Raw genomic sequence first — 56,446 nt, 5'->3', positions numbered from 1 at the left:
CCGGCTCGCCGGCCTTCGCCCCCACCGTCGCCAGCGCCACCACCTCCTGCGGCCCCCGGCCCGCCTCCCGCAGGACCGCCGCGACCAGGTCGCACACCTCCCGCGCGGTCACCCCCCGCCGGGCGCCCACGCCCACCACCAGGCTCACGGCCGGCAGTGCCCGACGAACCGCCGTGCCGTCTCCGGCACCGCCGCCCAGTGCGTGTGCACGTAACTCGCGTGCACCCCGCCCCGGACGAAGCCCTCCACGCGCCGCTCCGGCTGCCGCAGCCCCCACGCGGGGACCTCCCCGGCGCCCGGCTCGATCACCGTGCGGTGGAACTCGTGGCCCCGCAGCCGCGTCCCGGCCGCCGCCACCGGGCTGTCGCTCACCGCGACCGCGTCCCGGTACCCCAGCGTCAGCCGCTCCGACATCCGCGCGTCCGCGTCCAGCACCCCGCACATCGGCCGCCCGTCCAGCGAACGCGCCAGGTACAGCAGGCCCGCGCACTCCGCCGCGACCGGGGCGCCCGACCGCGCCAGCGCGGCCACCGCGTCCCGCAGGGACTCGTTCGCGGACAGCTCCGGCCCGTACACCTCCGGGAAGCCGCCGCCGACCACCAGGCCGCGCGTCCCCTCCGGCAGCTTCTCGTCCCGCAGCGGGTCGAACGGCACCACCTCGGCGCCCGCCGCCGCCAGCAACTCGGCGTGCTCCGCGTACGAGAACGTGAACGCCGCCCCGCCGGCGACCGCCACCACCGGCCGCGCACCGGCCGCCGGCCCCCCGGCGTCCGACCGCGCCAGCGCCGCCGTGGGCGACCAGGGCTCCGCGTGCAGCGGCGGCGCCGAACGGGCCAGCGCCAGCAGCGCGTCCAGGTCGCACCCCTCCCGCACCTGCTCCGCCTGCGCCCGCACGGCGTCCACGGCCTGCGCCCGCCGCTCCGCCACCGGCACCAGGCCCAGGTGCCGCGACGGCGTCGACACGGCCGGCGCCCGCCGCAGCACGCCCAACACGGGCACGCCCGACTCGCCCAGCGCCTCCCGCAGCAGGTGCTCGTGCCGGTCCGTGGCGACCTTGTTGAGGATCACCCCGCCGATCCGCACCCCCGGGTCCCACGACGCGAACCCGTGCACCAGCGCCGCCACCGACCGCGACTGCGACGAGGCGTCCACGACCAGCACCACCGGCGCCCGCAGCAACTTCGCCACCTGCGCCGTCGACGCCAGCTCGCCCTGGTCGGCGGCGCCGTCGTACAGCCCCATCACGCCCTCGACGACGGCCAGGTCGCAGCCGCGCGCGCCGTGCGCGAACAGCGGCGCCACCAGCTCCGTACCGCACATGAACGCGTCGAGGTTCCGTCCGGGGCGGCCCGTCGCCAGCGCGTGGTAGCCCGGATCGATGTAGTCGGGGCCCACCTTGTGCGGCGACACCGCCAGACCACGGCCGGCGAACGCGGCCATCAGCCCCGTCGCGACCGTGGTCTTGCCCGCGCCGGAGGACGGCGCGGCGATGACGAGACGTGCTACCACTCGATGCCCCGCTGGCCCTTCTGACCGGCGTCCATCGGGTGCTTCACCTTGGACATGTCGGTGACCAGGTCGGCGAAGTCCACCAGCTCCTGCGGCGCGTTGCGGCCGGTGATCACGACGTGCTGCTGCCCGGGCCGGTCGCGCAGCACCTCGATCACCTCGGCAGTGTCGATCCAGCCCCAGTGCAGCGGGTAGGCGAACTCGTCGAGCACGTAGAACCGGTACGTCTCCGCGGCCAGGTCGCGCTTGACCTGCTCCCAGCCCTCCCGCGCCTTCTCCTCGTTGGACTGCTCGCCGTCCTTCGGGTCGCGCTGGATCCACGACCAGCCCTCGCCCATCTTGTGCCAGGCGACCGCGCCGCCCTCGCCGGTCGCGCCGAGCGCCTTGAGCGCGTTCTCCTCGCCGACCTTCCACTTCGCCGACTTGACGAACTGGAACACCCCGATCGGCCAGCCCTGGTTCCAGGCGCGCAGCGCCATCCCGAACGCGGCGGTCGACTTGCCCTTGCCCACCCCCGTGTGGACCATCACCAGCGGGCGGTTGCGGCGCTGGCGGGTGGTGAGACCGTCGTCCGGGACGACGGTCGGCTGTCCCTGCGGCACTATGCTGCCCTCCTCGTAGTACGAACATCCTTGACCAGCCCGGCGATCGCGTCCCCGCGCAGTTCGTCCAGCGTCACGGCACTACCGCCCAGGTCCCGCGCGAGCCCCGCGGCCAGGCCGAGCCGTACGGGCCCGGCCTCGCAGTCCACGACGACCGACGCCGTCCCCTCCGCCGCGTGCAGCCCCGCCGCCCGCGCGGCCAGCCGCAGCGGCTCCGGACCCCCGGTCGCCCGCCCGTCCGTCACCACGACGAGCAGCGGGCGCCGCGCCGGGTCGCGCAGCCGCTCCACCCGCAGCACGTCGTGCGCCTTCAGCAGCCCCGCCGCCAGCGGCGTCCGGCCACCGGTCGGCAGCCGCTCCAGCCGGACGGCCGCCGCGTCCACCGACGACGTGGGCGGCAGCACCAGCTCCGCGTCCCGCCCCCGGAACGTCACCAGGCCCACCTTGTCGCGCCGCTGGTACGCGTCGAGGAGCAGCGACAGCACGGCGCCCTTCACCGCGCCCATGCGCTGCCGGGCCGCCATCGACCCCGAGGCGTCCACCACGAACAGCACCAGGTTCCCCTCGCGTCCCTCCCGCACCGCCTGGCGCAGGTCGTCGCGGTGGACGACGAACCCGGGACCCGACCGGCCGCGGGCCCGCTGGTGCGGGGCCGCCGCCTGCACGGTGGCCGCCAGGTGCAGCTTCGTCAGGGCGCCCCGGGGACGGCGCGCCCCGGTGGTGCGGCCGTGCTCGGTGCGCGCCCGGGAGCGGCGCCCGGCGGCGCCGTCGCCGACCCCGGGGACGGTCAGCGCCTTCGTGCGGAACGGCTCGGCCGCCGCGACCGGTGCCTGCTCGCGCGCCGGAGCGGGGGCCGGGCCTGCGCCGGGGGAGGGGGCCGCCTCCGGCCGCTCCCCGGACGGCTCCGGCGCGCCGGTCTGCGGACCGGGCCCCTGCGCCTGCGGCGGAACGCCCCCGCCGCCACCGGGGCCGCCGCCGTCCGGGCCGCCGTCACCGCCGTCACCGCCGTCCCCGTCCGGGCCGCCCTCGGGGCCCCGCGGGTCCGGGTCGGGCTCGTCGTCCCCGCCGAACTCCTCCAGCGTCTCGTCCAGTTTGTCCTCGTCGAGGCCCGGCGCGTCGAAGGGCGACCGCCGCCGCCGGTGCGGCAGCGCCAGCAGCGCGGCCTGCCGCACGTCCTCGACCGTCACGTCCGTGCGCCCGGCCCACGCGGCGAGCGCCGTCGCGGTCCGCGCCATCACGATGTCCGCGCGCATGCCGTCCACCTCGAACGCCGCGCACGTCGCCGCGATCTGTCGCAGTGCGTCGTCCCCGAGCCGCACCTTCGGCAGCAGCGCCCGCGCGGCCTCGATCCGCTCCCGCAGCGCGGCCTCCTCACCGGCCCAGCGCGCCGCGAAGCCGGCCGGGTCGTCGTCGTACGCGAGGCGCCGCCGCACCACCTCGACCCGCTGCTCCGGGTCCCGCGACGCGGCGACCTCCACGGTCAGCCCGAACCGGTCCAGCAGCTGCGGACGCAGCTCGCCCTCCTCGGGGTTCATCGTCCCGACGAGCAGGAACCGGGCGGCGTGCCGCACGGAGACGCCTTCGCGCTCCACGTGGGAGGCGCCCATGGCGGCGGCGTCCAGCAGGAGGTCGACGAGGTGGTCGTGCAGCAGGTTGACCTCGTCGACGTACAGGATCCCCCGGTGCGCCTGCGCCAGCAGCCCCGGCTCGAACGCCTTCACGCCCTCGGACAGGGCCCGTTCGATGTCCAGGGCCCCGACGAGCCGGTCCTCGGACGCGCCGACGGGCAGCTCCACCAGGCGTGTCGGGCGCGAGACGCCCGGCGCGGTCCCGTGCGGCCCGTCGGGGCACTCCGGGTCGGGCGCCCCGGGCTCGCACGAGAAGCGGCAGCCCGCGACGACGTCCATGGAGGGCAGCAGCGCGGCGAGGGAACGCACCAGCGTGGACTTGGCGGTGCCCTTCTCACCCCGGACGAGCACTCCGCCGATGGTCGGCGCGACGGCGTTGAGCAGCAGGCTCAGCCGCATGTCGTCCATGCCGACGACGGCGGTGAACGGGTAGGGAACCGAGGCCATTAGTCGATGCCCCTTTCGAGGGAACTGCTGCGGTCGGAAGGGTCTGCGCCGCCGTGTCGGGCCACCGCGGCGGGGTCGTCCCCGCGCACGCGGGGGTGGTCGGCGGGTCGCGGCGGCGATGCGCGGCGCGGGGCCGTGGTCCCCGTGCACGCGGGGGCGGGCCCGCCGCCGGCCCGGTACCGGGCGGAGTCCCGGCGCGCTCCCCGCACGAGGGGGGACGGCCGCGCCGGGGAGCTCACGGCGCCCCCGGCGGGACGAACGGCAGCCCGCCCGGCGGGCCGTTCTCGATGAGCTTCCACAGGGCGTCCGTGTCCGTGTGCTCCTCGATCAGGTCCCCGAGCCGGTCCAACTGCTCCTCCCGCAGCGCGCCGAACGACGTGTCGGGCGCCGGGACGAAGCGCCGCCCGGCCGCCGCGGCGACCTCCCGCAGGAACGCCCGCCGGAAGCCGTCGCTCTCCAGCGACCCGTGCCAGTGCGTCCCCCACACGGCCCCCACGCGGCAGCCGTCCAGGAAGGGCTCGCCGCCCCGCACGTCCGCGACGCCGTGGTGGATCTCGTACCCCTCCACCCGCTCGCCCAGCGCCTCGCCCACCGGCCGGGCGAGGGTCTTCTCGGGCGCGAACCGCACCCGCACCGGCAGCAGCCCCAGCGCCCCGACGGAGCCCGCCCGGGACTCCACGTCGTCCTCGATGTGCTCGCCCAGCACCTGGAAGCCGCCGCAGACGCCCAGCACCGGCCGCCCCTCGGCGGCCCGCCGGGCCAGCGCGCCGGCCAGGCCGCGCTCCCGCAGCCACGCCAGCGCCCGCACCGTGCCGCGCGTGCCCGGCACGACCACCAGGTCCGCGTCGGCCAGCTCCTCGGGCCGGTCCACGAACCGGACGACGACCCCCGGCTCGGCGGCCAGCGCGTCCACGTCCGTGAAGTTCGACATCAGCGGTACGGCGCACACCGCGACCCGCAGCACGTCCTCGCCGACCGGCGGCGCCACCACCGACTCGCGGACGGCGCCCCGCAGCGACACCCGCAGGCCGTCCTCCTCGTCGATGCCGAGCCCGTGGGCGTACGGCAGCACGCCGAACGTCCGGCGGCCCGTCAGGTCGTAGAGCATGTCGAGGCCCGGTTCCAGCAGCGTCACGTCGCCGCGGAACTTGTTCACCAGGTACCCGGCGACGAGCGCCTGGTCCTCGGGCGCGAGTAGCGCCGTCGTCCCGAAGAACTGGGCGAACACCCCGCCCCGGTCGATGTCGCCGACCACGACGACGGGGAGGCCCGCGGCCCGCGCGATGCCCATGTTGACGATGTCGTTGCGGCGCAGGTTGATCTCGGCGGGGCTGCCCGCGCCCTCGCAGATCACCGCGTCGTGCGTGGCGCGCAGCTCCTCCAGGCACTCCACGACCGTGCCGAACAGCGCCTGCTGCCGCCCGCCGTGGTAGCCGCGCGCGCTCAGTTCCCCGACCGGCCTGCCCATCAGCACGACCTGGCTGGACCGGTCGCCGCCCGGCTTCAGCAGCACCGGGTTCATCAGCGCGGTGGGCTCGACGCGGGCGGCCTGCGCCTGCATCGCCTGCGCCCGCCCGATCTCGGCGCCCTCGCGCGTCACGAACGAGTTGAGGGACATGTTCTGCCCCTTGAACGGCGCGACCTTCACGCCCTGTCGGACCAGCCAGCGGCAGATCCCGGCCGTCACCACGCTCTTGCCCGCGTCGGACGTCGTCCCCGCGACCAGCAGTCCCCCGCTCACACGCCCCTCCGCTTCCACGCCCCGTACAGCAGCCGCCCGCCCGCGCAGACGGCCAGTGCCAGCCCGCCGACGCGGCGCGACAGCCGCACCGCCCGTTCGATGTCCGCCACCTCGACGGCCCGCCCCCCGCCGTTGAGGACCGGCCGGTGCTCGACCCGCCCCCCGTACGAGAGGGTGCCGCCGAGCCGTACGCCCAGGGCCCCCGCGAACGACGCCTCGACGGGGCCCGCGTTGGGCGACGGGTGCCGGCGCGCGTCCGCCCGCCAGGCCCGTACGGCCCCGCGCGGGTCACCGCCCGCGACGACGGCGAGCGCGGCCGTCAGCCGGGCCCCGGGCGCGCCGGCGACGTCGTCGAGCCGTGCCGACGCCCAGCCGAACCGGCGGTGGCGCGGCGACCGGTGGCCGACCATCGCGTCCAGCGTGTTGACCGCCCGGAAGGCCACCAGGCCCGGCACGCCGCCGAGCGCCCCCCACACGAGGGCGCCGACCACCGCGTCGGAGGTGTTCTCGGCGACGGACTCCACCACGGCCCGCGCGATGCCCGGCCCGTCCAGGGCCTGCGGGTCGCGCCCGCACAGGTGCGGCAGCCGCTCGCGGGCCGCCTCCACGTCGCCGGCGGCCAACGCGCCGCCGATCGCCCGTGCCTCCCGACCCAGCGACGTCCCGCCGACGACGGCCCACACGGTGGCGGCGGTCAGCGCGACGGACGCGGCGCCCCGCCCCCGCACGGCCCGTGCGGCGAGCGCGGCGGCCGCGGTGGCGCCTCCGGCGCACACGGCGGTGTGGAGCGCGCCCCAGCCGCGGTGGTCGTGCCACAGCGCGCGTTCGACGGCACCCGCGGCCCGCCCGAAGGCGGCGACGGGGTGGCCGCGGCGGGGGTCCGCGAAGAGCAGGTCGCCGAGGAGCCCGGCGGTGGCGCCGTACGCGAAGACTCGATCGTCCCGCATCGGCTCAGCAGCCCGGTGCGCCGGATCGGCCACGGGCCCGCGAGCCGGGGCTCGGGGTTCTCGACGTACGGGAAGGAACGCAGCCGGGCATGCGCAATGTCCTCACTCAGGGTCCGCGCCCTGGCTCGACGTGACCGGCGGTGAGAGTTCCTGGCTCCCGGGCGCCCCGCGACGGCGTGTCGCGCGGAGCCCGGTGACAGTGGCGGGACCGCGCCGGATTCGCACCGGGCTTCCTCTCCTGCCGCCGGATATGGCCTGGGCAGTCCACCACGGCCCGCGAAGGCCCGTCAACTCACCCTTGACCTGCGGCGGAGCGGTGTGCCGAGCCCCACAGGCCGGCCGCGGGACGGCCCGGGGACGGCCTGAGGACAGTCCGGGGACGGCCTGGGGACGGCCGGCGGTGGGCCGTACGACGACGGCTGGGCCGGCCGTACCGCGGGGGTACGACCGGCCCAGCCGGATGCTTCGGCCCTGCTCAGGCCACGATCAGGTAGATCCCGTACGCGACGGCCGCGGCGCACAGCGCGAAGCAGGCGTACGCGCCGGTGCGGGCCAGGGCGGCGGAACCCCCCTGGACGGAGGCCCGCTCCTGCCGGGAGAGGCCCACCAGGCCGAGGGCGAACAGGCCGACGATTGCGACGGTGGAGACGAGGCCCACGCCGAAGACGGAGCCGAGGGCTGCCCAGTCGATGTCCATAGCGATGCCGTTCTTTCCTTACACCGCGGCCGTGGGCGCCGCGCCGGTCGCGGCGGCCGGGGCCGGGATGGTGGTCTTGAGGGCGTCGTCCGCCGGGTCGGCGGCGACGGTGCCGGTGGGCGGCGGGATGACGGCCGCGATGGCGGTGGTGACGACCCCGGCGGGCTCGGCGCCACCGGAGACCCCGGTGCCGTTCTCGTCCTCGTCCTCGTTGACGTTGGTGTGGTCGACGACCTGGCGGCGCGAGATGAGCCAGATGGCGGCGGAGGAGCCGACGAGGAAGGCCGCGACGACCGCGACGCCCCAGTCGCCCTGGCGGGCGACGAGCTCGGCGAGCGCGGCGACCAGGCCGGCGGCCGGCAGGGTCAGGCCCCAGGCGACGAACATCCGGGTGGCGGTGGACCAGCGGACCACACCGCCCTTGCGGCCGAGGCCCGCGCCCATCACGGCGCCGGAGCAGACGTGGGTGGTGGAGAGCGAGAAGCCCAGGTGGGAGGAGGCCAGGATCACGGTCGCGGCGCCGGTCTGGGCGGCGAAGCCCTGCTGCGGCTGGAGGTCCGTGAGGCCCTTGCCCATGGTGCGGATGATGCGCCAGCCGCCCAGGTAGGTGCCGAGCGCGATGGCCAGGCCGGCGGAGACGATGACCCACACGGGCGGGTTGGAGCCGGGGGCGAGGGCACCGCCGGCGACCAGGGCGAGGGTGATGATGCCCATGGTCTTCTGCGCGTCGTTGGTGCCGTGGGCGAGGGAGACCAGGCCGGCGGAGGCGATCTGGCCGGCCTTGTAGCCCTTGCGGCCGGTCTTCTCGTCGATGTTCGCGCCGACCTTGTACGTGAGGCGGGCGGCGACCATCGAGGCGACGCCGGCGACCACCGGGGCGGCGACGGCCGGGATCAGGACCTTGGTGAGGACGACGCCGCCGTTGACGCCGCTGACGCCGATGGACGCGACGGTCGCGCCGATCAGGCCGCCCATGAGGGCGTGGGAGGAGCTGGACGGCAGGCCGACCAGCCAGGTCAGGAGGTTCCAGAGGATCGCGCCGACGAGGGCGGCGAGGATGACCTCCGGTTGGATGCCCGTCTCGTCGACGAGACCTTTGGAGATCGTCTTGGCGACCTCCACGGAGAGGAACGCGCCCACCAGGTTCAGCACGGCCGACATGGCCACCGCCGCCTTGGGCTTCATCGCGCCGGTCGAGATGGTCGTGGCCATCGCGTTGGCGGTGTCATGGAAACCGTTTGTGAAATCGAACACGAGAGCTGTCACGACCACAATGGCGAGCAGCAGCGTGATGTGTTCCATTTACCCAGGCAATCGTTCGACGTCAGTGGCCCGCTGAACGTAGGCAACCTGAGTGAACGGAAGGTGAACTGGGCCGGGCCGCGTGGTGTCCCGACCTGTGAGCCGGGATTCCGGTTGCGCCCCGGCCCCGGAATCACGCGCTTCGGGACACCGGAACCGGGTCGGACCGAGATGCTCGTCACTTCCGGGCCGGTCCGCCCGCTGGCATGATCCACCGCATGGCGAAGGACGGCGGGGCGGACGGGAAGGCCCCCGGCGGGGCGGTCGGGGAGGCTCTCGGCGGGGCGGCCGGGGCGGCGGTCGAGGAGGCGTGGGACGCCCTGGTCGCCACGGCGCGCAGGACCGCGGCCGACGGGCTGGTCGTCGGCACCTCGGGGAACGTCTCCGTACGGGTCGGGGACCTGCTGCTCGTCACCCCGAGCGGCGTGCCGTACTCCCGACTGACCGGGGACGACGTCGTCGCCGTCGACCTGGACGGGCGGCGGGTCCGCGGCACGCTGCCGCCGACCAGCGAGCTGCCGCTGCACCTGGCCGTGTACCGGTCCACCGACGCCGGGGCGGTCGTCCACACCCACGCCGTGCACGCCACCGCCGTGTCGACCCTCGTCGACGAGCTGCCGCCGATCCACTACGTGGCCGGCGCCCTCGGCGGGCCCGTCCGCGTCGCCCCGTACGCCCTGTACGGCACGCGGGAGCTGGCCGACCACATGCTCGCCGCCCTGACCGGGCGCACCGCCTGCCTCCTGCGCAACCACGGCACGGTCGCCTACGGCGCGACGCTCGACCAGGCGTACGACCGCACCGCCCAGCTGGAGTGGATGTGCCGGGTCTGGCTCGCCGCCGACAGCCACCCCACCCGCACCCCGGCGCTCCTCACCCCGGCCCAGTTGGCCGAGGCCACCGAGAAGCTCCGCGGCTACGGCCGCCCCGACTGACCCACCCGACCCCCGGCCCCCGGCCTCAGCCACCCGGCCCCGCCCCGTCCCGGCCGCCCGGCCCCCGAGCCGCCCGCCGCTTTGCGTCCGCTCCGCCCGGCCCGTCACCCGGTGGCCGCCGCCCCGCCCCGCCCCGCCTCGGCCGCCCCGACTGACCTCCGGCCCCCGGCCTCAGCCACCCGGCCCCACCCCGGCCACCCGCCACCCAGAGCCCCGCCCCCGCCGTCCGCGTCGCCCCGCCCGGCCCGTCACCCGGTGGCCGTCGCCCACTGGCACGGCCCGGCCGGTGTGCGGACACTGGACGGGTGCGTTCCCCGACAGGCGCGGCGGTGGCCGCCGCCACAGTGATCGGTGCCGGGACGGCCGCCGTGGCGGCCGGCCGGTACGCCAGCGGCGTGGCGCTCAGGCCGCGCCCGGGGCGGCCCCTGCCCGGCGAGCCCCGGCTCACCGTGCACGCCACCGGCCCCGGCCGGGTCACCCTCACCCGCGCCCTGCCCTCCCTCCGTCCCGGCGCGTACGGGCTGGAGGGCCCCGGCGTCCACGCGGTCGTCGGCCCCGTCCTCGGCGACGTGCCGCACGCCCCCGACGCCGTCGTGCGCCGCCTCGAACGCGTCGACCACGGCACCCTCGAACCCGGCACCCGCGTCCGCCTCACCCCGAAGCTCCACACCGGCACCCCCGCCTCCGCGCTCGGCCTCCCGTACGAGGACGTCGAGGTGGCCGGCGAGCTGGGCCCCCTGCCCGCCTGGTACGTCCCGGGCGTCCGCACCACATGGGTGATCACCGCGCACGGCCTGGGCGCCACCCGCGAGCACCCGCTGAACGTGCTGGGCTTCCTCAACGGCGGGCTGCGCTTCCCCGTCCTGAACCTCGCCTACCGCGGCGACCCGGGCGCCCCCCGCCCCGCCGACGGCCTCGGCCACCTCGGGGAGTCCGAGTGGCGCGACCTCGACGCGGCCGTCCGCCACGCCGTCCACCACGGAGCCGAAGCCGTCATCCTGTACGGCTGGTCGACCGGCGCCACCATGGCCCTGCGCACCGCCGCGCACGGCCGCCTGCGCGACCGGATCGCCGGCCTCGTCCTCGACTCGCCGGTCCTCGACTGGCAGGCCACCCTCCGCGCCCTGGCCGCCGCCCACCACGTCCCCTCCGCCCTGCTCCCCCTCGCCGTCCGGGCGGCACAGGGCAGGGCCGGACTGGACGGCGATGACCTCGGCCGGGCCGCCGGCCCCGACATGCCGAAGGTGCCCGCGCTGGTCTTCCACGGCCCCGACGACACCGTCGCCCCCTGGGCGGCGACCCGCGCCTTCGCCGCCCGCCACCCCGGCCTCGTCACCCTCCGCGCGATCCGCCACGCGCCGCACGCCGCCATGTGGAACGCCGGTCCCGAGCGGTACGAGGAGGCCCTGCGCCGCTTCCTCACCCCGCTCCTCTGAGCCGACGCCCCCCTTCCGTTTGGGCTTTCGGGCCGTCAGCGGGAAGACTGCCCCCCGTGACGTCTCGAAAGCCCGATGAGCAACTGGCGCGCAACTCCAGACTCCGACTCGTCCGGCCCCGGTCGCTGGCGACGACCGCCCGGCGGGCGGTGGCCGACCGGCGGACGCGACCGGCCCCGCGCCCGCCGGAGGGCACGCCACCGCGGGCGGAGCTGGCCCGCCAGGCCCGGCGGGTCCTGGCCGACGCCGTGCGCGTCGCCCGCTGGGCCGCCGTCGACCGCGGCCCCGTCACCACCCCCGGACCGGCCCGCGAACGGGCCGCCGCCGCGCTCGGCCTGACGCGGGAGCAGATCGGCACGGCCTGGGACCGCGCCCGGCTCGCCGGACTCGTCGAGATCCACGGCGACACGGTCCGCCCCGGCTGGCGGCTGCGCGCCTGGGACCGCGACGACTCCGCCGCGCTGCGCGGCTGGGTCGCGCTCCTCGACGCCTGGTCGCTCGCCCATCCCGCCCCGCAGGACGCCGAACCCGCCGCGGTCGCCGAGGTCGTGGAGGCCGTCCCGCAGGTCCTCTCCCTCCTCCAGCTCTCCGCCGGCCCCGTGCCCGTACCGGCCCTGCTCGACCTGGTCCGGCAGCGCGTCGCCGAGCTGCGCGAGCAGCGCTGCGAGGTGCCGTACGCCGCCGAGGCGGGAACGCGGCCGGAGCCGGGGGGCCCGGCCGGCGCCCCGGCGCGCGACGGGCGGCGGGAGGGCACGGACGCGGCCCCCGACCCGGACGCCCTGCCCGGCCTGCTCGACTGGGCGCTGGAGGGTCTCGCCTCCGTCGGCGCCCTGACCCTCGGCGGCGGCCAGGCGACGCTCACCCCGCTCGGCAACTGGGCGGTGTGGGTCAAGCTGGAGCAGATCTGCGTCGCCGCCCAGAGCCCCGCCGGACACATCGAGCAGTCCGCGGAGGACATGCTGCGCGGCTGCGTCCGGCTCACCCCCGGCCCGGCCCGCGCCGAGTACCGCGCCTGGCTCGCCGCCCGGCCCGTCGGCAGGGCCGTCGCCGAACTGCTCACCGTCGCCCGCGGCGACGACGCCCTCCTGCGCGGGCTGGCCTTCGAGGCCCTCCGCGTGGTGGGCGCCGCCGCCGAGGCCGAGGTGCGCGCCGCCGCCGGTGAACCGTCACTGCGCCCGTACGCCCTGCTCTGGCTCGCCGAGCACGAGGGCGCCGACCCCGACGAGGCGCCGGACGTCCTCACCCGCGAGGAGGCGACCTGGCTCTGGGTGGACACCGCCGCGGCCCTCGTCGACCACGGCGAGAGCGACCTCCTCGTACGGCACCTGGAGTCCGCCGTGCAGGGCACCGTCCCCGCGCTGCTCGACGAGGTCCGCGAGGCCGGCCACCCCCGCACGGTGCAGGTGCTGGTCGCCCTGGCCGCGGCGCACCCCGACCCGGCCCTCGCCAAGGCGGTCCGCCGCGCCGCGTTCCAGGTCCACACGGGCAGCGCCTGACGCCCCCGGCCCGGTGCGCCGGGGGCGTGCGCCCCGAGGTCCCGGAGGCCGCCCCGGCGCCCCGCGCCGCCCGGCCGCCCGGCAGGCGGCCGGGCCTTCCGCGCGCCCCGAGGGCGCGGGGCCCCGCCGCCGGGCCCCCGCGCCCCGGAAAAGCAGTTGCATGCGCCCGTTAGACTGGCCCGTATGGCCATTCTCCCTGTGCATTAGACGGTGTCGACGTCACCGCAGCCGCCGTCCACCCACCGTCCCCCCGCCCTGGAGTCTGTCCGTGATCACCGCCACCGGCCTTGAGCTGCGCGCCGGCGCACGCGTCCTCATCGAGTCCGCCTCGTTCCGCATCGCCAAGGGCGACCGCATCGGCCTCGTCGGCCGCAACGGCGCCGGCAAGACCACCCTCACCAAGTGCCTCGCCGGCGAGGGCGTCCCCACCGCCGGCACCATCACCCGCTCCGGCCAGGTCGGCTACCTCCCGCAGGACCCGCGCACCGGCGACCTCGACGTGCTGGCCCGCGACCGGATCCTCTCCGCCCGCGGCCTGGACGAGCTGATCCGCAAGATGCGGCTGAACGAGGAGCGCATCGCCACCGGCAAGGGCTCCACCCGCGAGAAGGCCCTCAGGCAGTACGAGCGCCAGGAGACCGAGTTCCTGACCAAGGGCGGGTACGCCGCCGAGGCCGAGGCGTCCACCATCGCCGCCGCCCTGGGCCTGCCCGACCGGGTGCTCGGCCAGCCGCTGCACACGCTCTCCGGCGGCCAGCGCCGCCGCATCGAGCTGGCGCGGATCCTCTTCTCGGACGCCGACACGCTGCTCCTGGACGAGCCGACCAACCACCTCGACGCCGACTCGATCACCTGGCTGCGCGACTACCTCAAGACGTACCGCGGCGGCTTCGTCGTCATCTCCCACGACGTCGACCTCGTCGAGACCGTCGTCAACAAGGTCTTCTACCTGGACGCCAACCGGTCCGTGATCGACATCTACAACATGGGCTGGAAGCTCTACCAGCGCCAGCGCGAGGACGACGAGAAGCGCCGCCGCCGCGAGCGGCAGAACGCCGAGAAGAAGGCCGCCGCGCTCAACGCCCAGGCCGACAAGATGCGCGCCAAGGCCACCAAGACGGTCGCCGCGCAGAACATGGCCCGCCGCGCCGAGAAGCTGCTGTCCGGCCTGGAGGAGACGCGCCAGTCCGACAAGGTCGCCAAGCTGCGCTTCCCCGAGCCCGCGCCCTGCGGCAAGACCCCGCTCACGGCGGAGGGGCTGTCCAAGTCGTACGGTTCGCTGGAGATCTTCACCGACGTCAGCCTGGCCATCGACAAGGGCTCCCGCGTCGTCATCCTCGGCCTCAACGGCGCCGGCAAGACGACCCTGCTGCGGCTGCTCGCCGGCGTCGAGAAGCCCGACACGGGCCAGGTCACGCCGGGCCACGGCCTGAAGCTCGGCTACTACGCGCAGGAACACGAGACGCTCGACCCGGAGCGCACGGTCCTGGAGAACATGCGCTCGGCCGCGCCCGACCTGGACCTGGTCGAGGTCCGCAAGGTCCTCGGCTCGTTCCTCTTCTCCGGCGACGACGTCGACAAGCCGGCCGGCGTCCTCTCCGGCGGCGAGAAGACCCGCCTCGCCCTGGCCACCCTCGTCGTCTCCTCGGCGAACGTGCTGCTCCTCGACGAGCCGACGAACAACCTCGACCCGGCCAGCCGCGAGGAGATCCTCGGCGCGCTGCGCACCTACAAGGGCGCGGTCGTCCTGGTCACCCACGACGAGGGCGCCGTCGAAGCCCTCCAGCCGGAGCGGATCATCCTCCTCCCGGACGGGGTCGAGGACCTGTGGGGAGCGGACTACGCGGACCTCGTGTCCCTCGCCTGATCATTCCCGTATGGATCATTCAGCCTAGTCGCGCTCCTTCATCTGAGTGAGGGGATCTCATACCGCGGCGTGGCATCCGGCAGATTTTCCGGCACCGGCGCCGCCCCGCGCATTTCTTTACGGTGCGCCGCTGACCTGGTACTTCGTCGTCGGGCGCGCGCCGCGTCCGGGATTTCCGCGCGCGGCGCGGTCGCCGGACGGCGAAACCCGCGGCCACAGACCTCGTCGAATGGCTGGCCATGTGGCCCCGGAGGGGTGATCATGAGAAGTCCAGAGCGCACTTCCCATGAGGAGGCACGGGTGGCCGAGACTCTGAAGAAGGGCAGCCGGGTGACCGGCGCCGCGCGCGAGAAGCTCGCGGCAGACCTGAAGAAGAAGTACGACGCCGGCGTGAGCATCCGGGCCCTGGCCGAGGAGACCGGCCGGTCCTACGGATTCGTCCACCGGATGCTCACCGAGTCCGGAGTCGTGTTGCGCGGACGCGGTGGAGCGACGCGGGGCAAGAAGGCCACGTCGGCCTGATCGCCGTGCGCGGGTCGTGAGGCGTCCCGGCGGTTCCGGCAGTGCCGTCCGGCCGTCGTCGGCCGTGGTTCGCCACGGTCAGGCGGTCGACCGGATGGTTACCGTGCAGTAATTTGTCGGTCGGCGCAGCTGTTCCGGCTGCGCCGACCGATCGCTGCACCGGATCCGGAGGCGTCCCATGACCTCGATCGACCCTGCCCTCGTCGTGCTCGACAAGGACGGCGTGCGTCTCGCCGTCGAGGACGGCGTCGCCACGGTGACCCTCGCCAACCCGGCGAAGCGCAACGCCCAGTCGCCCGCCCTGTGGCGGGCCCTCACCGAGGCCGGGCGAGCGCTGCCCGGCAGCGTGCGGGTCGTGGTGCTGCGCGCGGAGGGCGTGTCGTTCTCCGCCGGTCTCGACCGGCAGGCGTTCACCCCGGAGGGGTTCGACGGGGAGCCGTCGTTCCTCGACATGGCGCGCGGTTCCGACGAGGACCTGGACGCGACCATCGCCGAGTACCAGGAGGCGTTCACCTGGTGGCGCCGCAACGACATCGTGTCGGTCGCGGCCGTCCAGGGCCACGCGATCGGTGCCGGCTTCCAGCTCGCCCTCGCCTGCGACCTGCGGGTCGTCGCGCAGGACGTGCAGTTCGCGATGCGCGAGACCAGCCTGGGCCTGGTGCCCGACCTGGCCGGGACGCAGCCGCTCGTCGCCGCGGTCGGCTACGCCCGCGCGCTGGAGATCTGCGCCACGGGCCGGTTCGTCCACGCCGACGAGGCCGAGCGCATCGGCCTGGCCAACCTCGTGGTGCCCGCCGGCGAGCTGGACGCGGCCGTGCGGGACCTGGCCGCCGCCCTGCTCGCCGCGCCGCGCGACGCCGTCGTCGAGACCAAGGCGCTGCTGCGCGGCGCGACCGGGCGTACGTACGAGGAGCAGCGCGCCGCCGAGCGCGCCGCCCAGGCCCGCCGCCTCCGCGACCTCGCGGGCCTCTCCGACTGAGCCGTCCGCCCACGCCCCGCCCCCGCCCGCCCACGTCCCGGCCCGTCCCCGCCCTCGGGCAACCCGTGGCCCGGGGCAGGGACGGGGCCGGGCTCAGAAGCCGCGGCGGGCGCCCCCGTCGACCGGGAGCATCACACCCGTCAGGTACGAGGCGGCGGGGGAGAGCAGGAACGCCGCCGTCGTGCCGAACTCCTCCGGCGTGCCGTAGCGGCGCAGCGGGATCCGCGCCTCGTTGGCCGCCCGCGCGGCCGCGGCGTCACCCGACAGGGCGTCCAGCTCCCGCACCCGGTCCGTGTCGATGCGCGACGGCAGCAGGCCCACGACGCGGATGCCGCGCGGCCCCAGCTCGTCCGCGAGGGACTTGGCGAACCCCGCCAGACCGGGGCGCAGGCCGTTGGAGATGGTCAGCCCGGGGATCGGCTCGTGCACCGAGGCGGACAGCACGAAGCCGATGACCCCGCCCTCCTTCAGCACGGCCGCCGCGGCGCGGGCCAGCCGCACGGCGCCCATGAACACCGAGTCGAACGCGGCCCGCCACTGCTCGTCGGTGTTGTCGGCGGCCCAGCCGGGCGCCGGCCCGCCGACGCTGACCAGCACGCCGTCCAGCCCGCCGAAGTGCGACCGCGCGGTGGCGATCAGCCGGTCCGCCGCGGCCGGATCGGCGTTGTCCGCGGCGACTCCCACCGCGCCGGGGCCGAGCGCGGTGGCGGCGTCCTCGACGGCCTTCGCTTCGCGCGACGACAGGACGACCTTCGCGCCCTCCGCCACCAGGGCCTTCGCCGCCGCGTGGCCGAGGCCGCGGGACGCGCCCGTCACGACGTACACACGGTCTTTCAGTCCGAGATCCATGCGCCTATCCTGCCGGGTCGTCCGGCGCCAGCGCGAGGGCCGTCGCCACCAGCCCGACGTGGCTGAACGCCTGCGGGAAGTTGCCCAGCTGCCGCCGTGCCACCGGGTCGTACTCCTCCGCCAGCAGCCCCACGTCGTTGCGCAGCTCCAGCAGCCGTTCGAACAGCTCCCGCGCCTCCTGCACGCGGCCCATCATGCGCAGCGCGTCCGCCATCCAGAACGAGCAGGCGAGGAACGTCCCCTCCCCGCCGGGCAGCCCGTCCACCGCGATCCCGTCGGTGCCGTACCGGCGGATGAAGCCGTGGTGCCCCAGCTCCGCCCGCACCGCCTCCACCGTGCCGACCACCCGCGGGTCGTCCGGCGGGAGGAAGCCGACCCGCGGGATCATCAGCGTCGCCGCGTCCAGCTCCGCCGACCCGTACGCCTGGGTGAACGTGTTGCGCACCGGGTCGTAGCCCCGCTCGCACACCTCCCGGTGCACCTCGTCGCGCATCGCCCGCCACCGCGCCACGTCCCCCGGCAGGGACGGGTCCTGCTCCAGCGTGCGCACCGCCCGGTCGGCCGCCACCCACGCCATGACCTTCGAGTGCACGAAGTGCCGGCGCGGCCCGCGCACCTCCCACAGCCCCTCGTCCGGCTGGCGCCACGTCGACTCCAGGAACCCCAGCAGGCTCAGCTGCAGCGCCCACGCCTGCCGCTGCGGCGCCATCCCCACCTCGCGCGCCAGCTCCAGCGAGTCCATCACCTCGCCGTACACGTCGAGCTGGAGCTGCTTCACGGCGGCGTTGCCGATCCGGACCGGGCGCGCCCCGCCGTAGCCGCGCAGCCACGGCACCTCGGTCTCGGGGAGCCGCCGCTCGCCCCCCAGGCCGTACATGATCTGGAGGTCCGCCGGGTTGCCCGCGACGGCCCGCAGCAGCCAGTCCCGCCAGGCGGCGGCCTCCTCCACGTACCCGGCCGACAGCAGCGCCCGCAGGGTCAGCGTCGAGTCGCGCAGCCAGCAGTAGCGGTAGTCCCAGTTCCGTACGCCGCCCAGCTCCTCCGGCAGGGACGTGGTCGCGGCGGCGACGATCCCGCCGGTCGGCGCGTACGTGAGGGCCTTCAGCGTGATCAGCGAGCGCATCACCGCCTCCCGGTACGGCCCCTCGTACGTGCACCGCGCCGACCAGGACTTCCAGTCCTCCAGGGTGTGCTCCAACGCCTCGTACGGGTCGACGAGCGGCGGGCGCGGTTCGTGGGAGGGGTGCCAGGTGAGGCAGAACGCGACCTTCTCGCCGGGGCCGACCGTGAACGACGAGCAGGTGCTGTACTGCTGGCCCCAGGTCTTCACCTCCGGTTCGCTGCGCAGCCAGACGGAGTCGGGGCCGGCGACGGCGACCCGGTGGCCGTCGGAGCGCCGCATCCACGGCACGACCGACCCGTAGTCGAAGCGCAGGCGCAGCACGGACGACACCTCGACCCGGCCGGCCACGCCCTCCACGATCCGCATCACGTCGGGCGCGCGGTCGCGGTGCGGCATGAAGTCGACGACGCGCACGGTGCCGGTGCGGGTCTCCCACACGGACTCCAGGACCAGGGAATCGCCCACGTAGCTCCGCCGGGTGCAGGTCCGGGCACCGGCGGGCGCGATCCGCCAGTGGCCGTTGTTCTCGTCGCCCAGGAGCGCGGCGAAGCAGGCACCGGAGTCGAAGCGGGGCAGGCAGAGCCAGTCGATCGAACCGTCCCTGCCCACCAGAGCGGCGGTCTGCAGATCGCCGATGAGGGCATAGTCCTCGATGTGTTGGGTCACGTCCTGGCGTGTTCCCACGGCGGAGAAGCGCCAATCAGTCAGCCCGCCCCGCGGGGCGCGTGACCTGCGGCGGCGTACCGCGCCGTGTGGGCCGTGTCACAGGGGCGCGGGGTCAGGCGCCCGCGGGCTCCCGCGCGGCCGGCGCGCCCTCCGCCTCCGCGGAACCGCCCCCCTCGGCCGCCGCCCGGTCGCGGCGCTCCCGGCGGACCAGGACGACCCACCCCACGGGGACGCCCGCGGCGAACAGCCACCACTGAACGGCGTACGCCATGTGGGCGCCGATGGAGTCGTGGTCCGGGTCCGGGATCGGCTCGGGGGAGCCCCCGGTCGGGGCGGGCTCCGTCAGCTCCAGGTAGCCGCCGAGCACCTGCCGGTCCAGCCGCTCGGCCTGCTGCCGACTGTTGATGAGCATGACCTGGCGCGGCGGCAGGCCCCGCAGGTCCTTGATGCCGCTGCTGCCGGTCGTCTGGTCGGCCATGAGCCGGCCGACCACCGTGACCCTGCCCCTCGGGGCGGGCGGCACGTCCGGGTACGCCCTCTGGTCCGAGGCGGCGGGGACCCAGCCGCGGTTGACGAGGACGGCCCGCCCGTCGTCGAGGACGAGCGGGGTCAGGACGTGCATGCCGACCCGGTCGTCGGCGTTGGTGCGGCGGCGGACGACGACCTCGTGGGCCGTGTCGAACGTGCCGGTCGCGGTCGCGCGGCGCCAGTAGTCGGCGCGCGGGACCGTGTGCCCGGGCGAGGTGAGCTCGGTCACGGGGACCGGTTCCGCCTTCAGGTTGTCCGCGATCAGGGCGTTCTGGGCGACCCGGCGCTCGTGCCGGTGGAACTGCCAGAAACCCAGCTCGACCATCACCGGGATCAGGACGAGGGCGACGAGGGTGAGGATCACCCACTGCCGGGACAACAGGAAGCGGTACACCCCACGACCGTACCTCCGCCGCCGCCGGGTCCCGTCCCCGGGTCACACCCTGTCGACGATTCCCACCTTGCCCTCCGCGCGGGCGCAGTGCGCGCCGCAGTACCAGCGGCCGTCCGCCTCGACGCCCTGCCCGATGATCTGGACGCGGCAGTGCTCGCAGATGGGCGCCATGCGGTGGATGGCGCAGGCGAAACAGTCGAAGACGTGCACGGCGCCCTGCGCGTGCACCTCGAAGGACATGCCGTACTCGTTCCCGCAGACCTCACAACGTGCCATGCGCCACAGGGTGCGCGGGCGGCGGTCGGAACGGAGGGCGGCGCGCCCGGCCGTCACCCGTTCGACCGGACGACCTCCGCGGCTCAGCCGTCGGCCGGGGCGACGTCCCGGAGGAGATGGGTGAAGGCGGCCTCGTCGACGACGGGCGTGCCGAACGACTTCGCCTTGAGGACCTTCGACGTGCCCGCGTCCGGGTCGTTGGTGACCAGCAGGCTGGTCAGCCGCGAGACGCTGGTCGCCACGTGCAGCCCCGCCTCCACGGCCCGGTCCTCCAGCAGCTCGCGCTCGACGGACGTGTCGCCCGAGAACGCCACCCGCATGCCCTGCTTGAGCGGTTTGTCCGACTCGTACCGCCCGGGGTTGGGGTATGGGCACGCCGGACGCTTCCGCGCCGGGCGCCAGCCGCCGGACCCGTACGCGGCCTGACGGCCGATCCGAGGCGTCCCCGCGGTGGGCGGCGCCGACCACTCGACGAGCGGGCGGCACTCCAGCAGCGGCAGCCGCACGCCGCGCTCGGCCGCCGCGCGCAGGCTCGGTCGGAACGCCTCCGCCAGCACCCGCGCGTCGTCCAGCGCGTGGTGGGCCTGCCGCTGGCGGACGCCGAAGTGGGCGGCGAGCGACTCCAGCTTCATGTTGGGCAGCGGCAGCGCCAGCTCCTTCGCCAGCGCCATGGTGCACAGCCGCTGCCGCACCGGCGCGGTGCGCTCCGCGCGGGCGTACTCGCGGGCGATCATCGTCCAGTCGAAGTACGCGTTGTGCGCGACCAGGACCCGGCCGTCGAGCCGCTCCGAGAACGCGGCGGCCACGTCGGCGAAGAGCGGCGCGCCCTCCAGCACGTCGCTCGTCAGCCCGTGGATCCATACCGGCCCCGGGTCGCGCTCCGGGTTGACCAGCGTGTACCAGTGGTCCTCCACCTCGCCGCGCGCGTCGAGCCGGTAGACGGCGGCGGACACTATCCGGTCGTGCGCGGAGAGCCCGGTGGTCTCCACGTCGACGACCGCGTACCCCTGCGGGTAGGCGGGTGGCCACGCTGCTGCTGTCGTACGGTCGTCGAGCATGGTTACTGAGGATAGAGCCCGCCACCGACACCCCCGGCCCCGGGCGCGCGGAGCCCGCCCTCCCGCACGGGACGCGCGGAGCGCGTGGGTCGCAGGGGATGCGAGGGGCATGCGGGGTGCGCGGGACGCACGGGGCGCACGGGGTGCGTGGCCGGTCCGGACACCCGAGCGGCGGGGCGGGCGGCGGAGCGGCGGGGCGGGCGCCCGAGCGGCGGGGCGGGCAGCCGAGGCGGGGCGGGCGCCCGGTTCGCGTACGGCCGTGCCACGCGTCGGCCAGCGTGCCGTTTCCCGACGGGCCCGCGCGCGGATGAGACGCTCGGCGTCGTGACGGAACCGACGGCGCGGGAGGCGCACGCGGACGGCCTGGGGGCGCGGCTCAACTGGCTGCGCGCCGCCGTCCTCGGGGCGAACGACGGGATCGTGTCCACCGCCGGGCTCGTCGTGGGCGTCGCGGGCGCCACCGGCGAGCGCTCCGCCCTCCTGACCGCAGGGCTGGCCGGGCTGCTCGCCGGGTCCATGTCGATGGCGGTCGGCGAGTACGTGTCCGTGTCCACGCAGCGCGACTCGGAGAAGGCGGCCCTGGCGGTGGAGCGGCGGGAGCTGCGGGAACAGCCGGAGGCCGAACTCGACGAGCTGACCGACCTGCTCGCCGAGCGCGGGCTGTCCCGGGACGTCGCGCGCGAGGCCGCCGAACAACTGACGGAACGTGACGCGCTGCGCGCCCACGCGCGCGTGGAGCTGGGCATCGACCCTGACGACCTGACGAACCCGTGGCACGCCGCCGCCGCGAGCTTCCTCGCCTTCACGGTCGGCGCGCTGCTGCCGCTGCTCGCCATCGTCTGCCCGCCCGCCCCCGCCCGGCTGTGGGTCACCGTCGTGTCGGTCCTCGCCGCGCTCACGCTGACCGGCTGGTCGAGCGCCCGCCTCGGCGCGGCGCCCGTCCGCCCGGCGGTGGTGCGGGTGGTGGGCGGGGGAGCGGTGGCCATGGCCGTGACGTACGCGGCGGGCTCGCTGCTGGGCGCGGCCGGGGTCTAGCGGTGCCGCCGCGGGGGCGCACGACCGCGTACGCCGCCGAGGGCCCGCCGGGGCCTGTTGACGGACCGTCTCGCATACTTGTCGGTAACGACCTCTGGCCCCGGTCCGGCGCCCGGTCCTACCGTGCTCGCATGTCGCCGAACCTGCCCGACGCCGTGCTGTGGTCGATACCCGCCTTCGTCCTGCTCACCGCCCTGGAGGCGGTGAGTTACCGGCTGCGCCCCGACGAGGGCGCCGCCGGGTACGAGGCCAAGGACTCCGCCACCAGCGTCGGCATGGGCCTCGGCAGCGTCGTCTTCGACCTGCTGTGGAAGGTGCCGGCCCTGGCGCTGTTCACCGCCGTCCACGAGATCACCCCGGCCCGGGTTCCCGTGGTCTGGTGGACGCTCCCGCTGATGCTGCTCGCGCAGGACTTCCTCTACTACTGGTCCCACCGCGGCCACCACGTCGTCCGCGTCCTGTGGGCCTGCCACGTCGTCCACCACTCCAGCCGTAGGTTCAACCTCACGACCGCGCTGCGCCAGCCGTGGACCTCGCTCACCGTCTGGCCGTTCTTCCTGCCGATGGTCGCCTGCGGAGTGCCCCCCGCCGCGGTCTTCTTCTGCTACTCCGTCAACCTCGTGTACCAGTTCTGGGTGCACACCGAGCGGATCGGCAGGCTGCCCCGGCCCGTCGAGTACGTCTTCAACACCCCCTCCCACCACCGGGTGCACCACGCCTCCCAGGGCGGCTACCTCGACCGGAACTTCGGCGGCATCCTCATCCTCTGGGACCGGCTGTTCGGGTCCTTCGCGGCCGAGGCCGAACGGCCCGTCTACGGCCTCACCAAGAACATCGACACGTACAACCCGCTGCGCGTCGCCACCCACGAGTACGCCGCCATCGCCCGCGACCTGCGCGCCGCCCGGTCCTGGCGGGAGCGCGCGGGCCGGGTCTTCCGGGGGCCCGGCTGGGAGCCCGCACCCCCGCCGTCCGGGGCCGGCCCCGCCGCCCCGCGGGAGCGCGCCGCGTGAGCCGCGGGCGCCCGGCCGGGCTCCTGGGGGCGGCGTTCGCCGCGGCCCTCACCGCCGACCTCCTCGCCCTGCTCGCCGGCTCCGGCACGGGGCACCTGGTCGCCAAGCCGCTGCTGATGCCGCTCCTCGCGGCGTACGCGGCCGTGCGCGGCGCGCCGCGGACCCTGCTCGCCGCCCTCCTCCTCGGCTGGGGCGGCGACGTGTGCCTGCTGTCCGACGGCGAGGGGGCGTTCCTCGCCGGGATGGGCTCCTTCGCCGCCGGGCACGTCTGCTACCTGCTGCTGTTCGGCCGGGTCCGTACGTCCCCGGCGCTCGGCGCCTGCTACGCCGCGGTCCTCGTCGCCGTCGTCGCCCTGCTGTGGCCCGGTCTCCCCGCCGGCCTGCGGGTCCCGGTCGCCGGGTACGCGCTGCTGCTGACCGCGACGGCGTACCGCGCGAGCGGCCTCGGCCCGGCCGCGGGGGCGGGCGGCGCGCTGTTCCTGCTGTCCGACACGCTCATCGCGGCCGGCGTCGCCGCGTGGCCGCAGCCGCCCGTACCCGACTTCTGGATCATGCTCACCTACGGGGCGGCCCAGTACCTCCTGGTCACGGGGGTCCTCACGCCGTCCAACGCGGCGCGTCCGCTCCCCACCGGCCCGGCGGCCGTGCCCAGTCGGCGGGGCCGCCCTCGTAGCTGACGGGGGAGAGGGCGTGGCGCAGCCGGCCCGCGGGGGCGTCCCGCTCCCGCAGCCAGGGCCCGGGCTCGTACGGCTCCCCGGCGGGTCCCCGCCCGGCCGGCGGCTCCCCGGGCGGGGACGACTCGGGATCCGTACCGTGCGCCAGCCAGTGTGCGGTCTGCGCCAGCGACGCTTCCACCAGCCAGGTCCCGCCGTCCCGCCGCCGCTCCGTCAGGGCGCGCAGCACCGCGGCGGCCACCAGGTAGCCCGTGCCGTGGTCGAGGGCCTGCGCCGGGAGCACCCCCGGCGACCCCCTGTCGCCCTCCCGCAGGGCGATCCCCGTCGCCGCCTGGACCAGGCTGTCGAAGCCGCGCCGTCCGCCCCAGGGCCCGTACGCGCCCCACGCCGACAACCGCGCGACCACCAGGCCGGGGCGGCGCTCGGCCAGCGCCCCGGGGGCGAGCCCGAACCGGTCCAGCGCGCCCGGCCGGTAGCCGGTCACCACCACGTCGGCCGCCGCCAGCAACTCGTCGAAGACCCGCCGGTCCGCGCTCCGCCCCAGGTCCAGGAGGGTCGACCGCTTGCCGAGGCCCGTGTCGTCGTGGGCCTGCGGGCTCTCCGGCAGCCCCGGCGCGTCCACCCGCAGCACGTCCGCGCCCAGCAGCGCCAGCGTCCGCGTGGCGACCGGCCCGGCCAACACCCGCGTCAGGTCCAGCACCCGCACCCCGGCGCACGGCGACGCCGCGCCGGCCCCGGCCGCCCGCCGCACCGGCCCGGGCGCCCCGTCCCGCCGCTCCAGCGCCAGCAGTGGCCGCTCCGCCACCAGGGCGCCCTGCTCCAGGGCGGCCCACGCGGCGGCGTCCCGCACGGCGACGGCCAGGCCGCCGGCCCCGTGGACGGTGTCCTCCACCTCCGCCGCGCGCCGCCCCGCCAGGGCCTTTGCCACCGCCTCGGTACGGGCGCCGGCCGGCAACCCCAGCGCGGTCAGCAACCGGCCCTGGTGGTGCGGGTAGTTGGCGTGGACGCGCACCCACCCGTCGGCCGTGCGCCAGAACCGGGACAGCGGCGCGAACCCGTCCCACGCCCGCCCGTCCAGCCGTACGAACCGCTCGCTGCGGAAGGCCGTCGCCACCGCGCGGTCGTCCACCCGCACCCGCGGCAGCGGCCCCCCGCGGAGGTCGGCGGCGAGCTCTGCGGCTGCCAGCGCGCACACCGCGACGGCGGCGCGCGCCGCCTCCAGCACCGGCAGGCGTGCGGGCAGCACACCCGGTACGCGGGTGTACGACACCCGTTCCAGCGCCCCCTGATCGGCACCGAGTGCCGCCCACGCCTGAGTGATTGTCCTGTTCATCCCTCGATCATGGCGCTGAGTGCCATTTCCTGGGAAGGTCCTGGTCGGCTCTGGACGGCCCTGGACGGTTCCAGACGGGAAAGGGCCCGGGCGCGGTTCGCACGCCCGGGCCCCTCCCCGGCCAGGTCGGACCAGGTCGGACCGGTTCAGACCAGAACAGATCAGATCGGGCCGGGCCCGATCAGGCCCGCGTCACCAGCGCACCGCGTCCAGCGCGTCGATCAGGCCGGCGCCGTAGAAGCCGTTGTGACGCTTCCCGCCCTCGCACACCGCGTCGACCGTGCCGTCGCCGTTGATGTCGTACGGGTTCGCGCACTCCCGGTCGTCGGCCTGCGCGGCCATCAGCGCCTTCACCACCGCGGGGGTGGCGCGGGGGTGCTTCGACTTGATCAGCGCCGCGACGCCCGCGGCGTGCGGGGCGGCCATGGACGTGCCGGCCTTGTAGTTGTAGCCGCCGTTGACCGTGGTCGACAGGATCCGGCCGTTCTCGGCGGGGGCCTGCGGCCTCTGGTACTCGGTCCGGTCGCCGCCCGGGGCGGCGATGTCGACGACCCCCAGGCCGTAGTTCGAGTACGACGCCTTCAGGTCCTTGGCGCCGGTCGACGAGACGGTGACGACGCCGGGAAGCATCGCCGGGATGTCGGGGCACTCGCCCGGGTCGACGACGCGGTCGGCCGGCGTCGTGTCGTTCGGGCTCGTGGAGTCCGTGATCGCGTCGGACGCCAGGTCGTGGGACGAGTTGCCGGCCGAGGCGACGTGGACCGCGCCCTTGCGCTCCGAGTACCGCGTGGCGCGCTGCAGCGCCTCGACGAGGGCGCCCTGGTCCGGGTCGTTCTTGCAGTTGTACAGCCACGGGTCGACGTAGTAGCTGTTGTTGGTCACCTCGACGCCGCGCTCGGCCGCCCACATGAAGGCGCAGACGACGGCCTCGGTGTAGAAGAACCCGTCCGGGTTCGACACCTTGATGCCGGAGACCTTCACGCCCGGCGCGACGCCGGTGACGCCGACGCCGTTCTTCGCGGCGGCGATCGTCCCGGCGACGTGGGTGCCGTGGTCGCTCTCGCCCGGCGCGGGGCGCCAGGAGCCCTCGGTCGTGTCGGGCCTGCCGGTCACGCAGTTCGCGGACGCGGCGCGGTCGAAGTTGGGCGCCAGGTCCGGGTGGGTGTCGTCGACCCCCGTGTCGATCACCGCGACGGTGACCTTCCCGCTGCCGAGGCTGATGGCGTGCGCCTTGTCCGCCTTGATGGCGGGCAGGCTCCACTGCATCGGCTCCAGCGGGTCCTGGCCGGCGTCCGCCGCGGCGGCGGACGCGCGCGCCGCGGCCGCGGAGAGCGGCTCGGAGGCCTCGCCGGTCTCCGTGGTGGCGACCGGCGTCAGCGGCGCGGTGCGCGTCGCGCCCGCCGACTGCACGCCCCTGACGGCGCGGACGGTCTGTGCGAACGCCGGGTTCCGGGAGTGCGCCACGATGACGCCGATCGCGTCGTACGAGGCCACCACCGTGCCGCCGGCCGCGGCTATCGCCTTCTTCGCCTTGGCGGTGTGGTGACCGCCCTCCGTGTTCACCACGTACGAGAGGTTCGGGCCGTCCGAGGTGACGGCGGCCGGAACGCCCTCGGCCGGTGAGGCCGAGGCGGCACCGGCCGGCAGGAAGCCGAGCGAGGCCGTGAGCGCCAGGCCGACGGGCAGAACGAGTGCGCGCCCGCGCCTGGTTCCCAGATGAGCCATGGGTTCTCCACATCATCCGTGACATCCGCCCGCACACCGGCTGGGCGGGTACATGACGAGCGAAGCTACCGCCGACCGTCCCCGGCCAGCAATGAGTTCGGTGAAGAAAACAGGCGGAAAGAAGACGCGGGGTGAACCGCGTCGTGTCGCACTCCGTGACGTTGTCAGGGGAGGGAGCCCGAACGGCTCCCCGGCACCCGTGAGGTGACCCCGCCCCTGTCCACCGCACCCGCGCAGCGAGGAGTTCCCGTGGCCACCGAAGCACCACCGCCCCGAGAGGGCGCGGACACCGCTCCCGTCCAGCCCCCGACGGAGGCGTTCCTCCGGACCCAGGAGAGCGAGGAGTTCGGCGAACTGCGCCGTACGTACCGCTCCTTCGCCTTCCCGCTCACCGTCGCCTTCATCGCCTGGTACCTGCTCTACGTGCTGCTCTCCAACTACGCGGGCGGCCTCATGGGCACCAAGGTGGTCGGGAACATCAACGTGGCGCTCGTGCTGGGCATCGCCCAGTTCGTGACGACGTTCCTCATCGCCTGGTTCTACGCGCGGCACGCGGCCGTGAAACTCGACCCCAAGGCCGAGGCCATCAAGACCCGCATGGAGAACGAACTGCGCCCGGAGGCCGACGCATGAGCACCCTCACCCTCGCCGCCGCCGGAGCCGCGAGCGAGCACCGCCCGCTGATCATCACCCTCTTCGCCTGCTTCGTCGTCGCGACCCTCTTCATCACCGTGTGGGCCGGCCGGCAGACCAAGAGCGCCGCCGACTTCTACGCCGGCGGCCGGCAGTTCACCGGCTTCCAGAACGGCCTCGCCATCTCCGGCGACTACATGTCCGCCGCGTCGTTCCTCGGCATCGCCGGCGCCATCGCCCTCTTCGGCTACGACGGCTTCCTCTACTCCATCGGCTTCCTCGTCGCCTGGCTGGTCGCCCTGCTGCTCGTCGCCGAGCCGCTGCGCAACTCCGGCCGCTTCACGATGGGCGACGTCCTCGCGTACCGGATGCGCCAGCGGCCCGTCCGCACCGCCGCCGGCACGTCCACCATCGTCGTGTCGATCTTCTACCTGCTGGCGCAGATGGCCGGCGCCGGCGTCCTCGTCTCGCTGCTGCTGGGCATCACCAGCGACACCGGCAAGATCGCCATCGTGGCACTGGTCGGCGTACTGATGATCGTCTACGTGACCATCGGCGGGATGAAGGGCACCACGTGGGTGCAGATGGTCAAGGCCGTCCTGCTCATCGCGGGCACCCTGCTCATCACCTTCCTGGTGCTGCTGAAGTACGGCTTCAACATCTCCGAGCTGCTCGGCAAGGCCGCCGAGAACAGCGGCAAGGGCGCCGCCTTCCTGGAGCCCGGCCTCAAGTACGGCGCCACCGCCACCTCGAAGCTGGACTTCATCTCGCTCGGCATCGCCCTGGTCCTCGGCACCGCCGGACTGCCGCACATCCTCATCCGCTTCTACACCGTGCCCACCGCCAAGGCCGCCCGCAAGTCCGTCAACTGGGCCATCGGCATCATCGGCGCCTTCTACCTGATGACGATCGCGCTCGGCTTCGGCGCCGCCGCCATCGTCGGCCCGGCCGAGATCACCGCGTCGAACAAGGCCGGCAACACCGCCGCCCCGCTGCTCGCCCTGCACATCGGCGGGGCGGACTCCGCGGGCGGCGCGATCCTGCTCGCCGTGATCTCGGCGGTGGCCTTCGCGACGATCCTCGCCGTCGTCGCCGGGCTCACCCTCGCCTCGTCCTCGTCGTTCGCGCACGACATCTACGCCAACGTCATCCGCAGGGGCCAGGCGACCGAGCAGGAGGAGGTCCGCGCCGCCCGCTGGGCGACCGTCTTCATCGGCGTCGTCTCCATCGCGCTCGGCGCGCTCGCCCGCGACCTCAACGTCGCCGGACTCGTCGCCCTCGCGTTCGCGGTCGCCGCCTCCGCCAACCTGCCGACGATCCTCTACAGCCTGTTCTGGAAGCGCTTCACCACCCAGGGCGCCCTGTGGTCGATCTACGGCGGCCTGACCGCCTCCGTCCTCCTCGTCCTGTTCTCCCCGGTCGTCTCCGGCAAGGCCAGCTCGATGTTCCCGGACGTCGACTTCGCCTGGTTCCCGCTGGAGAACCCCGGCCTCATCTCCATCCCGCTGGGCTTCCTGCTCGGCTGGCTCGGCTCCCTCCTGTCGAAGGAGCGGCCCGACAAGGGCAAGTACGCCGAGCTGGAGGTCAAGTCCCTCACCGGTGTCGGAGCGCACTGAACCGCGCACCCCGAGCCACCGCCGGCGGCCGTGTCGTAGGACCCTACGACACGGCCCCGCCGCTTCCTGGGGCAAACGGCCCGTGAGGGGGAGCGCGAGGTCGCGTAGGCTCAAAGGAGGACCGGGGGGAACAGCCGGTCGAACGGGAGGGCGTCCACCGTGCTCATCGACACCTACGGCCGTGTGGCCACCGACCTTCGGGTCTCGCTCACGGACCGGTGCAACCTGCGTTGCACGTACTGCATGCCCGAGGAGGGACTGCAGTGGCTGGCCAAGCCGGACCTCCTCACGGACGACGAGATCGTCCGCCTCATCCGGATCGCCGTCACCGACCTCGGCGTCACCGAGGTCCGCTTCACCGGCGGCGAGCCCCTGCTGCGCCCCGGCCTGGTCGGCATCGTCGAGCGGTGCGCCGCCCTGGAGCCCCGCCCCAGGATGTCGCTGACCACCAACGGCATCGGCCTCAAGCGCACCGCCACCGCCCTCAAGGCCGCCGGCCTCGACCGCGTCAACGTCTCCCTGGACACGCTGCGCCCCGACGTCTTCAAGGCCCTCACCCGCCGCGACCGCCACCACGACGTCCTGGACGGCCTGGCCGCCGCCCGCGACGCCGGCCTCACCCCCGTCAAGGTCAACACGGTGCTGATGCCGGGACTCAACGACGACGAGGCCCCCGACCTGCTTGCCTGGGCCGTCGCCCACGACTACGAGCTGCGGTTCATCGAGCAGATGCCCCTCGACGCCCAGCACGGCTGGAAGCGCGACGGCATGATCACCGCCGGGGACATCCTCGCCTCCCTGCGGACCCGTTTCACGCTCACCCCGGAAGCCGGCGAGGAGCGCGGCTCCGCGCCCGCCGAGCGGTGGATCGTCGACGGCGGACCGCACCGCGTCGGCGTGATCGCCTCCGTCACCCGCCCGTTCTGCCGCGCCTGCGACCGCACCCGTCTCACCGCCGACGGCCAGGTCCGCACCTGCCTCTTCGCCCGCGAGGAGACCGACCTGCGCGCCGCGCTGCGCTCCGGCGCGCCGGACGGGGAGATCGCCCGCATCTGGCGGCAGGCCATGTGGGGCAAGAAGGCCGGTTCCGGCCTGGACGACCCGGAGTTCCTCCAGCCCGACCGCCCGATGTCAGCGATCGGCGGCTGACCCCGGCCCCGACGGCGCCTCCCATTCGGCCAGCGTCACGACGTCCTTCAGGAACCCGCGCACGCCGAGGAACTGCGACAGGTGCTCCCGGTGCTCCTCGCACGCCAGCCACGTCTTGCGGCGCTCGGGAGCGTGCAGCTTCGGGTTGTTCCACGCCAGCACCCACACGGCGGAGGCCCGGCAGCCCTTGGCGGAACAGATCGGGTGGTTCTCGTCGCTCACAGCACATGTCCCAACGGCCCTGTACGGACAAAGGCGACGCCGGGCAGCCACGGGGGGAGCTGCCCGGCGTCGGTCCGTCGCTCCGACGGGGGATGCGGAGCGCCTACGCAGTATGTCACGCACAACCCGGTGAGGTGCACCGGAACTTCACTATTGATCTGAGCTTTTCTTGAGCTTTGCGCACCGCCGGCACGGCCCCGCGCCGCCGCCGGGCTCATCCCCGCCCGGGCCCCGCGTCCCCCGGCCGCTCCCCGGCGGCTTCCGCCGCGCCTTCCGCAGCGCCTTCCGCCTGGGGATTCGGCGCCTCCAGCACCGGGTGCGCCACCGGGGGCACCGACACGAACGTGGACGGCAGCTTCGGCGCCGTCTCCCGCCCGGCGTTCGCGATCACCACCGCGACGTACGGCAGGACGGCGCCGAGCACCAGCGCCACGATCGCCACATGCCGCTCGACGTTCCACAGTGACGCCGCCGCGATCACCGACAGCGTGCGGACCGACATCGAGATCACGTACCGCCGCTGCCGGCCGCGGACGTCGTCCGCCAGTCCCTGCCGGGCACCCGTGATCGTGAAGACCTGGGCGCCGCCGTGCTTCCGCATCGCGTTCCACCACCGACCGTGCGCGCCGGTCGCTCCCCGGACCGGACCTCCTTCCACGGTACGCCCGCTCTCCGCCGGCGCCGCCCCCGGCCCCGTCCGTATCCCTCATGCGAATGACGTACGAACACCTCCGACATGCGCCGTACGCGCTATGGGTCGAAACTGTCAGGGACTGCTCACGTCGATCCGTTCCGAGGAGGCAGCCATGGGCTGGTTGTGGGCGATTATCGTGGGATTCGTGCTGGGCCTGCTGGCCAAGGCCATCATTCCGGGCAAACAGCACAGCCCACTCTGGCTGATCACCGTCTTCGGCATCATCGGCGCCATCGTCGGCAACGCCCTGGCGCGAGCGTTCGGGATCGAGGCGACCCCCGGCATCGACTGGGGGCGGCACGCCCTCCAGGTCGTCGCCGCCGTGATCGTCGTCGGACTCGGCGACATGCTGTACATGGCCATGCGCGGCAATCGCCAGCGCGCCTGATCGGCCGGCGCACCCCACCCGAGGAGCCCGACCGGCCCGGCGGGCACCGACACGAACGGGGGCGGCCCGGGAGCACGAAGCTCCCGGGCCGCCCGCCCGCTCGACGCGGCATCCGCCCGCTCGACGCGGCATCCGCCCGCTCGACGCGGCATCCGCCCGCTCGACGCGGCGCCCGGCCGGCTCAGCCGGCCGTGACCTCGACCGCCGCCAGGTTCTTCTTGCCCCGGCGCAGCACGAGCCAGCGCCCGTGCAGCAGGTCACCGGCGGACACCTCGGCGTCCTCGGCGGTCACCTTCACGTTGTTCACGTAGGCGCCGCCCTCCTTCACCGTGCGCCGCGCCGCCGACTTGCTCGGTGCGAGGCCGACCTCGGCGAACAGGTCCACCACCGGGCCCGGCTCCGCGACCGCGGCCCTCGGCAGCTCCGCCAGCGCCGCCGCCAGCGTCGCCTCGTCCAGCTCCGCCAGCTCGCCCTGGCCGAACAGCGCCTTCGACGCGGCGATCACGGCGGCGCACTGCTCCGCGCCGTGCACCAGCGCGGTCAGCTCCTCGGCCAGCGCGCGCTGCGCCGTACGGGCCTGCGGGCGCTCCTCGGTGACCTTCTCCAGCTCCTCCAGCTCCTCGCGGCTCTTGAAGCTGAGGATCCGCATGTACCGCGAGACGTCCCGGTCGTCCACGTTCAGCCAGAACTGGTAGAACGCGTACGGCGTGGTCATCTCCGGGTCCAGCCAGACGGCGCCGCCCTCGGTCTTGCCGAACTTGGTGCCGTCCGCCTTCGTCATCAGCGGCGTCGCCAGCGCGTGCGCCTCCGCCTCCGGCTCCAGGCGGTGGATCAGGTCGAGCCCGGCCGTGAGGTTGCCCCACTGGTCGCTGCCGCCCTGCTGGAGGACGCAGCCGTACCGCCGGTACAGCTCCAGGAAGTCCATGCCCTGGAGCAGCTGGTACGAGAACTCGGTGTAGCTGATGCCCTGCTCGGACTCCAGGCGCCGGGCCACCGAGTCCTTGGTGAGCATCTTGTTGACCCGGAAGTGCTTGCCGACGTCCCGCAGGAACTCGATGGCGGACATCCCGCCCGTCCAGTCGAGGTTGTTGACCATCGTGGCCGCGTTGTCGCCCTCGAAGGACAGGAACGGCTCGATCTGCGAGCGCACCCGCTCCACCCACGCCGCGACCGTCTCCGGGGAGTTCAGCGTGCGCTCGGCGGTCGGCTTGGGGTCGCCGATCTGCCCCGTCGCCCCGCCCACCAGCGCCAGCGGGCGGTGGCCCGCCAGCTGGAGCCGGCGCATGGTGAGCACCTGCACCAGATGTCCCACGTGCAGGCTGGGGGCGGTCGGGTCGAAGCCGCAATAGAACGTGACCGGACCGTCCGCGAGAGCCTTGCGCAGGGCCTCCTCGTCGGTGGACTGGGCGAACAGCCCGCGCCACTTGAGCTCGTCGACGATGTCCGTCACGGGTCTCTTGCCTCCTCGATGGATAGCGGTCGGTCCCGCCAGTCTATGGGCGTCAGACGCCCTGGCTGACCGAACTCATGTGGAAATCCGGCACCCGCAGCGGCGGCATCGCGGCCCGCGTGAACCAGTCGCCCCACTCCCGCGGCAGCGTCCGCTCCGTCCGCCCCGCCTCGGACACCCGTCCGAGCAGGTCCACCGGCGACTCGTTGAACCGGAAGTTGTTCACCTCGGCGACCACCTCGCCGCCCTCGACCAGGTACACGCCGTCCCTGGTCAGACCGGTCAGCAGCAGCGTCGCCGGGTCGACCTCGCGGATGTACCAGAGGCAGGTCAGCAGCAGTCCCCGCCCGGTCGCGGCCACCATCTCCTCCAGCGACCGGTCGCCCCCGCCCTCCAGGACGAGGTTGCCCGGGCCCGGAGCCACCGGTGACCGGGTCAGCGCCGCGCTGTGCCGGGTCGTGACCAGCCGCTCCAGCCGACCCTCCCGGATCCAGTCGACCGGCTCCAGCGGCAGCCCGTTGTCGAACACCGACGCGTCGTCGCCCGACGTGTGCGCGATCACGAACGGCGCCGACTCCAGGCCCGGCTCCGCGGGGTCGCTGCGCAGCGTCAGCGGCAGCGACGCCAGCCGCTCCCCGACCCGGGTGCCGCCGCCCGGCCGGGAGAACACCGTCCGGCCCTCCGCCGCGTCCCGGGCCGTCGCCGACCACTGCTGGTAGACCAGCAGGTCCGCCACCGCGGTCGGCGGCAGCAGCGTCTCGTAACGGCCCGCCGGCAGCTCCACCCGGCGCCGCGCCCAGCCCAGCCGCCGCGCCAGGTCCTCGTCCATCGCCAGCGGGTCCACGTCCGTGAAGTCCCGCGTGGCCCGCCCGGCCCACGCCGAGCGTGTGCGGTCCGGCGACTTCGCGTTCAGCTCCAGCGTCCCGTTCGGCTGGTCGTGCCGCAGCCGCAGCCCCGTGGACGTGCCCAGGTACGTGGAGGTCAGCTCGTGGCTGGCGAACCCGTACAGCTCGCGCCCCCCGGCCCGGGCCCGGCCGAAGGCCTCGCCCAGCGCCGGTGCGAACTCCCCGAACACCTCCGACGACGTCTCGGCCGGCGCGTCCCGGAAGCCCGGCGACTCCGGGACCCCGGCGACCAGCGGCTGCGCGTCCTCGGCGGGGCCCGCCGCGCGCGCCGCCGCCTCCGCCGCCCGCACCAGCGGCTCCAGCTCGTCGGCGGTCACCGCCGACCGGGACACCACGCCCGACGCCGTGCCCTCGGCCCCGTCGACCGTCGCGACGACCGTGAGCGTGCGCCCCCGGGTGACGCCGTTGGTGGTCAGGGCGTTTCCGGCCCAGCGCAGGTTCGCGGAGGAGTGCTCGTCCGCGAGGACGACGCACCCGTCGGCGCGCGACAGCTCCAGCGCCCGCTCCACGATCTCGTACGGCTTGCTCACGCGACTCATCGACCGGCCTCCCGCGCCGTGTGGAGACTGTGCTTGCCCGGGGGGCGTCCCCCGGACCCCCGGCAGATCTCGTTCCGCCCGTTCATCGACCCGCCTCCCGCGCCGTGTGGAGACTGTGCTTGCCCGGGGGGCGTCCCCCGGACCCCCGGCAGATCTCGTTCCGCCCGTTCATCGACCCGCCTCCCGCGCCGTGTTGAGGATGTTCACGCCCCGGAACAGGGCGGAGGGGCAGCCGTGCGAGACCGCCGCGATCTGCCCCGGCTGGGCCTTGCCGCAGTTGAAGGCGCCGCCCAGGACGTACGTCTGCGGACCGCCGACCTTCTCCAGCGACCCCCAGAAGTCCGTCGTCGTCGCCTGGTACGCCACGTCCCGCAGCTGCCCCGCCAGCCGGCCGTTCTCGATGCGGAAGAACCGCTGCCCGGTGAACTGGAAGTTGTACCGCTGCATGTCGATCGACCACGACCGGTCGCCGACCACGTAGACGCCCCGCTCGACGCCGCCGATCAGGTCCTCCGTCGACAGCCCGCCCGGCTCCGGCAGCAGCGACACGTTCGCCATCCGCTGCACCGGCACGTGCGAGGGCGAATCCGCGAACGCGCACCCGTTGGACCGGCCCAGCCCCGTCAGCCGCGCGATCCGCCGGTCCAGCTGGTAGCCGACCAGCACCCCGTCCCGCACCAGGTCCCAGGACTGCGCCTCGACGCCCTCGTCGTCGTACCCGATCGTCGCGAGCCCGTGCTCCGCCGTGCGGTCGCCCGTCACGTTCATCACGGGCGAGCCGTACCGCAGCTCGCCCAGCCGGTCGAAGGTCGCGAACGACGTGCCCGCGTACGCCGCCTCGTACCCCAGCGCCCGGTCCAGCTCGGTCGCGTGCCCGACCGACTCGTGGATCGTCAGCCACAGGTTCGACGGGTCGACGACCAGGTCGTACGTCCCCGCCTCCACGCTCGGCGCCCGCATCTTCTCGGTCAGCAGCGCCGGGATCTCCTCCAGCTCCGCGTCCCAGTCCCAGCCGGTGCCCGTCAGGTACTCCCAGCCGCGCCCGGCCGGCGGCGCCAGCGTCCGCATCGACTCGAACTCGCCGCTCGTCGCGTCCACCGCGACCGCCGTCAGCTGCGGGTGCAGCCGCACTCGCTGCTGCGTGGTGACCGTTCCCGCCGTGTCCGCGTAGAACTTGTTCTCGTGGACGGTCAGCAGCGACGCGTCCACGTGCGCCACGCCCTCCGCGCGCAGCAGCCGCGCGCTCCACTCCGCCAGCAGTCCGGCCTTGTCGGCGTCCGGCACGGAGAACGGGTCGATCTCGTACGAGGAGACCCACGTCCGGTCCGCGTGCACCGGCTCGTCCGCCAGCTCCACCCTCTCCCCGCTCCCGGAGGCCGCGATCACCCGCGCCGACAGCTTCGCCATGGCCACCGCCTGGGAGGCGACCTTCGCGGCGGCGTCCATGGAGAGGTCGACGCCCGAGGCGAACCCCCACGCCCCGCCGTGCACCACCCGCACCGCGTACCCCAGGTCCGTCGTGTCCGACGATCCGGCCGGCCTCGCGTCCCGCAGTCGCCAGGAGGCGCTGCGCACCCGCTCGAACCGGAAGTCGGCGTGCTCGGCGCCGAGCGCCCTGGCCCGTGCGAGCGCCGCGTCCGCGAGCGCCCGCAGGGGCAGGGCGAGGAACGCCTCATCGATGTCATGGGCCACAGGCGGCCTTCCCTTCACACGTGGTCGCGTCCGTCGTCACCACTATGGCGATCACTATGGCGCAGGGGAACGCCGACTGTAGAGATCCGACAGTCAGGGCACCGAGGCGCTGTCGGGGGCGGATTCGGTCGATGGCCGGTCGTGGCGATAGTTTCAACGGGTACCAGACCGCTATCGAAAGGGTGATCCGATGAGCCGCTCGGTTCTCGTCACCGGAGGCAACCGGGGCATCGGCCTCGCCATCGCCCGCGCTTTCGCCGACGCCGGAGACAAGGTCGCGTTCACGTACCGGTCCGGCGAGCCGCCCGCCGAGCTCGTGGAACGGGGCTGCCTGGCCGTGCGGTGCGACATCACCGACTCCGAGCAGGTGGAGACCGCCTACAAGGAGATCGAGGAGAAGCACGGCCCCGTGGAGGTCCTCGTCGCCAACGCCGGCGTCACCAAGGACCAGCTCCTCATGCGGATGTCCGAGGACGACTTCACCTCCGTCCTCGACACGAACCTGACGGGCGCCTTCCGCGTCGTGAAGCGGGCCAACCGCGGCATGCTGCGTGCCAAGAAGGGCCGGGTCGTGCTCATCTCGTCCGTCGTCGGGCTGCTCGGCTCGGCGGGCCAGGCCAACTACGCCGCCTCCAAGGCCGGCCTCGTCGGCTTCGCCCGCTCGCTCGCCCGGGAGCTCGGCTCCCGCAACATCACCTTCAACGTCGTGGCGCCCGGCTTCGTCGACACCGACATGACCCAGGTGCTCACCGACGAGCAGCGCGCGGGCATCGTCGCGCAGGTGCCGCTGGGCCGCTACGCGCAGCCCGGGGAGATCGCGGCCGCGGTGCGCTTCCTGGCGTCGGACGACGCCTCGTACATCACTGGAGCCGTCATCCCGGTTGACGGCGGATTGGGCATGGGTCACTGAGTCACATGAGCGGAATTCTCGAGGGCAAGCGCATCCTCGTCACCGGTGTGCTGATGGAGTCGTCCATCGCGTTCCACACCGCCAAGGTGGCCCAGGAGCAGGGCGCCGAGGTCATCCTGACCGCGTTCCCCCGCCCCACCCTCACCGAGCGCATCGCCAAGAAGCTGCCCAAGCCGGCCAGGGTCTTCGAGCTGGACGTCACCAACGACGAGCACCTCGGCCGGGTCGAGGAGGTCGTCCGCGGGGAGCTCGGCGGCCTGGACGGCGTCGTCCACTCCATCGGCTTCGCCCCGCAGGACGCGCTGGGCGGCAACTTCCTCCACACGCCGTTCGAGTCGGTTGCCACGGCGATGCACGTCTCGGCGTTCTCGCTGAAGTCGCTGACCATGGCCTGCCTCCCCCTGATGGAGAACGGCGGCTCGGTGGTCGGCCTGACCTTCGACGCGCAGTTCGCCTGGCCGCAGTACGACTGGATGGGCCCGGCCAAGGCCGCCCTGGAGGCCACCAGCCGCTACCTGGCGCGGGACCTCGGCGAGCGGAACGTCCGCTGCAACCTGATCTCCGCCGGCCCGATCGGCTCGATGGCCGCCAAGTCCATCCCGGGCTTCGGCGAGCTGGCCAAGGTCTGGGACGAGCGCTCCCCGCTCGCCTGGGACATGTCGGACCCGGAGCCGGCCGGCCGCGGTGTCGTCGCCCTGCTGTCGGACTTCTTCCCGAAGACCACCGGCGAGATCGTCCACGTGGACGGCGGCGTCCACATCATGGGTGCCTGACCCTCCGTACCCACCCCGCCCGCTCCGGCGACCCCGCCCCGGGGCCGCGTGACCGTCACCCGATCGGCGCGCGGCCCCGGCGCGTGTACGGCACACTGGTCATGCCGGGCGGCGTCGCCTCCCGGCGCCCGGGGAGGAGGTGTGGCCGTGGCGATACGACACCACCGGGCGGCGGCTCTGACCGCCGCGTCGGTTCTCGCCCCCGCCCTGCTCGCGGGCCCCGCCGCCACGGCGGGTCCCGCCGCGGCGGACGACCGGCGGGAGCGCGCGGGCGCGTCGTGCCGCACCGAGGTCGAGGGCTCCCGCGCCACCGCGTACTGCCACAACCCCTATCCCCGCACCGATCGCGTACGGCTGCACGTCGAGTGCGCCCGCTGGTGGGACGTCGACGCCGACAGCGCCCCGGTCGAGGTGCGGGCCACCGCCTACGTCGAGCTGACCGCGCGGTGCTGGAAGGAGGTCCGGGCCGCCTGGATCAGCCACGATCCCCTTCCGGGCCCGGGCTCCTGAGGCACATGAACGGGTAGCCCGCCGCCTCCTCCGCCGCCACGTCGGCGTCGCCGGCGCGGATCGCCTCCACCAGCCGCGCGTGGTCCATGTGGTGCTCCGGGCGCAGCTCCTGCCCCACGTCGTCGCGGAGCCACGCGCGCATCAGGTGCCCGAGGTCGGCGTACAGCTCGGTCAGCACGTCGTTGTGCGAGGCCGCGACCACGGCGAGGTGGAAGGTCGCGTCCGCCGCCACGAACAGGTCGGCGTCGCCCGTCTCCCACGCCTCCTCGCGCCGCGCGAGCAGCGTCTCCATCTGCTGGAGGTCCCGCTCGGTGCGGCGCTGGGCGGCCAGCCGCGCCGCCGACGACTCCAGCGTGGAGCGCAGCTCGGCGACGTGCCGGGGGTCCGCGTCGGCGAAGCGGCGGTGCATCACCCCGGCCAGCTCGCTCGTCGCGACGACGTACGTCCCGGAGCCCTGGCGGATGTCCAGCAGGCCGTTGTGCGCGAGCGCCCGCACCGCCTCGCGGACGGTGTTGCGGGCGACGCCCAACTGCTCCACCAGCTCCGGTTCGGTGGGGATGCGCGAGCCGACCGGCCACTCGCCGGAGGTGATCTGGTTCCGCAGCTGCGCGATCACCTGGTCGGAGAGCGCGGACCGGCGGGGCGAGCTGAGCGCCATGGTTCTTCCTCGTCTGGGCGTCGTCTGGGCGTCGGGAGGGGTTCGGCCAAAGGTCGTTCATGATTGGACAACCAATCATCCCATGATTCTATGATGGGCGCATGCCCGACGAGCCGCAGACCCCGACGCACAGCCCCGCCCGCACGCTCACCCGCCCCGCCGACCCGCCCGCCCCGACCGGCCCGGCCGCGCGGTCCGTGCCGGCCACCGCGGCGGCGCCCCCCAGCGCGTGGCTCACCCGCCTCCTCGTCGTCGGTCTCGTCCTCGCCGCCCTCAACCTCCGCCCGGCCATCACCAGCCTCGGCGCGCTCCTGGAGGAGGTCCGCACCGGCCTCCACATGAGCGGCGGGGTCGCGGGCCTCCTCACCTCCGTGCCGCCGCTGTGCTTCGCCGTCTTCGGGATCGCCGCGCCGCGCCTCGCCCGCCGCTTCGGCGGGGCCGCGGTCGTCTGCGCGGGCATGGTGGCGATCGCCGTCGGCGTGGCCGTCCGCCCCTTCGCCGGCGGCACGCCGGGCTTCCTCGCCGCGAGCGCCCTCGCCCTGATGGGCATCGCCCTCAGCAACGTGCTGATGCCCGTCATCGTCAAGCGGTACTTCCCCGACCGCGTCGGGACGATGACCGGCCTGTACTCGATGGCCCTGGCCCTGGGCACCTCCCTCGCCGCGGCCGTCACCGTCCCGCTCACCTCGGCCCTGGGCGGCGGCTGGCGCGCCGGCCTGGGCGTGTGGGCGATCCTGGCCGTCCTCGCGGCCCTGCCCTGGATCCCGGTCGTACGGGGCCACCGCACGTCCACCCGCCCCGCCCCCTCCGGGGACGCCGCCCCCTCCGCGGGTGCCTCCTCCTCCGCGGGCGCCGCTCCTTCCGCGGGTGCCGCCCCGGCGGCCGGGCCGCGCGTGGCCCGGAGCCGTACGGCCTGGGCGCTCGCCTGCTTCTTCGGCCTCCAGGCCACCGGCGCGTACATCACCATGGGCTGGCTCCCGCAGATCTTCCGCGACGCGGGCGTCCCCGCCGGGACCGCCGGCGTCCTGCTGGCCGTCACCATGGTCATGGGCGTCCCGCTCGCCTTCGTCATCCCGCGCGTCGCCGGCCGGATGCGGCAGCAGGGCCCGATCGTGATCGCCCTCGGCCTGGCCGGGCTCGCCGGGTACGCCGGGCTGCTCGCCGCGCCGGCCGCCGGCGCCTGGCTCTGGGCGGTCCTGCTCGGCATCTCGAACTGCGCCTTCCCGCTCGTCCTCACCATGATCGGCATGCGGGCCCGGACGGACACCGGCGTCGTACGGCTCTCCGCCTTCGCCCAGTGCGCCGGGTACCTCCTGTCGGTCCCCGGGCCGATCCTCGTCGGCGCCCTGTACCAGCACAGCGGCGGCTGGACCGCCCCGCTCACCCTGATGGCGGCCCTGATCGTGCCCCAGGTGGCGGCCGGTGTGCTGGCCGGGCGGGACCGGACGATCGAGGACGAGGCGTGAGGTGCGAGACTGGCACCATGCCTGTGCTCGACCCGAACCCCCAGAACGGCCAGAAGAAGCTCCTCGCCGTCTTCGGCGCCATGCTCGCGATCGGCGTGGTGATCGGAGTCCTCGCCTCGATCGTCTCGCCCTGACCGCCCCCTCCGCCCCTTAGGGGCGGAGTCGGGGTCACCTGGGTGGAACACCGGATGGGCGCCCCGCGGGGGCTCCGTAGCGTGGAAGCCGCCACGCACCACGGACCCGCGACGACGGAGGCGACCATGTCGGCCCGCACACCCACCCCAGCCCGCGCCGCCACCGCCGCCGCCATCGCCGGCGGCACCGGCGGCGGTACGGGCACCGGTCCCGGCGACGGCGGTGCGGACGCCCGGCTGCCCTGGTGGGCCGTCGTCCTCCCCGTCGCCGCCTTCGCCGCGCTGTTCCTCCTCCTCGCCGGGCCGGGGCAGGCCCGCGCGACGGACGGCGAGCCCGCCGTGGGCCGGTTCCTCGAACAGGTCCGGCACACCGTCGCGGACTAGCGCCCCGCCCGCTCACCCGCGCAGGTCGAAGACGTCAACACCCTGCGCCACGGGGTGCGTTTCGTGCGAAGCTGGAGGACATGAGCGTCGATACACCTCGCAGGATCGTGCTGCTCCGGCATGCGAAGGCCGAGTGGTCCCAGGACTCCGACCACGAGCGTCCGCTCGCCGACCGCGGCCGCCAGGACGCGCCCGTCGCCGGGCGTTGGCTCGCCGGTGCCGGCATCACCCCCGACCTGACCCTGTGCTCGACCGCCGTGCGCACCCGCGAGACGTGGAAGCTGGTGGTCCCCGAGCTGCCCCAGCGGCCCAGGACCGTCTACGACGAGCGCCTCTACGAAGCGTCCCTCGGCGAACTGATCGCGGTGCTCAACGAGACGCCCGACGAGGTGCGGGACCTCCTCGTCGTCGGGCACAACCCCGGCATCCACGCCCTCGCCGACGCCCTCGCCGGCGAGGCCGAGGGCGACATCCTGGCCAGGATGAACCGCAGCGGCTTCCCGACCTCCGCCCTCGCCGTCCTCACGTTCGACGGCGACTGGAAGTCCGTGGAGCACGGTGTCGGCAGGCTCGTGAGCTTCTGGGCGCCCCACATGTGACGCCCGCGGCCCGGTCGCCCGCAGCACGGCCCGGTGCCCACGGCCCGGCGGACCGGCGACGGCGGCCCGGGCACCGCGCGGGTGCCCGGGCCGCCGTCGCCCCGGCTCGTCCTCGCGTACCGGGTCAGGCCGGCTCGGCGTCCGCCGCCTCGACCTCTTCGCGGGTGATGCCGAGCAGGTACAGCACGGTGTCCAGGAACGGCACGCTGACCGCGGTGTCGGCCGCCCTGCGGACCACCGGCTTGGCGTTGAAGGCCACGCCGAGACCGGCCGTGTTCAGCATGTCCAGGTCGTTCGCGCCGTCGCCGATCGCCACGGTCTGCGCGAGCGGTACGCCCGCCTCCGCCGCGAACCGGCGCAGCAGCCGCGCCTTCCCCGCCCGGTCCACGATCTCGCCGGTCACCCGGCCGGTCAGCCTGCCGTCGACGATCTCCAGCGTGTTGGCGGACGCGAAGTCCAGGCCGAGCCGCACCTTCAGGTCGTCCGTGACCTGCGTGAACCCACCGGACACCACACCGACCTGGTAGCCGAGTCGCTTCAGTGTGCGGATCAGCGTGCGGGCGCCGGGCGTCAGCCGCACCTCGGCGCGCACCTTGTCCACGACCGACTCGTCCAGCCCCTCCAGCAGCGCCACGCGCGCGTGCAGCGACTGCTCGAAGTCCAGCTCGCCGCGCATCGCCGCCGCGGTGATCTCCGCGACCTCGTTCTCGCACCCCGCGTGGGCGGCGAACAGCTCGATGACCTCGTCCTGGATCAGCGTCGAGTCGACGTCCATGACCACCAGCCGCTGCGCCCGCCGGTGCAGCCCGGCCGACACGACGGCCACGTCCACGCCCCGCTCGTGGCTCTCGGTGGCGAGCGCGGTGCGCAGCGGTTCGGTCTCCACGCCGGAGACGGCGAACTCCACGGCGGTCACCGGGTACTTGGCCAGCCGGAAGATGCGGTCGATGTTGCCGCCGGTGCGGGTGATCGTGGCCGCTATGGCCGCCGAGGTCTCCGCGGTCAGCGGGTTCCCGAGGACGGTCACGTGGGAACGGCCGTGACCGCGGGGCCGGTTGTCGCCGGTACCGGAGATGATCTCCGCCTGGAGCTTCAGCGACTCGGCCCAGCTGTGGACCGTGGCCCGCAGTTCGCCCTCCGTGCTGACGGTCGGCTCGGTGACGAGCGCGCACAGGACGATACGGCCGCGGGTGACGACCTGCTCGATGTCGACGACGTCGACGGAGAACGCGGCAAGGGTGTCGAACAGCCCGGCGGTGATCCCGGGACGGTCCTTCCCGAAGATCTTCACGAGAAGGGTGGGGACGTCTGAGGTCTGTGATGCGCTCATGGTCCCTCCACCGTATCCGGCCCGCCGCACGCCCACCGCCCCCATCCCGCCCAGCGGACACCCTGCCGCGGCACGGCCCCGGGGCGCCGCCCGGCCCCGGCCCGCCCCGCACGGACGCGGCGGGGTCCGCCCGGGTCCCTGGCCGGGACAGGACGGCGGGACACGCGGCGGCGTCAGGGATGCGAGGCGGGTCCGGGGATTACCACCGGCGCGGCCACCGCCGGGACGGGGAGGCGGGATGCCCGGGTAGGGGACCGCCCGCCCCATTCGCCGGGCCGGCCGGCCGCGGTTCCCCCGGGACGCCCGCGGTCTTCGCGCCGCCCGACTTTCGGATCGGGGACCGGGCCTGAAATAGTTCCACCTCGATGTTCGCCATCCCTAGACTCCCAGCGACGGGGGTACCTCGGGGGAAAACTACGTGGGGCATGGAGTGCCGGAACTCGTACTGGAACTGAACGGAAGGACCTGGACCCTCGATCCGTCCAGGTCGTACACCCTCGGGCGGGACCCGCAGGGTGACGTGGTGATCGACGACGCCCGGGTCTCGTGGCGGCACGCCACGGTGAGCTGGGGGGGCCGGAGTTGGGTCATCGAAGACCACGGCTCCACCAACGGAACCTATGTGCAGGGCCAGCGGATCCACCAGATGGAAATCGGACCGGGTGCCGCCGTGCACCTGGGCAACGCCACCGACGGCCCGCGGCTGGACTTCGCCGGTGCCGCCGCGCCCGTACCCGCCGGCGCGGCGCCCGCCGGCGCGTACGACGCCCCGGTGCCGCAGGCACAGCAGCCCTGGCCCGACCAGCAGGCCCACGCGGCACAAGCCCCGCAGCAGCACCAGCACTACCAGCAGCCGCAGCACCAGCAGTACCAGCCGCCGCAGCACCACCAGGAGCAGCCCGGCTGGCAGCAACACCAGCAGATCCCGCACCAGCAGGGCGGCGGCCCGGCGGCCCACCAGGCGCCCGCGCCCCCCGTGCACGGAGGGGAACGCGCCCCCACCACCTTCCACCAGTTGGCCCTGGGCCGCGTCATGCGCATCGGCCGCGCGCTCGAGAACGAACTGGTCGTCTCCGACCTCCAGGTCTCGCGCCACCACGCCGAGTTCACCGCGCACCCGGACGGCCGCTTCGAACTGCGCGACCTCGGCTCGCACAACGGCACGTACGTCAACGGCCAGCCGATCGCCAAGTCGGGCACCGTCCTCATCGGCCCGAACGACATCGTCGGCGTCGGCCACTCGACGTTCCGGATCGTCGGCGACCGCCTGGAGGAGTTCGTCGACACCGGCGAGGTCTCCTTCTCGGCCCGCCACCTCACCGTCACCGTCGACGGCGGCAAGCAGATCCTGAAGGACGTCTCCTTCGGCGTGCCCGAGAAGTCGTTGATCGGCGTCATCGGCCCGTCCGGCTCCGGCAAGTCGACGCTCCTCAAGGCGCTCACCGGCTACCGCCCGGCCGACCAGGGCGACGTCCTCTACGACAACCGCAGCCTCTACAAGCAGTTCGCCGAACTGCGCCAGCGCATCGGCCTGGTCCCGCAGGACGACATCCTCCACAAGGAGCTGACCGTCCAGAAGGCCCTCCGGTACGCGGCGAAGCTCCGCTTCCCCGGTGACACGGCCCCGGCCGAGCGCGAGGCCCGGATCGACGAGGTGCTGCGCGAGCTGAAGCTCGACATCCACAAGGAGAAGAAGGTCACCTCCCTCTCCGGTGGCCAGCGCAAGCGCGTCTCCGTCGCCCTGGAGCTGCTGACCAAGCCGTCCCTGATCTTCCTGGACGAGCCGACCTCCGGCCTCGACCCGGGCATGGACCGCGACGTCATGCAGCTGCTGCGCGGCCTCGCCGACGACGGCCGCACGGTCCTCGTCGTCACACACTCCGTCGCAGAGCTGGCGCTCTGCGACAAGTTGCTGGTGATGGCGCCCGGCGGTTCGGTGGCCTACTTCGGCCCGCCGGAGGAGGCGCTGAACTTCTTCGGGTACGAGACGTGGGCGGACGTCTTCTCCGCCTTCGAGAACTACCGCGACTACGACTGGGCCGGCCGCTGGAAGGGCTCGCAGCACTACCAGCTGTACGCGGCGGACATCGACGCCGTCGCCGCCCAGCCGGTCCAGATGCCGGTGCAGTCCGCCGCCAAGCCGCCCAAGCCGCAGAGCTGGGGCGCCCAGCTGTGGACCCTGATCCGCCGGTACGTCTCGGTGATCGCCTCCGACCGGGGCTTCCTCGCCCTGATGGTCATCCTCCCGGCGGTCCTGGGCGCGGTCTCCGTCGTCATCCCGGCCGACTTCGGCCTGGCCCCGCCGACGCCGCCGTCCCGGTTCAACGGCGACGCCGGAACGATCATGCTCATCCTCGCGGTCGGCATGTGCTTCTCGGGCGCAGCCAACTCCGTACGGGAGCTGATCAAGGAACGGGTGATCTACGAACGGGAACGCGCCACCGGCCTGTCCCGCTCGGCGTACCTGATGTCCAAGGTGATCGTCCTCGGCCTCATCACGGCCTTCCAGGGCGTCATCATCTGCGCCATCGGCTTCACCCCGCGCGAGCTGCCCGCCGAGGGCCTGCTCATGCCGCCCGCCGTCGAGCTGTGCGTCGTCGTCATCGCGCTCGGCCTCACTTCGATGATGGTCGGCCTGGTCATCTCGGCCCTGGTGAAGACCGCCGAGAAGACCATGCCGCTGCTGGTCATGTTCGCGATCGTCCAGGTCGTCTTCACCGGCATCCTGTTCAAGGTGTACGGCTCGCCGGGCCTGGAGCAGTTCGCCTGGCTCATGCCGTCCCGCTGGGCCATCGCCGGCGCGGGCGCGACCCTCGACCTGGCGCACCTCATGCCGCCGTGGGACCACAAGAACCCCACCGACCTGGATCCGCTGTGGGAGCACAGCGTCGGCCAATGGGGCGTGAACGTGTCGGTGCTGCTCGCCATGGCCGTCGTCCTCGGCTTCCTCGTGGCGCGCCTGCTGCGCCGCCACGAGCCGGAAGTCATGCGCAAGTGACCGGCGCCACGCGCGCGTGAAGGGCGGCATCCCTTCGGGGTGCCGCCCTTTCCACGTCGGTGCGGGTCAGTACGCGCTGTTGACGTTGTCCATGGAGCCGTACCGGTCGGCCGCGTAGTTGCACGCGGCGACGATGTTGGCGACCGGGTCCCACTGGCTCTTCTTCGTGCCGGGGATGTGGTAGGCGTCGAACGTCGGCTTGATGACCTGGAGCAGGCCGATCGACGGGACGCCGTTGCGGGCGTTGATGTCCCAGTCGTTGATCGCGTTCGGGTTGCCGCTGGACTCCCGCATGACGTTGCGGTGGATGCCCTCGTAGGTACCCGGGATGTTGTGCTTCTTCATGATGTCGAGCGCCTCGCGGATCCATCCGTCGAGGTTGTTCGCGTAGACCGGCCCGCGCACGGCGGTACGGCTGGCGGCGGCCTGGGTGGTGACGCGCGCCTTCGCGGCGGCGGCGGCCTTCACCTGCACGGCGGTCGCGGCTTCGGCCTTGGCCGCGGCCTTCGCCTTCGCGGCGGCGGCCTTCACCTTGGCGGCGGTCTCGGCCTTCGCCTTCGTCTCGGCGGCGGCCTTCACCTCGAACGCCGACTTCTGCCCGGCGATGCCGGCCTGCAGCTCCGCGCTCCGGTAGCCGCTCCAGGCGGCGGCCGGAGCGGCGGCCACCTCCTTGACCTCCGCGTCGGCCGAGGCGGGGCCCGGGACCAGGGAGAGGGAGAGGGCGGCGACACCGAGGGCGGCCACGCCGGCGAGGGAGAGCTGGTGGTTCTTCTTGAGACGGCTGAGACCAGGGGTGCTGGACGGGGACATACAGTCGTACCTCTTCGAATCGCGGGAGTCGCACGCCACGGCGGCGTTGCGCCTGGCTTGGCGGGCGACGGCTGCAATTCTTAGCGGCAGCAAAAACCCGTGGCAAAGGTGTGACGTACGACCCCGGGTAGTGGATCAGAAGGTGTGGAGCGTGGCTTCCGCTCGTCCCGTGCGCGCGCCCGACCAGCACTGATCTGCGCCGGTACGGCTCCACTACGGAGACTCGTACGTGATCTGGGCCCTATGCGCGGCCTCACACCGGCCCCCCTGCCGACTCACTTGCTGTTGCGAGAGCAATGCATTGCGTGAGGCGCTTTTCGGGGCCTTTCGGGACAGGGTGGAAGGACCTAGGCCCTCGGACCCAGACACCGCCGTCCACAGGCGGATACGGACCGTCACCCCCGTGGGTACGGTGAACGCATGACCGATCGACCACGCTCCGGCCTCGCGGCGGTGAGCACGGCCCTGCTGGAGATGAGCAGGCAGCTGGAGGTCCGCGACGTCCTCAAGACGATCGTGGCCTCCGCCCGCGACCTGCTCGACGCCGAGTACGCCGCGCTCGGCGTCCCGGACGACCACGGCGGCTTCGCCCAGTTCGTGGTCGACGGGGTCAGCGACGAGCAGTGGAAGGCCATCGGCCCCCTGCCCCGGCAGCACGGCGTCCTCGCCGCGATGCTCCACAGCGAGCGGCCCGAGCGCCTCGCCGACGTCCGCGAGGACCCCCGCTTCGAGGGCTGGCCCACCACCCACCCCGACATGTCGGACTTCCTCGGCCTGCCCGTCCGCGACGGCGACGAGACGATCGCCGCCCTGTTCCTCGCGAACAAGCGCTGCTCCTCATCCGACGGCGGGTGCGGTTTCACCGCCGAGGACGAGGAGCTGCTCGGCATCCTCGCCCAGCACGCCGCCATCGCCCTCACCAACGCCCGCCTCTACGAGCGCAGCCGCGAGCTGTCCATCGCCGAGGAGCGCTCCCGCCTCGCCCACGAGCTGCACGACGCCGTCAGCCAGAAGCTGTTCTCCCTGCGGCTGACCGCCCAGGCCGCCGCCGCCCTCGTCGACCGGGACCCCGCCCGCGCCAAGGGCGAGCTCCAGCAGGTCGCCGCCCTGGCTGCCGAAGCCGCCGACGAGCTGCGCGCCGCCGTCGTCGAGCTGCGCCCCGCCGCCCTCGACGAGGACGGCCTGGTCCACACCCTGCGTACGCACGTCCAGGTCCTCGACCGGGCGCACACGGCCCACGTCACCTTCGACGGGGGCGGCATACGGGCCCTCCCCGCCTCCCAGGAGGAGGCGCTGCTCCGCGTCGCCCAGGAGGCCCTGCACAACGCCCTGCGCCACTCCGGGGCCGGCGAGGTCGCCGTCCGGCTCGCCCGGCACGGCCAGGGCGCCCGCCTCACCGTCACCGACGACGGCAGGGGCTTCGACCCGCGCGCGGTCCGCCGCGCCGGCCGCCACCTGGGCCTCGTCTCCATGCGGGACCGGGCGAGCGGCGTCGGCGGCAGACTCGCCGTGCACTCGGCGCCCGGCGAGGGCACCACGATCGAGATGGAGGTCCCCGGTGGCTGACAAGGAGAGCGACGGCTCCGCGAGGGCGGGAGAGGGGCGCGCCATCCGCGTCCTCCTCGTCGACGACCACCAGGTCGTCCGCCGCGGGCTGCGCACGTTCCTGGAGGTCCAGCACGACATCGAGGTCGTCGGCGAGGCCGCGGACGGCGCCGAGGGCGTCGCCCGTACGGAGGAGCTGCGCCCCGACGTCGTCCTCATGGACGTGAAGATGCCCGGTACGGACGGCATCGAGGCCCTCCGCAGGCTCCGCGAGCTCGGCAACCCGGCGAAGGTGCTGATCGTCACCAGCTTCACCGAGCAGCGCACGGTCGTCCCCGCCCTGCGCGCCGGCGCCGCCGGGTACGTCTACAAGGACGTCGACCCCGACGCCCTGGCCGGCGCCATCCGCTCCGTCCACGCGGGGCACGTCCTGCTCCAGTCCGAGGTGGCCGGGGCGCTGCTCAGCCAGGACGAGGCGAACGGCGGATCCGGCGGCCGAAGCGGCTCCCTCACCGAGCGGGAGCGCGAGGTCCTCGGCCTGATCGCCGACGGGCGCTCCAACCGGGAGATCGCCCGCGCCCTCGTCCTCTCCGAGAAGACCGTCAAGACGCACGTCTCCAACATCCTCATGAAGCTGGACCTCGCCGACCGCACCCAGGCCGCCCTGTGGGCCGTACGCCACGGCCTCACCACCTGACCGGGCACCGCCCGACCGGCACCATCCGACCGGCACCATTCGCCCGGGTGGCGGCCGGCCATCCGCCCGGACACCGCCCAGCCGGGCGGCGGCCGACCGGACCCCGGCACCCGCCGGGAGGCCGGCCGCCGCCCGCTCAGGACCGGCCGCGCTCCCGCTCCTCCACGTACGCGTTGAACGCCGCCACCTGCGCTCGCCGCGCCACGCGCTCCACCGGCCGCAGCGCCTCCGCCCGCGCCGCCATCTCCGACGCGCTCACCGCGCCGCCGGGCCCCTTCTCGTACGCCAACGAGACCAGCAGCGCCACCCGCCGCGCCAGCTCCAGCACCCGCACCGCCCGCGGGGGGTACCCCGGCGCCAGCAGCTCGCCCCCGGCGTGCGCCCGCGCCCGGTACGCGTCCAGCGCCGCCTCCGCCACCGGGCCCGACGCCGCCACGTTCAGCCGCGTCAGCACCGCCGTCGCCTCCCGCAGCGCCTCCGCCAGCTCCCGCTCCGCCTCGCCCAGCGACGGCACGTCCGCCGGCGGCGCCTCCCGCACCGGCAGGCAGTGCCACACGACCTCCACGTGCAGGTCCCCGGCAGGACCCGCCTCGGTCACCTCCGGCACGAGCCCGAACCCGGCCCCGTACCCGACGGCCGCCTCCTGCGCGTCGAGCGCCCGCGCGTTGAACTCCGGCGGCCCGCTGAGCCCCAGCGGATGCCCCGGCGCGGGCAGCGCCACCCGCCACCCGGTGATCCCCAGCGACCGCAGCCGCCCCAGCGCCAGGGTCAGCCCGACGGGCCCCGGCTCACCCGGCAGGCCCTCCACGCGGTGCGGCGCGTCGTCACCGACGATCGCGCCCACCGCCTCGTCCGGCGACACCAACCCGGCCAGCAGGGCGTTCCCCCATGCGGCCAACCGTCCTGAACGTGGTTCCGAAAGCATGGCCCCCACCCTAGGTACTGGCCCCACGGGTACGGGCCCCACCACCGGTGGCGTAGGTTTTCCCTGGGAACCTGCGCCCGCCGCTCCCGCGGCGGCCCGCGCGAGGGACGACGACGAAGCAACGACCGCAAGGGGAGACAACGCGCTCATGAGCGATGTACTGGAGCTGGTGGACGTATCCGTGGTCCGCGACGGACGCGCTCTGGTGGACGAGGTCTCCTGGTCGGTCAAGGAAGGCGAGCGCTGGGCCGTCCTCGGCCCCAACGGCGCCGGCAAGACCACCCTCCTGAACGTCGCCTCCACCTACCTCTTCCCCACCCGCGGCGCCGTCCGCATCCTCGGCGACCAGCTCGGCAAGGTCGACGTCTTCGACCTGCGCCCCCGCGTCAGCATGGCCGGCATCGCCATGGCCGAGAAGCTGCCCAAGCGGCAGACCGTCCTCCAGACCGTCCTCACCGCGGCGTACGGCATGACCGCCACCTGGCGGGAGGACTACGACGCCGTCGACGAGGACCGCGCCCGCGCCTTCCTCGACCGCCTCGGCATGTCCGACTTCCTCGACCGCAGGTTCGGCACCCTCTCCGAGGGCGAGCGCAAGCGGACCCTCATCGCCCGCGCCCTGATGACCGACCCCGAGCTGCTCCTCCTCGACGAGCCCGCCGCCGGCCTCGACCTCGGCGGCCGGGAGGACCTCGTCCGCCGCCTCGGCCGCCTCGCCCGCGACCCGTACGCCCCCTCCATGATCATGGTCACGCACCACGTGGAGGAGATCCCGCCGGGCTTCACCCACGTCCTGATGATCCGCCAGGGCAAGGTGCTCGCCGCCGGCCCCGTCGAGACCGAGCTCACCTCCCGCAACCTCAGCCGCTGCTTCGGCCTGCCCCTCGTCGTCGAGCGCGTCGGCGACCGCTACACCGCCCAGGGCCTCCCGCTCGGCTGACCCCGCCCCACGCCTCCGAAGGCACCGGAACGCCGAAGGTACCGGAACACCGAAGCGCCGAGGGCCCCCGCGCACCCGCGGGGGCCCTCGGCGCCCTGTCCCCGGCGGGCCCGCGCACCTACCATGACGACGTGGACATCGACGCATGGGTCTGGTGGCTGATCGCGGCGGTGGGGCTGGGCATCCCGCTCGTCATCACCGCGATGCCCGAATTCGGCATGTTCTCCGTCGGGGCGGTCGCGGGCGCCCTCACCGCGGGACTCGGCTTCGGAGTGGTGGCCCAAGTCATCGTCTTCGTCGTCGTCTCCGTCGCGCTCCTCGCCGTCGTGCGGCCCATCGCGGCCCGGCACCGCCAGGGGCAACCGGGCCACGCGACCGGCGTCGACGCCCTGAAAGGCCGTCAAGCCGTCGTCCTGGAACGGGTCGACGCCTCCGGCGGGCGCGTCAAACTCGCCGGCGAGGTCTGGTCCGCCCGCTCCTACGCCCCCGACCAGGTCTTCGAACCGGGGCAGCAGGTCGACGTGGTCGACATCGACGGGGCGACCGCCGTCGTGATATGACGACTCGTCACATGCCGTCGCGCGAGGGCCGGTCACCGGGACAACCGGCCGAACCGCCCACATGACCGCCCGCCGTCTGGGAAAATCGATCACCGACATCAACCGGCAGCGAAGGGCACGGGGAGCACGATGCCATCAGTCATCATCGTTCTGGTCATTCTGGTGGTGCTTGTCTTCATCGCCCTGATCAAAACGATCCAGGTCATCCCACAAGCCAGCGCCGCCATCGTGGAACGCTTCGGCCGCTACACCCGCACCCTCAACGCGGGCCTCAACATCGTCGTCCCGTTCATCGACACGATCCGCAACCGCATCGACCTGCGCGAGCAGGTCGTCCCCTTCCCGCCCCAGCCCGTCATCACCCAGGACAACCTGGTCGTCAACATCGACACGGTCATCTACTACCAGGTGACCGACGCCCGCGCCGCGACGTACGAGGTCGCCAGCTACATCCAGGCGATCGAGCAGCTCACCGTCACCACCCTGCGCAACATCATCGGCGGCATGGACCTGGAGCGCACCCTCACCTCCCGCGAGGAGATCAACGCCGCCCTCCGCGGCGTCCTCGACGAGGCCACCGGCAAGTGGGGCATCCGCGTCAACCGCGTCGAGCTGAAGGCCATCGAGCCGCCCACCTCCATCCAGGACTCGATGGAGAAGCAGATGCGCGCCGACCGCGACAAGCGCGCCGCGATCCTCACCGCCGAGGGCATCCGCCAGTCCCAGATCCTCACCGCCGAGGGCGAGAAGCAGTCCGCGATCCTCCGCGCCGAGGGCGAGGCCAAGGCGGCGGCCCTGCGCGCCGAGGGCGAGGCCCAGGCGGTCCGTACGGTCTTCGAAGCCATCCACGCCGGCGACCCCGATCAGAAACTCCTCTCCTACCAGTACCTCCAGATGCTCCCGAAGATCGCCGAAGGCGACGCCAACAAGCTCTGGATCGTGCCCAGCGAGATCGGCGACGCCCTCAAGGGCCTCTCCGGCGCCTTCGGCAACCTCGGCAACGGCGCCCCCGGCTTCGACACCTCCTCCAAGGAGCGGCGCCGGGAGGACCCCCCCGTCGACTGACCGGGGGCCGCACCCCGGTCGACTCACCCCACTGCCCTCGTGCATGATCGGTTCGTCCACCACCGATCACGTACGGGGGCACAGTGACGTTCTGGGAGATGCTCGCCGTCTTCGCGGCCGGCATCGGCGCGGGCACCATCAACACGATCGTCGGGTCGGGCACGCTCATCACGTTCCCCGTCCTCCTGGCCACCGGCCTCCCGCCGGTCACCGCCACCGTCTCCAACGCCCTCGGCCTGATCCCCGGCTCCATCAGCGGGGCCATCGGCTACCGCGCCGAACTCACCGGCCAGCGCGACCGCGTCCTGCGCCTCGCCGTCGCCGCCGCCGTCGGCGGACTGGGCGGCGCCGTCCTCCTCACCGTCCTGCCCTCCACGGCCTTCGAGACGATCGTCCCCGTCCTCGTCGCCCTGGCCCTGGTCCTGGTCATCCTCCAGCCCCGCATCACCCGGGCCGTCCAGGCCCGCCGCGAACGGAACGGCCGCACCGGCACCGCCCGCCACGGCGGCCCCCTCCTCTTCACCGGCCTCCTCCTGGCCAGCGTCTACGGCGGGTACTTCACCGCCGCCCAGGGGATCATCTACCTCTCCCTCATGGGCATGCTGCTCGACGACACCCTCCAGCGCCTCAACGCCGCGAAGAACATCCTCGCGGCCGTCGTGAACACCATCGCCGCGCTGTTCTTCGTCTTCGCCGCCCACTTCGACTGGACCGCCGTCGCCCTCATCGCCGTCGGCTCCACCATCGGCGGCCAGATCGGCGCACGCGTCGGCCGGCGCCTCCCCGCCAAGGCCCTCCGCGCCCTGATCGTCGTCATCGGCGGCGCCGCGATCCTCCAGCTCGTCACCCGATGACGAAGAGCCCGCCCCCGGCGACACACCGGGAGCGGGCTCCACCCGCGGTCACGCTCAGGCGGCGGACGCCTCCGGCCGCCGCGCCGCCAGCCACTCCGGCAGCTCCGCCCGCTCACCGGCCCGCAGCGCCAGCAGCATCGCGTCCGCGGGGCTCGGTACGAACGGCCGGTGCAGCAGCGGCATCCCCGCCTCCTCCGGCGTACGGTCCGCCTTGCGGTGGTTGTCCTCCGCGCAGGACGCGACCGTGTTCAGCCAGCTGTCCGCACCGCCCTGCGATCGCGGCACCACGTGGTCGACCGTCGTCGCCCGCCGCCCGCAGTACGCGCACCGGTGCTGGTCCCGCACCAGCACGCCGCGCCGCGACCACGGCGCGTGTCTTCGGAACGGCACCCGTACGTACCGGCACAACCTGATCACCCGCGGTACGGGCAGCTCCACCGCGGCCGCCCGCAGCCGGAGCCCCGGATGGGCCTGCTCGACGACGGCCTTGTCCTGCAGCACCAGCACCACCGCGCGGTGCAGCGACACCGTCGACAGCGGCTCGAAGCTCGCGTTGAGAACCAGCGTGTCCCGCATTCCGCCCACCTCCGTGTGCCGGCCGTCCCCCTGACGCGCCTGGACCAACTCTGGCGGGGCGGCACCGAACGGGACAACGCAATATCCGCGAGCGGAAAATGCCCGCCCCCGGCCTCCCCCGGGCCAGAAGCGGGCGAACGGGAAGTGAACGTTCAGCTCTCCGCGGGCGTCTCGTACTCCCCGATGAGCTGCGCGCGCGCCAGCGTGTGGAACCGCAGGTTGAAACCGACGACCGCCGGCGACGCGTCGGAGTCCGGCCCCAGCCTCTCCGTGTCCACGGCGTACACGGTGAACACGTACCGGTGCGGGCCGTCCCCGGGCGGCGGCGCGGCACCGCCGAAGTCCTTCGACCCGTAGTCGTTGCGGGCGTGCACCGCGCCCTCGGGCAGCCCCTCGAACTTCCCGCCGCCCGCACCCGCGGGCAGCTCCGTCACGGACGCCGGGATGTCGAACAGCACCCAGTGCCAGAAGCCGCTGCCCGTCGGCGCGTCCGGGTCGAAGCACGTCACGGCGAAGCTCTTCGTCTCCGCCGGGAAGCCCTCCCACCGCAGCCGCGGCGACGTGTTCCCCTTCGCGTACACCTGCGCGTCCGCCAGCACGCCCCCGGGCGCGACGTCGTCGCTCACCACGGTGAACGACGGCACCGGCGGGTGGAAGTCGTGGGGGAGCGGCGCCCTCTTCGCCTCGGTCACGTCAGAACCTCCGATCGCTCTGGAACCTCGATCTTCCGAGCCTAGAGCCAGTTGCGGCGCCCACCGACATCGGCGAGCCACTGGTTGAGGTACGCCGCCCAGTCGGTGCCCTGGTAGTCGTTCAAGCCGACCACGAAGCAGCGGTACGAGTCGCTGCCCTCGCTGAACAGCCCGCCCTTCTTGTCCATCTCCAGCACGACGTCCATCTCCCGGTCGTCGGCGACGAACGACAGCTCGACCTGGTTCAGCCCCCGGTACTGCTGCGGCGGCAGGAACTCGATCTCCTGGTAGAAGGGCAGCCGCTGTCGCGTCCCCCGGATGTGCCCCCGCTCCATGTCCGCGTTCTTGAACCGGAAGCCCAGCCGGACGAACGCGTCCAGGATCGCCTGCTGCGCCGGCAGCGGGTGCACGCTGATCGGGTCCAGGTCGCTGGAGTCCACGGCCCGCGCGATCGCCAGCTCCGTCGTCACCCCGATGTCCATGCCGCGCAACTGCTGCCCGGCGATGCAGGTGACGGGGGTCTCCCACGGGATCTCCAACCCGAACGGCACGACGTGCACGGCCCCGGCCTGGACGGTGAAGGAACCGCCGATCTGTGTCCTGCCGAACTCGATGTCCTGCTTGGCCTCCTGGTCGCCGCCCTCGACCTCGACCCGCGCCTGCAGCCCGAGCGACAGGCCCTGGATCTCCTGCGGCACCGAGCCGCCCTCGATCCGCACCTCGCCCTGGACGACACCGCCGGGCACCACGTTCGCCTCGGTCAGCACGGTCTCGACGTTGGCCCCGCCCGCCCCCAGGCTCGCGAGCAGCTTCTTGAAGCCCATGTCCACTCCTTCTCGGTCCACAGCTCACATACGCGTACGCGCGGAAGACCGTAGCCGGTTCCGGGCGCCGTCCCAGTACGCTCGTTCAACATGATCGAGCGCCCCGACCGTACGCCGCTGCCCCGGGACTTCTTCGACCGCCCCGTACTGGAGGTCGCGCCGGACCTGCTCGGCCGGACCCTGGTGCGGACGACGGACGACGGACCCATCGAGCTCCGCCTCACGGAAGTGGAGGCGTACGCCGGAGAGGTGGACCCCGGCTCCCACGCCTACCGGGGCCGCACGGCGAGGAACGCCGTCATGTTCGGTCCGCCCGGTCACGCGTACGTCTACTTCACCTACGGGATGTGGCACTGCCTGAACCTGGTGTGCGGCCCGGAGGGCACCGCGAGCGGGGTCCTGCTGCGCGCCGGGGAGGTCCGCGCGGGTCACGAGCTGGCCCGCCGCCGGCGCCTCTCGGCCCGGCACGACAGGGAGCTGGCCAAGGGCCCGGCCCGCCTCGCCACGGCCCTGGACGTCGACCGCACCCTGGACGGCACCGACGCCTGCGCCGGCCCGGACTCCCCCCTGTCCGTACTGACGGGGACCCCGATCGCCCCCGAGCGGGTACGGAACGGCCCCCGTACCGGTGTGGGCGGGGAGGGGGCGGTGCACCCGTGGCGCTTCTGGATCGACGGGGACCCGACGGTGAGTCCGTACCGGGCCCACACACCGCGCCGGAGGAGGACTTGACTCTCGGCACCGAGCCGCCTAATCTCGATCGAGCCGCAGGAGCCGGGGCACGCTGTATCAGCACCCCTGGGGCGGCCAAACCACTACTTAGCGATCTACCCCCTGGCGGGGTGGGTTCCGGCGTGCCGGAATTCATTTCGAGGAGCTCGATTATGAGCACCGCGAAGAATCCGCTAAAGTGGCGGAAGCCGAAAGGCGAAAGGCCCTCCAACGGCCGCTGGATACGAAATTCGGACCGGGAACGGAACGGAAAACGGATCTGGTAGAGTTGGAAAAACCGAAGGGAAGCGCCCGGAGGAAAGCCCGAGAGGGTGAGTACGAAGGAAGCGTCCGTTCCTTGAGAACTCAACAGCGTGCCAAAAATCAACGCCAGATTAGTTGATACCCCGTCTCT

At 73.9% G+C, this 56,446-nt stretch carries 55 protein-coding genes and 1 riboswitch (1 of these 56 cut by a window edge); of the genes, 28 read left to right on the top strand and 27 right to left on the bottom strand.

Annotated elements, in window-relative coordinates; all coding sequences use genetic code 11:
* From RND61_RS26095 to RND61_RS26060, 8 genes are all read right to left on the bottom strand, one after another.
* A protein-coding gene (locus tag RND61_RS26095; protein ID WP_391654168.1) for a cobalamin biosynthesis protein crosses the window boundary here: on the bottom strand, positions 1–148 show its beginning. 335 nt of this gene lie to the left of the window's left edge; 148 of the gene's 483 nt are visible here — the first part of the coding sequence; it begins with the start codon at positions 146–148; its stop codon lies off the left edge, out of view.
* Entirely contained in the window at positions 145–1,509 is a 1,365-nt protein-coding gene (locus RND61_RS26090; RefSeq protein WP_315880553.1) for a cobyrinate a,c-diamide synthase, read from the bottom strand. Before RND61_RS26090 ends, RND61_RS26095 begins: the two co-directional genes overlap by 4 nt.
* Positions 1,503–2,111, bottom strand: a complete 609-nt coding sequence (gene cobO / locus RND61_RS26085) for a cob(I)yrinic acid a,c-diamide adenosyltransferase (protein ID WP_315880552.1) — start codon at positions 2,109–2,111, stop codon at positions 1,503–1,505. Before cobO ends, RND61_RS26090 begins: the two co-directional genes overlap by 7 nt.
* Positions 2,111–4,186: a putative cobaltochelatase gene (locus RND61_RS26080; protein ID WP_315880551.1), complete on the bottom strand. Its 2,076-nt coding sequence runs from the start codon at positions 4,184–4,186 to the stop codon at positions 2,111–2,113. Before RND61_RS26080 ends, cobO begins: the two co-directional genes overlap by 1 nt.
* A 235-nt stretch (positions 4,187–4,421) precedes the next feature.
* Complete coding sequence (locus tag RND61_RS26075) at positions 4,422–5,927, bottom strand: cobyric acid synthase (RefSeq protein WP_315880550.1); 1,506 nt, start codon at positions 5,925–5,927, stop codon at positions 4,422–4,424.
* Positions 5,924–6,874, bottom strand: coding sequence for a cobalamin biosynthesis protein (locus RND61_RS26070; RefSeq protein ID WP_315880549.1), 951 nt, complete (start codon positions 6,872–6,874; stop codon positions 5,924–5,926). Before RND61_RS26070 ends, RND61_RS26075 begins: the two co-directional genes overlap by 4 nt.
* Before the next feature lie 145 nt (positions 6,875–7,019).
* A riboswitch (cobalamin riboswitch) is annotated at positions 7,020–7,109 on the bottom strand.
* A 240-nt stretch (positions 7,110–7,349) separates the two neighbouring features.
* Positions 7,350–7,571, bottom strand: coding sequence for a hypothetical protein (locus RND61_RS26065; RefSeq protein WP_315880548.1), 222 nt, complete (start codon positions 7,569–7,571; stop codon positions 7,350–7,352).
* 18 nt (positions 7,572–7,589) lie between these two features.
* On the bottom strand, positions 7,590–8,873 hold the full coding sequence (locus RND61_RS26060) for an inorganic phosphate transporter (RefSeq protein WP_315880547.1): 1,284 nt from the start codon (positions 8,871–8,873) through the stop codon (positions 7,590–7,592).
* A gap of 218 nt (positions 8,874–9,091) precedes the next feature.
* Between RND61_RS26060 and RND61_RS26055 the strand changes: the two genes are divergently transcribed.
* From RND61_RS26055 to RND61_RS26030, 6 genes are all read left to right on the top strand, one after another.
* A complete protein-coding gene (locus RND61_RS26055) occupies positions 9,092–9,808 on the top strand; it encodes a class II aldolase/adducin family protein (protein WP_315880546.1) in 717 nt (238 codons plus the stop codon).
* Between the two features lie 305 nt (positions 9,809–10,113).
* Positions 10,114–11,244, top strand: coding sequence for an alpha/beta hydrolase (locus RND61_RS26050; RefSeq protein WP_315880545.1), 1,131 nt, complete (start codon positions 10,114–10,116; stop codon positions 11,242–11,244).
* A 56-nt stretch (positions 11,245–11,300) separates the two neighbouring features.
* Positions 11,301–12,740 carry a hypothetical protein gene (locus RND61_RS26045; RefSeq protein ID WP_391654163.1) on the top strand — a complete coding sequence of 480 codons (1,440 nt, stop codon included), beginning with the start codon at positions 11,301–11,303 and terminating at the stop codon, positions 12,738–12,740.
* 268 nt (positions 12,741–13,008) lie between these two features.
* Complete coding sequence (locus RND61_RS26040; RefSeq protein ID WP_315880544.1) at positions 13,009–14,607, top strand: ABC-F family ATP-binding cassette domain-containing protein; 1,599 nt, start codon at positions 13,009–13,011, stop codon at positions 14,605–14,607.
* Positions 14,608–14,907: 300 nt separating this feature from the next.
* Positions 14,908–15,129 (top strand): helix-turn-helix domain-containing protein, encoded by a 222-nt coding sequence (locus RND61_RS26035; protein ID WP_315880543.1) that lies wholly within the window; start codon positions 14,908–14,910, stop codon positions 15,127–15,129.
* 178 nt (positions 15,130–15,307) lie between these two features.
* Positions 15,308–16,108: an enoyl-CoA hydratase/isomerase family protein gene (locus RND61_RS26030; RefSeq protein WP_315880542.1), complete on the top strand. Its 801-nt coding sequence runs from the start codon at positions 15,308–15,310 to the stop codon at positions 16,106–16,108.
* A 93-nt stretch (positions 16,109–16,201) separates the two neighbouring features.
* On the opposite strand, the gene RND61_RS26025 is transcribed toward RND61_RS26030, so the two are convergent.
* From RND61_RS26025 to RND61_RS26005, 5 genes are all read right to left on the bottom strand, one after another.
* The gene (locus tag RND61_RS26025; RefSeq protein WP_315880541.1) at positions 16,202–16,957 is read right to left on the bottom strand and encodes an SDR family oxidoreductase; all 756 of its coding nucleotides are present in this window, start codon (positions 16,955–16,957) and stop codon (positions 16,202–16,204) included.
* Between the two features lie 4 nt (positions 16,958–16,961).
* Positions 16,962–18,746, bottom strand: a complete 1,785-nt coding sequence (locus RND61_RS26020) for a glycoside hydrolase family 15 protein (RefSeq protein WP_315880540.1) — start codon at positions 18,744–18,746, stop codon at positions 16,962–16,964.
* A gap of 112 nt (positions 18,747–18,858) precedes the next feature.
* The gene (locus RND61_RS26015) at positions 18,859–19,668 is read right to left on the bottom strand and encodes an SURF1 family cytochrome oxidase biogenesis protein (RefSeq protein WP_315880539.1); all 810 of its coding nucleotides are present in this window, start codon (positions 19,666–19,668) and stop codon (positions 18,859–18,861) included.
* Positions 19,669–19,710: 42 nt separating this feature from the next.
* Positions 19,711–19,944, bottom strand: a complete 234-nt coding sequence (locus tag RND61_RS26010) for a hypothetical protein (RefSeq protein WP_315880538.1) — start codon at positions 19,942–19,944, stop codon at positions 19,711–19,713.
* A gap of 83 nt (positions 19,945–20,027) precedes the next feature.
* Positions 20,028–21,002: a DEDDh family exonuclease gene (locus RND61_RS26005; RefSeq protein WP_315880537.1), complete on the bottom strand. Its 975-nt coding sequence runs from the start codon at positions 21,000–21,002 to the stop codon at positions 20,028–20,030.
* Positions 21,003–21,326: 324 nt separating this feature from the next.
* Between RND61_RS26005 and RND61_RS26000 the strand changes: the two genes are divergently transcribed.
* From RND61_RS26000 to RND61_RS25990, 3 genes are all read left to right on the top strand, one after another.
* Positions 21,327–22,037, top strand: a complete 711-nt coding sequence (locus tag RND61_RS26000; protein ID WP_315880536.1) for a VIT1/CCC1 transporter family protein — start codon at positions 21,327–21,329, stop codon at positions 22,035–22,037.
* Positions 22,038–22,168: 131 nt separating this feature from the next.
* A complete protein-coding gene (locus RND61_RS25995; RefSeq protein WP_315880535.1) occupies positions 22,169–23,050 on the top strand; it encodes a sterol desaturase family protein in 882 nt (293 codons plus the stop codon).
* A complete protein-coding gene (locus RND61_RS25990; RefSeq protein ID WP_315880534.1) occupies positions 23,047–23,727 on the top strand; it encodes a lysoplasmalogenase in 681 nt (226 codons plus the stop codon). The genes RND61_RS25995 and RND61_RS25990 overlap by 4 nt, the downstream gene beginning before the upstream one ends.
* On the opposite strand, the gene RND61_RS25985 is transcribed toward RND61_RS25990, so the two are convergent.
* On the bottom strand, positions 23,648–25,057 hold the full coding sequence (locus RND61_RS25985) for a CoA transferase (protein WP_315880533.1): 1,410 nt from the start codon (positions 25,055–25,057) through the stop codon (positions 23,648–23,650). The two genes, RND61_RS25990 and RND61_RS25985, sit on opposite strands and share 80 nt — an antisense overlap.
* Before the next feature lie 192 nt (positions 25,058–25,249).
* Positions 25,250–26,782, bottom strand: coding sequence for a S8 family peptidase (locus tag RND61_RS25980; RefSeq protein WP_315880532.1), 1,533 nt, complete (start codon positions 26,780–26,782; stop codon positions 25,250–25,252).
* A 249-nt stretch (positions 26,783–27,031) separates the two neighbouring features.
* Between RND61_RS25980 and RND61_RS25975 the strand changes: the two genes are divergently transcribed.
* From RND61_RS25975 to moaA, 3 genes are all read left to right on the top strand, one after another.
* A complete protein-coding gene (locus RND61_RS25975; protein WP_315880531.1) occupies positions 27,032–27,415 on the top strand; it encodes a DUF485 domain-containing protein in 384 nt (127 codons plus the stop codon).
* Positions 27,412–29,031 carry a solute symporter family protein gene (locus RND61_RS25970; RefSeq protein ID WP_315880530.1) on the top strand — a complete coding sequence of 540 codons (1,620 nt, stop codon included), beginning with the start codon at positions 27,412–27,414 and terminating at the stop codon, positions 29,029–29,031. Before RND61_RS25975 ends, RND61_RS25970 begins: the two co-directional genes overlap by 4 nt.
* 159 nt (positions 29,032–29,190) lie before the next feature.
* The gene (gene moaA / locus RND61_RS25965) at positions 29,191–30,180 is read left to right on the top strand and encodes a GTP 3',8-cyclase MoaA (RefSeq protein ID WP_315880529.1); all 990 of its coding nucleotides are present in this window, start codon (positions 29,191–29,193) and stop codon (positions 30,178–30,180) included.
* On the opposite strand, the gene RND61_RS25960 is transcribed toward moaA, so the two are convergent.
* Both RND61_RS25960 and RND61_RS25955 read right to left on the bottom strand, forming a co-directional pair.
* Complete coding sequence (locus tag RND61_RS25960) at positions 30,163–30,402, bottom strand: hypothetical protein (RefSeq protein WP_315880528.1); 240 nt, start codon at positions 30,400–30,402, stop codon at positions 30,163–30,165. The two genes, moaA and RND61_RS25960, sit on opposite strands and share 18 nt — an antisense overlap.
* A 214-nt stretch (positions 30,403–30,616) precedes the next feature.
* On the bottom strand, positions 30,617–31,003 hold the full coding sequence (locus RND61_RS25955; RefSeq protein WP_315880527.1) for a DUF3099 domain-containing protein: 387 nt from the start codon (positions 31,001–31,003) through the stop codon (positions 30,617–30,619).
* A gap of 205 nt (positions 31,004–31,208) precedes the next feature.
* Between RND61_RS25955 and RND61_RS25950 the strand changes: the two genes are divergently transcribed.
* Complete coding sequence (locus RND61_RS25950) at positions 31,209–31,484, top strand: GlsB/YeaQ/YmgE family stress response membrane protein (RefSeq protein WP_315880526.1); 276 nt, start codon at positions 31,209–31,211, stop codon at positions 31,482–31,484.
* A gap of 181 nt (positions 31,485–31,665) precedes the next feature.
* Here the strand turns inward: RND61_RS25950 and tyrS are convergent, their stop codons facing one another.
* The 3 genes from tyrS to RND61_RS25935 all read right to left on the bottom strand — a co-directional run bounded on the left by tyrS (position 31,666) and on the right by RND61_RS25935 (position 36,070).
* Positions 31,666–32,934: a tyrosine--tRNA ligase gene (gene tyrS, locus RND61_RS25945; protein ID WP_315880525.1), complete on the bottom strand. Its 1,269-nt coding sequence runs from the start codon at positions 32,932–32,934 to the stop codon at positions 31,666–31,668.
* 52 nt (positions 32,935–32,986) lie between these two features.
* The gene (locus RND61_RS25940; RefSeq protein WP_315880524.1) at positions 32,987–34,378 is read right to left on the bottom strand and encodes a metallopeptidase TldD-related protein; all 1,392 of its coding nucleotides are present in this window, start codon (positions 34,376–34,378) and stop codon (positions 32,987–32,989) included.
* A 168-nt stretch (positions 34,379–34,546) separates the two neighbouring features.
* Positions 34,547–36,070 carry a TldD/PmbA family protein gene (locus RND61_RS25935; protein ID WP_315880523.1) on the bottom strand — a complete coding sequence of 508 codons (1,524 nt, stop codon included), beginning with the start codon at positions 36,068–36,070 and terminating at the stop codon, positions 34,547–34,549.
* A gap of 190 nt (positions 36,071–36,260) precedes the next feature.
* Between RND61_RS25935 and fabG the strand changes: the two genes are divergently transcribed.
* The 3 genes from fabG to RND61_RS25920 all read left to right on the top strand — a co-directional run bounded on the left by fabG (position 36,261) and on the right by RND61_RS25920 (position 38,263).
* Complete coding sequence (gene fabG, locus RND61_RS25930) at positions 36,261–36,980, top strand: 3-oxoacyl-[acyl-carrier-protein] reductase (RefSeq protein WP_315880522.1); 720 nt, start codon at positions 36,261–36,263, stop codon at positions 36,978–36,980.
* Positions 36,981–36,985: 5 nt separating this feature from the next.
* On the top strand, positions 36,986–37,753 hold the full coding sequence (gene fabI, locus RND61_RS25925; protein ID WP_315880521.1) for an enoyl-ACP reductase FabI: 768 nt from the start codon (positions 36,986–36,988) through the stop codon (positions 37,751–37,753).
* Between the two features lie 147 nt (positions 37,754–37,900).
* Complete coding sequence (locus tag RND61_RS25920) at positions 37,901–38,263, top strand: hypothetical protein (protein WP_391654155.1); 363 nt, start codon at positions 37,901–37,903, stop codon at positions 38,261–38,263.
* On the opposite strand, the gene RND61_RS25915 is transcribed toward RND61_RS25920, so the two are convergent.
* On the bottom strand, positions 38,229–38,921 hold the full coding sequence (locus RND61_RS25915; protein WP_315880519.1) for a FadR/GntR family transcriptional regulator: 693 nt from the start codon (positions 38,919–38,921) through the stop codon (positions 38,229–38,231). The genes RND61_RS25920 and RND61_RS25915 overlap by 35 nt on opposite strands.
* Before the next feature lie 101 nt (positions 38,922–39,022).
* Between RND61_RS25915 and RND61_RS25910 the strand changes: the two genes are divergently transcribed.
* The 4 genes from RND61_RS25910 to RND61_RS25895 all read left to right on the top strand — a co-directional run bounded on the left by RND61_RS25910 (position 39,023) and on the right by RND61_RS25895 (position 41,504).
* Positions 39,023–40,387, top strand: coding sequence for a CynX/NimT family MFS transporter (locus RND61_RS25910; protein WP_315880518.1), 1,365 nt, complete (start codon positions 39,023–39,025; stop codon positions 40,385–40,387).
* A 17-nt stretch (positions 40,388–40,404) separates the two neighbouring features.
* Complete coding sequence (locus RND61_RS25905) at positions 40,405–40,521, top strand: SGM_5486 family transporter-associated protein (RefSeq protein ID WP_315880517.1); 117 nt, start codon at positions 40,405–40,407, stop codon at positions 40,519–40,521.
* Positions 40,522–40,647: 126 nt separating this feature from the next.
* The gene (locus RND61_RS25900; protein ID WP_315880516.1) at positions 40,648–40,905 is read left to right on the top strand and encodes a hypothetical protein; all 258 of its coding nucleotides are present in this window, start codon (positions 40,648–40,650) and stop codon (positions 40,903–40,905) included.
* A gap of 80 nt (positions 40,906–40,985) precedes the next feature.
* On the top strand, positions 40,986–41,504 hold the full coding sequence (locus tag RND61_RS25895; RefSeq protein ID WP_315880515.1) for a SixA phosphatase family protein: 519 nt from the start codon (positions 40,986–40,988) through the stop codon (positions 41,502–41,504).
* 124 nt (positions 41,505–41,628) lie between these two features.
* Here RND61_RS25895 and serB read toward each other — a convergent pair whose 3' ends face one another.
* On the bottom strand, positions 41,629–42,834 hold the full coding sequence (gene serB, locus RND61_RS25890) for a phosphoserine phosphatase SerB (protein ID WP_315880514.1): 1,206 nt from the start codon (positions 42,832–42,834) through the stop codon (positions 41,629–41,631).
* A gap of 430 nt (positions 42,835–43,264) precedes the next feature.
* Here serB and RND61_RS25885 point away from each other — a divergent pair, with 430 nt between their 5' ends.
* Complete coding sequence (locus tag RND61_RS25885) at positions 43,265–45,832, top strand: ABC transporter ATP-binding protein/permease (protein ID WP_315880513.1); 2,568 nt, start codon at positions 43,265–43,267, stop codon at positions 45,830–45,832.
* 66 nt (positions 45,833–45,898) lie between these two features.
* On the opposite strand, the gene RND61_RS25880 is transcribed toward RND61_RS25885, so the two are convergent.
* Positions 45,899–46,642, bottom strand: coding sequence for a transglycosylase SLT domain-containing protein (locus RND61_RS25880; RefSeq protein ID WP_315880512.1), 744 nt, complete (start codon positions 46,640–46,642; stop codon positions 45,899–45,901).
* Positions 46,643–47,062: 420 nt separating this feature from the next.
* Between RND61_RS25880 and RND61_RS25875 the strand changes: the two genes are divergently transcribed.
* Positions 47,063–48,208: a GAF domain-containing sensor histidine kinase gene (locus RND61_RS25875; protein ID WP_315880511.1), complete on the top strand. Its 1,146-nt coding sequence runs from the start codon at positions 47,063–47,065 to the stop codon at positions 48,206–48,208.
* The gene (locus tag RND61_RS25870) at positions 48,201–48,884 is read left to right on the top strand and encodes a response regulator transcription factor (RefSeq protein WP_315880510.1); all 684 of its coding nucleotides are present in this window, start codon (positions 48,201–48,203) and stop codon (positions 48,882–48,884) included. The genes RND61_RS25875 and RND61_RS25870 overlap by 8 nt, the downstream gene beginning before the upstream one ends.
* Positions 48,885–49,020: 136 nt before the next feature.
* Here the strand turns inward: RND61_RS25870 and RND61_RS25865 are convergent, their stop codons facing one another.
* Positions 49,021–49,809 (bottom strand): hypothetical protein, encoded by a 789-nt coding sequence (locus tag RND61_RS25865; protein ID WP_315880509.1) that lies wholly within the window; start codon positions 49,807–49,809, stop codon positions 49,021–49,023.
* 148 nt (positions 49,810–49,957) lie between these two features.
* On the opposite strand from RND61_RS25865, the gene RND61_RS25860 reads away from it, so the two are divergent.
* The 4 genes from RND61_RS25860 to RND61_RS25845 all read left to right on the top strand — a co-directional run bounded on the left by RND61_RS25860 (position 49,958) and on the right by RND61_RS25845 (position 53,228).
* Positions 49,958–50,749 carry an ABC transporter ATP-binding protein gene (locus tag RND61_RS25860; RefSeq protein WP_315880508.1) on the top strand — a complete coding sequence of 264 codons (792 nt, stop codon included), beginning with the start codon at positions 49,958–49,960 and terminating at the stop codon, positions 50,747–50,749.
* A gap of 131 nt (positions 50,750–50,880) precedes the next feature.
* Positions 50,881–51,309 (top strand): NfeD family protein, encoded by a 429-nt coding sequence (locus RND61_RS25855; protein ID WP_315880507.1) that lies wholly within the window; start codon positions 50,881–50,883, stop codon positions 51,307–51,309.
* 129 nt (positions 51,310–51,438) lie between these two features.
* On the top strand, positions 51,439–52,374 hold the full coding sequence (locus tag RND61_RS25850) for an SPFH domain-containing protein (protein WP_315880506.1): 936 nt from the start codon (positions 51,439–51,441) through the stop codon (positions 52,372–52,374).
* An 83-nt stretch (positions 52,375–52,457) separates the two neighbouring features.
* Complete coding sequence (locus RND61_RS25845) at positions 52,458–53,228, top strand: sulfite exporter TauE/SafE family protein (protein WP_315880505.1); 771 nt, start codon at positions 52,458–52,460, stop codon at positions 53,226–53,228.
* A gap of 54 nt (positions 53,229–53,282) precedes the next feature.
* On the opposite strand, the gene RND61_RS25840 is transcribed toward RND61_RS25845, so the two are convergent.
* The 3 genes from RND61_RS25840 to RND61_RS25830 form a co-directional block, all read right to left on the bottom strand.
* Entirely contained in the window at positions 53,283–53,804 is a 522-nt protein-coding gene (locus RND61_RS25840; protein WP_315880504.1) for an HNH endonuclease, read from the bottom strand.
* 152 nt (positions 53,805–53,956) lie between these two features.
* A complete protein-coding gene (locus RND61_RS25835; RefSeq protein ID WP_315880503.1) occupies positions 53,957–54,496 on the bottom strand; it encodes a YbhB/YbcL family Raf kinase inhibitor-like protein in 540 nt (179 codons plus the stop codon).
* A 41-nt stretch (positions 54,497–54,537) separates the two neighbouring features.
* Complete coding sequence (locus tag RND61_RS25830) at positions 54,538–55,320, bottom strand: sporulation protein (RefSeq protein ID WP_315880502.1); 783 nt, start codon at positions 55,318–55,320, stop codon at positions 54,538–54,540.
* 90 nt (positions 55,321–55,410) lie between these two features.
* Between RND61_RS25830 and RND61_RS25825 the strand changes: the two genes are divergently transcribed.
* The gene (locus RND61_RS25825; RefSeq protein WP_315880501.1) at positions 55,411–56,052 is read left to right on the top strand and encodes a DNA-3-methyladenine glycosylase; all 642 of its coding nucleotides are present in this window, start codon (positions 55,411–55,413) and stop codon (positions 56,050–56,052) included.
* Positions 56,053–56,446: the final 394 nt, after the last annotated feature.

The organism is Streptomyces tamarix, from assembly GCF_032423885.1.
Lineage (GTDB): Bacteria > Actinomycetota > Actinomycetes > Streptomycetales > Streptomycetaceae > Streptomyces > Streptomyces tamarix.
Note: the sequence above shows the minus strand (reverse complement) of the source record. Positions and strands in the feature narration are given on the sequence as shown.

Bases quoted from the DNA above. Each gene is read 5' to 3' on its own strand.
- RND61_RS25865 (WP_315880509.1), bottom strand. From the start codon at position 49,809: ATGCTTTCGGAACCACGTTCAGGACGGTTGGCCGCATGGGGGAACGCC.
- RND61_RS25850 (WP_315880506.1), top strand. From the start codon at position 51,439: ATGCCATCAGTCATCATCGTTCTGGTCATTCTGGTGGTGCTTGTCTTC.
- RND61_RS25970 (WP_315880530.1), top strand. From the start codon at position 27,412: ATGAGCACCCTCACCCTCGCCGCCGCCGGAGCCGCGAGCGAGCACCGC.
- RND61_RS26060 (WP_315880547.1), bottom strand. From the start codon at position 8,873: ATGGAACACATCACGCTGCTGCTCGCCATTGTGGTCGTGACAGCTCTC.
- RND61_RS25915 (WP_315880519.1), bottom strand. From the start codon at position 38,921: ATGGCGCTCAGCTCGCCCCGCCGGTCCGCGCTCTCCGACCAGGTGATC.
- RND61_RS25910 (WP_315880518.1), top strand. From the start codon at position 39,023: ATGCCCGACGAGCCGCAGACCCCGACGCACAGCCCCGCCCGCACGCTC.
- RND61_RS25940 (WP_315880524.1), bottom strand. From the start codon at position 34,378: ATGAGTCGCGTGAGCAAGCCGTACGAGATCGTGGAGCGGGCGCTGGAG.
- RND61_RS26055 (WP_315880546.1), top strand. From the start codon at position 9,092: ATGGCGAAGGACGGCGGGGCGGACGGGAAGGCCCCCGGCGGGGCGGTC.
- RND61_RS26065 (WP_315880548.1), bottom strand. From the start codon at position 7,571: ATGGACATCGACTGGGCAGCCCTCGGCTCCGTCTTCGGCGTGGGCCTC.
- RND61_RS25880 (WP_315880512.1), bottom strand. From the start codon at position 46,642: ATGTCCCCGTCCAGCACCCCTGGTCTCAGCCGTCTCAAGAAGAACCAC.
- RND61_RS25840 (WP_315880504.1), bottom strand. From the start codon at position 53,804: ATGCGGGACACGCTGGTTCTCAACGCGAGCTTCGAGCCGCTGTCGACG.
- RND61_RS25900 (WP_315880516.1), top strand. From the start codon at position 40,648: ATGTCGGCCCGCACACCCACCCCAGCCCGCGCCGCCACCGCCGCCGCC.
- RND61_RS26030 (WP_315880542.1), top strand. From the start codon at position 15,308: ATGACCTCGATCGACCCTGCCCTCGTCGTGCTCGACAAGGACGGCGTG.
- RND61_RS25905 (WP_315880517.1), top strand. From the start codon at position 40,405: ATGCCTGTGCTCGACCCGAACCCCCAGAACGGCCAGAAGAAGCTCCTC.
- RND61_RS26010 (WP_315880538.1), bottom strand. From the start codon at position 19,944: ATGGCACGTTGTGAGGTCTGCGGGAACGAGTACGGCATGTCCTTCGAG.
- RND61_RS25985 (WP_315880533.1), bottom strand. From the start codon at position 25,057: ATGAACAGGACAATCACTCAGGCGTGGGCGGCACTCGGTGCCGATCAG.
- RND61_RS25825 (WP_315880501.1), top strand. From the start codon at position 55,411: ATGATCGAGCGCCCCGACCGTACGCCGCTGCCCCGGGACTTCTTCGAC.
- RND61_RS25875 (WP_315880511.1), top strand. From the start codon at position 47,063: ATGACCGATCGACCACGCTCCGGCCTCGCGGCGGTGAGCACGGCCCTG.
- serB (WP_315880514.1), bottom strand. From the start codon at position 42,834: ATGAGCGCATCACAGACCTCAGACGTCCCCACCCTTCTCGTGAAGATC.
- RND61_RS26080 (WP_315880551.1), bottom strand. From the start codon at position 4,186: ATGGCCTCGGTTCCCTACCCGTTCACCGCCGTCGTCGGCATGGACGAC.
- RND61_RS25860 (WP_315880508.1), top strand. From the start codon at position 49,958: ATGAGCGATGTACTGGAGCTGGTGGACGTATCCGTGGTCCGCGACGGA.
- RND61_RS25895 (WP_315880515.1), top strand. From the start codon at position 40,986: ATGAGCGTCGATACACCTCGCAGGATCGTGCTGCTCCGGCATGCGAAG.
- RND61_RS26025 (WP_315880541.1), bottom strand. From the start codon at position 16,957: ATGGATCTCGGACTGAAAGACCGTGTGTACGTCGTGACGGGCGCGTCC.
- RND61_RS26070 (WP_315880549.1), bottom strand. From the start codon at position 6,874: ATGCGGGACGATCGAGTCTTCGCGTACGGCGCCACCGCCGGGCTCCTC.
- RND61_RS26005 (WP_315880537.1), bottom strand. From the start codon at position 21,002: ATGCTCGACGACCGTACGACAGCAGCAGCGTGGCCACCCGCCTACCCG.
- RND61_RS25950 (WP_315880526.1), top strand. From the start codon at position 31,209: ATGGGCTGGTTGTGGGCGATTATCGTGGGATTCGTGCTGGGCCTGCTG.
- fabG (WP_315880522.1), top strand. From the start codon at position 36,261: ATGAGCCGCTCGGTTCTCGTCACCGGAGGCAACCGGGGCATCGGCCTC.
- RND61_RS25955 (WP_315880527.1), bottom strand. From the start codon at position 31,003: ATGCGGAAGCACGGCGGCGCCCAGGTCTTCACGATCACGGGTGCCCGG.
- RND61_RS25995 (WP_315880535.1), top strand. From the start codon at position 22,169: ATGTCGCCGAACCTGCCCGACGCCGTGCTGTGGTCGATACCCGCCTTC.
- fabI (WP_315880521.1), top strand. From the start codon at position 36,986: ATGAGCGGAATTCTCGAGGGCAAGCGCATCCTCGTCACCGGTGTGCTG.
- RND61_RS25830 (WP_315880502.1), bottom strand. From the start codon at position 55,320: ATGGGCTTCAAGAAGCTGCTCGCGAGCCTGGGGGCGGGCGGGGCCAAC.
- RND61_RS25980 (WP_315880532.1), bottom strand. From the start codon at position 26,782: ATGGCTCATCTGGGAACCAGGCGCGGGCGCGCACTCGTTCTGCCCGTC.